General features: G+C 71.5%; 56 protein-coding genes and 1 pseudogene (1 of these 57 only partly in view). 26 read left to right on the forward strand and 31 right to left on the reverse strand.

The genetic code is table 11. The features are described from left to right. Positions 1 to 457 (forward strand): annotated as a pseudogene (locus tag ACFY0I_RS16085) (2-oxoacid:ferredoxin oxidoreductase subunit beta); the annotation flags it as partial. A gap of 81 nt (positions 458 to 538) precedes the next feature. On the opposite strand, the gene ACFY0I_RS16090 reads toward ACFY0I_RS16085, so the two are convergent. Continuing rightward, positions 539 to 943 (reverse strand): winged helix-turn-helix transcriptional regulator, encoded by a 405-nt coding sequence (locus ACFY0I_RS16090; protein WP_388895381.1) that lies wholly within the window; start codon positions 941 to 943, stop codon positions 539 to 541. A gap of 94 nt (positions 944 to 1037) precedes the next feature. Here ACFY0I_RS16090 and ACFY0I_RS16095 point away from each other — a divergent pair, with 94 nt between their 5' ends. The 3 genes from ACFY0I_RS16095 to ACFY0I_RS16105 all read left to right on the forward strand — a co-directional run bounded on the left by ACFY0I_RS16095 (position 1038) and on the right by ACFY0I_RS16105 (position 4641). Then, on the forward strand, positions 1038 to 1892 hold the full coding sequence (locus ACFY0I_RS16095; protein ID WP_388895384.1) for an SDR family oxidoreductase: 855 nt from the start codon (positions 1038 to 1040) through the stop codon (positions 1890 to 1892). A 161-nt stretch (positions 1893 to 2053) separates the two neighbouring features. Then, on the forward strand, positions 2054 to 3118 hold the full coding sequence (gene rarD, locus ACFY0I_RS16100; protein WP_388895387.1) for an EamA family transporter RarD: 1065 nt from the start codon (positions 2054 to 2056) through the stop codon (positions 3116 to 3118). 206 nt (positions 3119 to 3324) lie between these two features. Next, complete coding sequence (locus ACFY0I_RS16105; RefSeq protein WP_388895389.1) at positions 3325 to 4641, forward strand: M28 family metallopeptidase; 1317 nt, start codon at positions 3325 to 3327, stop codon at positions 4639 to 4641. 61 nt (positions 4642 to 4702) lie between these two features. On the opposite strand, the gene ACFY0I_RS16110 is transcribed toward ACFY0I_RS16105, so the two are convergent. From ACFY0I_RS16110 to ACFY0I_RS16125, 4 genes are all read right to left on the reverse strand, one after another. After that, entirely contained in the window at positions 4703 to 5119 is a 417-nt protein-coding gene (locus ACFY0I_RS16110) for a hypothetical protein (RefSeq protein ID WP_281210391.1), read from the reverse strand. Then, a complete protein-coding gene (locus tag ACFY0I_RS16115) occupies positions 5116 to 5319 on the reverse strand; it encodes a hypothetical protein (RefSeq protein WP_234333790.1) in 204 nt (67 codons plus the stop codon). The genes ACFY0I_RS16110 and ACFY0I_RS16115 overlap by 4 nt, the downstream gene beginning before the upstream one ends. Positions 5320 to 5439: 120 nt before the next feature. Next, positions 5440 to 6630: an outer membrane lipoprotein carrier protein LolA gene (locus ACFY0I_RS16120; protein ID WP_388895394.1), complete on the reverse strand. Its 1191-nt coding sequence runs from the start codon at positions 6628 to 6630 to the stop codon at positions 5440 to 5442. 248 nt (positions 6631 to 6878) lie between these two features. Next, positions 6879 to 7889 (reverse strand): polyprenyl synthetase family protein, encoded by a 1011-nt coding sequence (locus ACFY0I_RS16125; protein ID WP_388895397.1) that lies wholly within the window; start codon positions 7887 to 7889, stop codon positions 6879 to 6881. 211 nt (positions 7890 to 8100) lie between these two features. Between ACFY0I_RS16125 and ACFY0I_RS16130 the strand changes: the two genes are divergently transcribed. Continuing rightward, the gene (locus ACFY0I_RS16130; RefSeq protein ID WP_388895400.1) at positions 8101 to 9594 is read left to right on the forward strand and encodes a peptide MFS transporter; all 1494 of its coding nucleotides are present in this window, start codon (positions 8101 to 8103) and stop codon (positions 9592 to 9594) included. 17 nt (positions 9595 to 9611) lie between these two features. Next, a complete protein-coding gene (locus tag ACFY0I_RS16135; protein WP_388895403.1) occupies positions 9612 to 11618 on the forward strand; it encodes a CocE/NonD family hydrolase in 2007 nt (668 codons plus the stop codon). A 42-nt stretch (positions 11619 to 11660) separates the two neighbouring features. On the opposite strand, the gene ACFY0I_RS16140 is transcribed toward ACFY0I_RS16135, so the two are convergent. Continuing rightward, positions 11661 to 11855: a DUF397 domain-containing protein gene (locus ACFY0I_RS16140; RefSeq protein WP_388895406.1), complete on the reverse strand. Its 195-nt coding sequence runs from the start codon at positions 11853 to 11855 to the stop codon at positions 11661 to 11663. Beyond that, positions 11852 to 12688, reverse strand: a complete 837-nt coding sequence (locus tag ACFY0I_RS16145) for a helix-turn-helix domain-containing protein (RefSeq protein ID WP_388895409.1) — start codon at positions 12686 to 12688, stop codon at positions 11852 to 11854. The genes ACFY0I_RS16140 and ACFY0I_RS16145 overlap by 4 nt, the downstream gene beginning before the upstream one ends. A gap of 108 nt (positions 12689 to 12796) precedes the next feature. On the opposite strand from ACFY0I_RS16145, the gene ACFY0I_RS16150 reads away from it, so the two are divergent. Both ACFY0I_RS16150 and ACFY0I_RS16155 read left to right on the forward strand, forming a co-directional pair. Continuing rightward, a complete protein-coding gene (locus tag ACFY0I_RS16150) occupies positions 12797 to 13036 on the forward strand; it encodes a hypothetical protein (RefSeq protein ID WP_388895412.1) in 240 nt (79 codons plus the stop codon). Beyond that, positions 13033 to 13344 carry a hypothetical protein gene (locus tag ACFY0I_RS16155; protein ID WP_388895415.1) on the forward strand — a complete coding sequence of 104 codons (312 nt, stop codon included), beginning with the start codon at positions 13033 to 13035 and terminating at the stop codon, positions 13342 to 13344. Before ACFY0I_RS16150 ends, ACFY0I_RS16155 begins: the two co-directional genes overlap by 4 nt. 402 nt (positions 13345 to 13746) lie before the next feature. Here the strand turns inward: ACFY0I_RS16155 and ACFY0I_RS16160 are convergent, their stop codons facing one another. After that, the gene (locus tag ACFY0I_RS16160) at positions 13747 to 14553 is read right to left on the reverse strand and encodes a Cof-type HAD-IIB family hydrolase (RefSeq protein ID WP_388895418.1); all 807 of its coding nucleotides are present in this window, start codon (positions 14551 to 14553) and stop codon (positions 13747 to 13749) included. Between the two features lie 141 nt (positions 14554 to 14694). Here ACFY0I_RS16160 and fahA point away from each other — a divergent pair, with 141 nt between their 5' ends. The 9 genes from fahA to ACFY0I_RS16205 all read left to right on the forward strand — a co-directional run bounded on the left by fahA (position 14695) and on the right by ACFY0I_RS16205 (position 24420). Then, positions 14695 to 15918, forward strand: coding sequence for a fumarylacetoacetase (gene fahA, locus ACFY0I_RS16165; RefSeq protein ID WP_388895421.1), 1224 nt, complete (start codon positions 14695 to 14697; stop codon positions 15916 to 15918). A gap of 150 nt (positions 15919 to 16068) precedes the next feature. Continuing rightward, positions 16069 to 16839, forward strand: a complete 771-nt coding sequence (locus tag ACFY0I_RS16170; RefSeq protein WP_388895424.1) for a GntR family transcriptional regulator — start codon at positions 16069 to 16071, stop codon at positions 16837 to 16839. Positions 16840 to 16911: 72 nt separating this feature from the next. Then, the gene (locus ACFY0I_RS16175; RefSeq protein WP_030710222.1) at positions 16912 to 17139 is read left to right on the forward strand and encodes a ferredoxin family protein; all 228 of its coding nucleotides are present in this window, start codon (positions 16912 to 16914) and stop codon (positions 17137 to 17139) included. Positions 17140 to 17153: 14 nt separating this feature from the next. After that, positions 17154 to 18503 (forward strand): ABC transporter substrate-binding protein, encoded by a 1350-nt coding sequence (locus tag ACFY0I_RS16180; protein ID WP_388895427.1) that lies wholly within the window; start codon positions 17154 to 17156, stop codon positions 18501 to 18503. Continuing rightward, positions 18500 to 19396: an ABC transporter permease gene (locus tag ACFY0I_RS16185; protein ID WP_388895430.1), complete on the forward strand. Its 897-nt coding sequence runs from the start codon at positions 18500 to 18502 to the stop codon at positions 19394 to 19396. The genes ACFY0I_RS16180 and ACFY0I_RS16185 overlap by 4 nt, the downstream gene beginning before the upstream one ends. Then, positions 19393 to 20244 carry an ABC transporter ATP-binding protein gene (locus ACFY0I_RS16190; protein WP_388895433.1) on the forward strand — a complete coding sequence of 284 codons (852 nt, stop codon included), beginning with the start codon at positions 19393 to 19395 and terminating at the stop codon, positions 20242 to 20244. The genes ACFY0I_RS16185 and ACFY0I_RS16190 overlap by 4 nt, the downstream gene beginning before the upstream one ends. 42 nt (positions 20245 to 20286) lie before the next feature. Continuing rightward, entirely contained in the window at positions 20287 to 23013 is a 2727-nt protein-coding gene (locus ACFY0I_RS16195; protein ID WP_388895436.1) for a fumarate reductase/succinate dehydrogenase flavoprotein subunit, read from the forward strand. A 48-nt stretch (positions 23014 to 23061) separates the two neighbouring features. Continuing rightward, positions 23062 to 23712, forward strand: a complete 651-nt coding sequence (locus ACFY0I_RS16200; RefSeq protein ID WP_388895438.1) for a hypothetical protein — start codon at positions 23062 to 23064, stop codon at positions 23710 to 23712. Positions 23713 to 23820: 108 nt separating this feature from the next. Further along, entirely contained in the window at positions 23821 to 24420 is a 600-nt protein-coding gene (locus tag ACFY0I_RS16205) for a Uma2 family endonuclease (protein ID WP_388895441.1), read from the forward strand. A 67-nt stretch (positions 24421 to 24487) separates the two neighbouring features. On the opposite strand, the gene nuoN is transcribed toward ACFY0I_RS16205, so the two are convergent. Genes nuoN through ACFY0I_RS16275 form a run of 14 tightly spaced genes read right to left on the reverse strand, consistent with a single transcriptional unit; the run spans position 24488 to position 40295 of the window. Then, complete coding sequence (gene nuoN, locus ACFY0I_RS16210; RefSeq protein ID WP_388895443.1) at positions 24488 to 26134, reverse strand: NADH-quinone oxidoreductase subunit NuoN; 1647 nt, start codon at positions 26132 to 26134, stop codon at positions 24488 to 24490. Further along, positions 26131 to 27702, reverse strand: a complete 1572-nt coding sequence (locus ACFY0I_RS16215) for an NADH-quinone oxidoreductase subunit M (RefSeq protein WP_388895446.1) — start codon at positions 27700 to 27702, stop codon at positions 26131 to 26133. Before ACFY0I_RS16215 ends, nuoN begins: the two co-directional genes overlap by 4 nt. A gap of 1 nt (position 27703) precedes the next feature. Continuing rightward, positions 27704 to 29599 (reverse strand): NADH-quinone oxidoreductase subunit L, encoded by a 1896-nt coding sequence (gene nuoL, locus ACFY0I_RS16220; RefSeq protein WP_388895449.1) that lies wholly within the window; start codon positions 29597 to 29599, stop codon positions 27704 to 27706. A gap of 14 nt (positions 29600 to 29613) precedes the next feature. Next, a complete protein-coding gene (gene nuoK, locus ACFY0I_RS16225; RefSeq protein ID WP_030653455.1) occupies positions 29614 to 29913 on the reverse strand; it encodes an NADH-quinone oxidoreductase subunit NuoK in 300 nt (99 codons plus the stop codon). Continuing rightward, entirely contained in the window at positions 29910 to 30737 is an 828-nt protein-coding gene (locus ACFY0I_RS16230; protein ID WP_388895452.1) for an NADH-quinone oxidoreductase subunit J, read from the reverse strand. The genes nuoK and ACFY0I_RS16230 overlap by 4 nt, the downstream gene beginning before the upstream one ends. Beyond that, positions 30734 to 31321: an NADH-quinone oxidoreductase subunit NuoI gene (gene nuoI, locus ACFY0I_RS16235; protein WP_281205118.1), complete on the reverse strand. Its 588-nt coding sequence runs from the start codon at positions 31319 to 31321 to the stop codon at positions 30734 to 30736. Before nuoI ends, ACFY0I_RS16230 begins: the two co-directional genes overlap by 4 nt. Then, complete coding sequence (gene nuoH / locus ACFY0I_RS16240) at positions 31314 to 32699, reverse strand: NADH-quinone oxidoreductase subunit NuoH (RefSeq protein ID WP_388895455.1); 1386 nt, start codon at positions 32697 to 32699, stop codon at positions 31314 to 31316. Before nuoH ends, nuoI begins: the two co-directional genes overlap by 8 nt. Beyond that, the gene (locus ACFY0I_RS16245) at positions 32696 to 35206 is read right to left on the reverse strand and encodes an NADH-quinone oxidoreductase subunit G (RefSeq protein WP_388895458.1); all 2511 of its coding nucleotides are present in this window, start codon (positions 35204 to 35206) and stop codon (positions 32696 to 32698) included. Before ACFY0I_RS16245 ends, nuoH begins: the two co-directional genes overlap by 4 nt. After that, positions 35203 to 36552, reverse strand: a complete 1350-nt coding sequence (gene nuoF, locus ACFY0I_RS16250; protein WP_388895461.1) for an NADH-quinone oxidoreductase subunit NuoF — start codon at positions 36550 to 36552, stop codon at positions 35203 to 35205. Before nuoF ends, ACFY0I_RS16245 begins: the two co-directional genes overlap by 4 nt. Then, the gene (nuoE, locus tag ACFY0I_RS16255) at positions 36552 to 37319 is read right to left on the reverse strand and encodes an NADH-quinone oxidoreductase subunit NuoE (RefSeq protein WP_388895464.1); all 768 of its coding nucleotides are present in this window, start codon (positions 37317 to 37319) and stop codon (positions 36552 to 36554) included. The genes nuoF and nuoE overlap by 1 nt, the downstream gene beginning before the upstream one ends. Continuing rightward, positions 37316 to 38638 (reverse strand): NADH-quinone oxidoreductase subunit D, encoded by a 1323-nt coding sequence (locus ACFY0I_RS16260; protein ID WP_388895466.1) that lies wholly within the window; start codon positions 38636 to 38638, stop codon positions 37316 to 37318. The genes nuoE and ACFY0I_RS16260 overlap by 4 nt, the downstream gene beginning before the upstream one ends. Continuing rightward, the gene (locus ACFY0I_RS16265) at positions 38638 to 39369 is read right to left on the reverse strand and encodes an NADH-quinone oxidoreductase subunit C (protein ID WP_388895469.1); all 732 of its coding nucleotides are present in this window, start codon (positions 39367 to 39369) and stop codon (positions 38638 to 38640) included. The genes ACFY0I_RS16260 and ACFY0I_RS16265 overlap by 1 nt, the downstream gene beginning before the upstream one ends. After that, positions 39366 to 39920, reverse strand: a complete 555-nt coding sequence (locus tag ACFY0I_RS16270) for an NADH-quinone oxidoreductase subunit B family protein (protein WP_266381642.1) — start codon at positions 39918 to 39920, stop codon at positions 39366 to 39368. The genes ACFY0I_RS16265 and ACFY0I_RS16270 overlap by 4 nt, the downstream gene beginning before the upstream one ends. Positions 39921 to 39935: 15 nt before the next feature. Beyond that, positions 39936 to 40295, reverse strand: a complete 360-nt coding sequence (locus tag ACFY0I_RS16275) for an NADH-quinone oxidoreductase subunit A (protein ID WP_030773548.1) — start codon at positions 40293 to 40295, stop codon at positions 39936 to 39938. Between the two features lie 850 nt (positions 40296 to 41145). Here ACFY0I_RS16275 and ACFY0I_RS16280 point away from each other — a divergent pair. The 3 genes from ACFY0I_RS16280 (at position 41146) to ACFY0I_RS16290 (ending at position 43331) form a co-directional block, all read left to right on the forward strand. Beyond that, complete coding sequence (locus ACFY0I_RS16280) at positions 41146 to 42057, forward strand: C40 family peptidase (protein ID WP_388895473.1); 912 nt, start codon at positions 41146 to 41148, stop codon at positions 42055 to 42057. Positions 42058 to 42486: 429 nt separating this feature from the next. Further along, positions 42487 to 42954, forward strand: coding sequence for a hypothetical protein (locus ACFY0I_RS16285; protein WP_388895476.1), 468 nt, complete (start codon positions 42487 to 42489; stop codon positions 42952 to 42954). A gap of 113 nt (positions 42955 to 43067) precedes the next feature. Then, on the forward strand, positions 43068 to 43331 hold the full coding sequence (locus ACFY0I_RS16290; RefSeq protein ID WP_388895479.1) for a hypothetical protein: 264 nt from the start codon (positions 43068 to 43070) through the stop codon (positions 43329 to 43331). Between the two features lie 43 nt (positions 43332 to 43374). Here the strand turns inward: ACFY0I_RS16290 and ACFY0I_RS16295 are convergent, their stop codons facing one another. Both ACFY0I_RS16295 and ACFY0I_RS16300 read right to left on the reverse strand, forming a co-directional pair. Continuing rightward, positions 43375 to 43662, reverse strand: a complete 288-nt coding sequence (locus ACFY0I_RS16295; RefSeq protein WP_388895482.1) for a hypothetical protein — start codon at positions 43660 to 43662, stop codon at positions 43375 to 43377. Then, complete coding sequence (locus ACFY0I_RS16300) at positions 43659 to 44255, reverse strand: ATP-binding protein (RefSeq protein ID WP_388895484.1); 597 nt, start codon at positions 44253 to 44255, stop codon at positions 43659 to 43661. Before ACFY0I_RS16300 ends, ACFY0I_RS16295 begins: the two co-directional genes overlap by 4 nt. A 256-nt stretch (positions 44256 to 44511) precedes the next feature. Between ACFY0I_RS16300 and ACFY0I_RS16305 the strand changes: the two genes are divergently transcribed. The 3 genes from ACFY0I_RS16305 to ACFY0I_RS16315 all read left to right on the forward strand — a co-directional run bounded on the left by ACFY0I_RS16305 (position 44512) and on the right by ACFY0I_RS16315 (position 46337). After that, positions 44512 to 45363 carry a helix-turn-helix domain-containing protein gene (locus ACFY0I_RS16305; protein WP_388895487.1) on the forward strand — a complete coding sequence of 284 codons (852 nt, stop codon included), beginning with the start codon at positions 44512 to 44514 and terminating at the stop codon, positions 45361 to 45363. Positions 45364 to 45375: 12 nt separating this feature from the next. After that, the gene (locus ACFY0I_RS16310; RefSeq protein WP_362881944.1) at positions 45376 to 45585 is read left to right on the forward strand and encodes a DUF397 domain-containing protein; all 210 of its coding nucleotides are present in this window, start codon (positions 45376 to 45378) and stop codon (positions 45583 to 45585) included. A 302-nt stretch (positions 45586 to 45887) separates the two neighbouring features. After that, the gene (locus tag ACFY0I_RS16315; RefSeq protein ID WP_388895490.1) at positions 45888 to 46337 is read left to right on the forward strand and encodes a hypothetical protein; all 450 of its coding nucleotides are present in this window, start codon (positions 45888 to 45890) and stop codon (positions 46335 to 46337) included. A gap of 103 nt (positions 46338 to 46440) precedes the next feature. Here ACFY0I_RS16315 and ACFY0I_RS16320 read toward each other — a convergent pair whose 3' ends face one another. Next, positions 46441 to 47724 (reverse strand): geranylgeranyl reductase family protein, encoded by a 1284-nt coding sequence (locus tag ACFY0I_RS16320; protein WP_362881947.1) that lies wholly within the window; start codon positions 47722 to 47724, stop codon positions 46441 to 46443. Between the two features lie 98 nt (positions 47725 to 47822). On the opposite strand from ACFY0I_RS16320, the gene ACFY0I_RS16325 reads away from it, so the two are divergent. Beyond that, positions 47823 to 48353, forward strand: coding sequence for a GNAT family N-acetyltransferase (locus tag ACFY0I_RS16325; RefSeq protein ID WP_388895493.1), 531 nt, complete (start codon positions 47823 to 47825; stop codon positions 48351 to 48353). Positions 48354 to 48648: 295 nt separating this feature from the next. On the opposite strand, the gene ACFY0I_RS16330 is transcribed toward ACFY0I_RS16325, so the two are convergent. Both ACFY0I_RS16330 and ACFY0I_RS16335 read right to left on the reverse strand, forming a co-directional pair. Then, complete coding sequence (locus tag ACFY0I_RS16330) at positions 48649 to 49545, reverse strand: glutaminase (RefSeq protein WP_388896214.1); 897 nt, start codon at positions 49543 to 49545, stop codon at positions 48649 to 48651. Between the two features lie 39 nt (positions 49546 to 49584). Next, positions 49585 to 50277 carry a demethylmenaquinone methyltransferase gene (locus ACFY0I_RS16335; RefSeq protein WP_388895496.1) on the reverse strand — a complete coding sequence of 231 codons (693 nt, stop codon included), beginning with the start codon at positions 50275 to 50277 and terminating at the stop codon, positions 49585 to 49587. Between the two features lie 220 nt (positions 50278 to 50497). Between ACFY0I_RS16335 and ACFY0I_RS16340 the strand changes: the two genes are divergently transcribed. Continuing rightward, positions 50498 to 51418 carry a DUF3152 domain-containing protein gene (locus ACFY0I_RS16340; RefSeq protein ID WP_388895499.1) on the forward strand — a complete coding sequence of 307 codons (921 nt, stop codon included), beginning with the start codon at positions 50498 to 50500 and terminating at the stop codon, positions 51416 to 51418. A gap of 32 nt (positions 51419 to 51450) precedes the next feature. Continuing rightward, the gene (locus ACFY0I_RS16345; RefSeq protein ID WP_388895502.1) at positions 51451 to 51828 is read left to right on the forward strand and encodes a response regulator transcription factor; all 378 of its coding nucleotides are present in this window, start codon (positions 51451 to 51453) and stop codon (positions 51826 to 51828) included. On the opposite strand, the gene ACFY0I_RS16350 is transcribed toward ACFY0I_RS16345, so the two are convergent. From ACFY0I_RS16350 to ACFY0I_RS16365, 4 genes are all read right to left on the reverse strand, one after another. Then, the gene (locus tag ACFY0I_RS16350; protein ID WP_388895505.1) at positions 51794 to 52438 is read right to left on the reverse strand and encodes a hypothetical protein; all 645 of its coding nucleotides are present in this window, start codon (positions 52436 to 52438) and stop codon (positions 51794 to 51796) included. The two genes, ACFY0I_RS16345 and ACFY0I_RS16350, sit on opposite strands and share 35 nt — an antisense overlap. Before the next feature lie 19 nt (positions 52439 to 52457). Further along, positions 52458 to 53657, reverse strand: a complete 1200-nt coding sequence (gene mqnC / locus ACFY0I_RS16355) for a cyclic dehypoxanthinyl futalosine synthase (RefSeq protein ID WP_388895509.1) — start codon at positions 53655 to 53657, stop codon at positions 52458 to 52460. Positions 53658 to 53763: 106 nt separating this feature from the next. Beyond that, positions 53764 to 55539: a serine/threonine-protein kinase gene (locus ACFY0I_RS16360; RefSeq protein ID WP_388896217.1), complete on the reverse strand. Its 1776-nt coding sequence runs from the start codon at positions 55537 to 55539 to the stop codon at positions 53764 to 53766. Positions 55540 to 55767: 228 nt separating this feature from the next. Further along, positions 55768 to 55791 carry the 3' end of a menaquinone biosynthetic enzyme MqnA/MqnD family protein gene (locus tag ACFY0I_RS16365; RefSeq protein WP_388895512.1) on the reverse strand. 840 nt of this gene lie beyond the right edge of the window, so only the last 24 of its 864 coding nucleotides appear in the window; its start codon lies beyond the right edge, outside the window — the gene reads right to left on this strand; it ends in the stop codon at positions 55768 to 55770.

The raw sequence follows: 55791 nt of genomic DNA on the forward strand, positions 1-55791 counted from the left end.
CGACCACCAGGGCACCGCGCTCGTCGAGATCTACCAGAACTGCAACATCTTCAACGACGGCGCCTTCGACATCCTCAAGGACAACGAACAGGCCCGGGAAGCCGTCATCCGTCTCGAACACGGCCGCCCCATCCGCTTCGGCGCCGACGGCAACAAGGGCGTCGTACGCGATCCGGCCACCGGCGACCTGCACGTCATCGAGGTCACCCCCGAAACCGAACACCGCGTCCTGGTCCACGACGCCCACGCCACCTCCCCCACCACCGCCTTCGCCCTCTCCCGCCTCGCCGACCCCGACACCCTCCACCACACCCCCATCGGCGTCCTGCGCAGCACCCCACGCCCCGTCTACGACACCCTCATGGCCGAGCAACTCGACACCGCCGTCGACCAGCGGGGCAAGGGCGATCTGGCGACGCTGCTGGCGGGCGCCGACACCTGGACCGTCACCGACTAGGCAGCGGACTCGGCGGACGCGGCGGACGGCAGCACCCGGCCGGACACGAACCGGCGGCAGGCACGACGAGGCCCGGACCCGTTACGGGGTCCGGGCCTCGTCGTGGGCCGCCCGGGCCTCGTCGTAGGCCGCCCGGGCGCCCTGGACCTCGGCCGTACGGTGTTCCGTCCAGCGCGCCAGCGCCCACACCTGTTCGGCCGCCTCCCGGCCGAGTTCCGTCAGGGTGTAGTCGACGTGCGGCGGGATCACCGGGTGCGCGTGGCGCAGGACGAAGCCGTCGCGCTCCAGCGTCCGCAGGGTCTGGGCGAGCATCTTCTCGCTGACGCCGCCCACCACCCGGCGCAGTTCGCTGAAGCGGTGGGAGCGCTCGATCAGGGCGGCGAGGACGAGCACGCCCCAGCGGCTGGTGAGGTGCTCCAGGATCCCGCGCGAGGGGCACATCGGGGTCCGGATGTCGGCTGCTTTGGCAGGGGCACTTACTTCCATGCCAGTACCTTACTTCCAAGTGGGTACTTTCCAATAGTTAGCGCTCTCCTTAGGATGGTGTCATCCACCTCGTCAACACGCACTGGAGCGCATCATGAGCATCGTCGTCACCGGAGCCACCGGATCCCTGGGCCGCCTCGTCATCGAGGAACTGCTGAACCGCGTCCCCGCCGAGCGCGTGACCGCCGTCGTGCGCGACGAGGCCAAGGCCGCCGACCTCGCCGCGCGCGGCGTCGAGGTACGGGTCGCCGACTACGACGACCCCGCGAGCCTGGCCCGCGCCTTCCGGGCCGGCGACCGGGTGCTGCTGATCTCCGGCAGCGAGGTCGGCCGGCGCGTCCCGCAGCACACCGCCGTGATCAAGGCCGCCGAGGCGGCCGGGGTCGCCCAGCTGGCGTACACCGGGATCCTCGGCGGCCCCGAGGCCGACTTCGACCTGGCGGCCGAGCACAAGGCGACCGAGCAGGCGATCCTCGACTCGGGGCTCCCCCACACCTTCCTGCGCAACGGCTGGTACCACGAGAACTACACCGCCCAGCTGCCCGGCGTCCTGGCGCACGGCGCCGTCGTCGGCAGCGCCGGCGAGGGCCGGATCGCCTCCGCGGCGCGGGCCGACTACGCGGCGGCCGCCGCGGCCGTACTGACCGGCGACGGGCACCTGAACCGGGTCTACGAGCTCTCCGGCGACACCGCCTGGGGCCTGGCCGAGTACGCCGCCGAGGTCGCCCGGCAGTCCGGCCAGGAGGTCGCGTACGCCGCGGTGAGCGCCGACGAGCACCTGGCGATCCTGATCGGCGCCGGGGTGCCCGAGGGGTTCGCCGCGATCCTCGTCGACGTCGACGCGGCCATCGCGCGCGGCCGGCTGGCCGGCACGAGCGGGGACCTGGCGCGGCTGATCGGCCGGCCGACGACCCCGGTGGCCACGGCCGTCACCGCCGCGCTGGCCTGATCCGGATCACCCACCGCGACCGGCCGGGGCGACCCGGCCGACCGGCCGTCTCACCCACCGAGATGTCATGAGTATCTCGCTTATACGGGCATGACATCGGACGCGTGCGGCGCTACCGTCGTTGAGTTGTGAGATTGGCCTGAAGTAGCACTGGAGGACCCGTGAAGGCGGAGAACGAGCAGCGCACGGGATTGCTCTCCGGATTCGGCGCGTACGGCCTGTGGGGTCTCGTACCCCTCTTCTGGCCACTGCTCAAGCCCTCGGGCGCGATCGAGATCCTGGCCCACCGGATGGTGTGGTCGCTGGCCGTCGTCGGGATCGCCCTGCTGGCGCTGCGCCGCTGGAGCTGGATCCGTGAGCTGGCCCGACAGCCCCGCAAGCTCGGGCTGACGGCGCTGGCCGCGTCCGTGATCAGCGTGAACTGGGGCCTGTACATCTGGGCGGTCAACAACGGTCAGGTCGTCGAGGCCAGCCTCGGCTACTTCATCAACCCGCTGGTCACCATCGCGATCGGCGTCCTGGTGCTCGGGGAACGGCTGCGCCGGGCCCAGTGGGCGGCCGTCGGGATCGGGTTCGCGGCCGTGGTGGTGCTCGCCGTCGGATACGGCCGGCCGCCGTGGATCTCGCTGATCCTCGCCTTCTCCTTCGCCGCGTACGGGCTGATCAAGAAGAAGCTCGACATGGGCGGCCTGGAGTCGCTGACCGCGGAGACGGCCCTGCTCTTCCCGCCGGCCCTCGCCTACCTGGTGTGGCTGGGCGTCCAGGGGGACTCGACGTTCGCCACGGAGGGCCTCGGGCACTCCTTGCTGCTGGCCGCGACGGGCCTGGTCACCGCGATCCCGCTGGTGCTCTTCGGGGCGGCCGCGATCCGGGTGCCGCTGTCGACCCTCGGGCTGCTGCAGTACATGGCCCCGGTGTTCCAGTTCGGGCTCGGCGTCCTGTACTTCCACGAGGCGATGCCGCCCGAGCGCTGGGCGGGCTTCTCCCTGGTGTGGGCCGCCCTCGCGATCCTGACCTGGGACGCGCTGCGCACTTCCCGCAGGTCGCGGGCCCGACTCGCCGCCGCCGCGGCTACCGCGCTCGGGGCGGGCCCGCAGGAGATCCCGTCGGAGACCTCGCGGACCGCGCCCCGGGAAGGCCTGCGCGAGGCCCCCGCCCAGGCGCCCGCCGCGACCCTCGCCGACGGGCCCGCCGGCTCTCCCCCGCAGACCCGCGAACCGGCGTAACACCGTCCCCTTCGCCCACCCGATCCCCGGTACGGACCCCCCGTACCGGGGATCGTCCGTTTTCCGAACCGCCCTGACCGGATTGTGGTCTTGACGGATTGTCATGCTCTCGCTGAACATCAGGCTCGCACTGACGCACTACAAGCTCACCTGCTCTATCCCCGCACGTTCCGTCTCATCCCCATACGGAATCCCGGAGCCCCCACATGAGCCTGTCCGTCTCCCGGCGCCTCGCCGCCGTGGCCGCGATCGCGGTCACCGGTCTGCTGGGCGCCACCGCCCCCGCCGCGCTCGCCGCACCCACGGCGGTCGCCGCGGCCCCCACCCCGCCCGACATCCCGCTGGCCAACGTCAAGGCCCACCTGACGCAGTTGCAGACGATCGCCACCAACAACGGCGGCAACCGCGCGCACGGCCGGGCCGGCTACAAGGCCTCGATCGACTACGTGAAGGCCAAGCTGGACGCGGCCGGGTTCACCACCACGCTCCAGACCTTCACCTCCAGCGGTGCCACCGGCTACAACCTGATCGCCGACTGGCCGGGCGGTGACCCCAACTCGGTGCTGATGTCCGGCGCGCACCTGGACTCGGTGACCTCGGGCGCGGGCATCAACGACAACGGCTCGGGCAGCGCGGCGGTCCTGGAGACCGCTCTCGCCGTGTCGCGGGCGGGCCTCCAGCCGACGAAGCACCTGCGCTTCGGCTGGTGGGGCGCGGAGGAGCTGGGCCTGGTCGGCTCGAAGTACTACGTCAACAACCTGCCGACCGCCGAGCGCGCCAAGTTCGCCGGGTACCTGAACTTCGACATGATCGGCTCGCCGAACCCGGGCTACTTCGTCTACGACGACGACCCGACCATCGAGCAGACGTTCAAGAACTACTACGCCGGTCTCGGCGTGGCGACGGAGATCGAGACCGAGGGCGACGGCCGCTCGGACCACGCGTCCTTCAAGAACGTGGGCATCCCCGTCGGCGGTCTGTTCACCGGCGCCAGCAACAGCAAGACGTCGGCGCAGGCGCAGAAGTGGGGCGGCACCGCCGGTCAGTCCTTCGACCGCTGCTACCACTCCTCCTGCGACAACACCTCGAACATCAACGACACCGCCCTGGACCGCAACGCGGACGCCATCGCCTACGCGGTCTGGAACCTCGGGGCGTCCACCCCGGTCCCGCCGGGCCCGTCCTTCGAGAACACGACGGACGTCAACATCCCGGACTCCCCCGCCGCCGGGGTCAACTCCCCGATCACGGTGTCCGGCGTCGCGGGCAACGCGCCCGCCACCACCAAGGTCGACGTGAACATCGTCCACACCTACCGCGGTGACCTCCAGATCGACCTGATCGCCCCCGACGGCACGGCGTACCGGCTGAAGAACTCCAGCTCGGACTCCGCCGACAACATCATCGCCTCGTACACGGTGAACGCGTCGAGCGAGGTGGCGAACGGCGTCTGGAAGCTCCAGGTCAAGGACGTGGCGGCGCAGGACGTCGGCTACATCAACAGCTGGAAGATCACCTTCTAGTGAAGGGTCCGGCGCCGCTCCCCACGGGGCGGCGCCGGCACGACACCTCCGGACCCCGGGGTTACGCGTCCTCCGCGCTGGAGCGCAGCGAGGCGGGCAGCGGTTCCTGGATCCGGGCGCGCAGTTCCTCGGCGACGGCCCCGATGTCGGCGCGGCCGAGCTTCGCGGCCTCCACGAGGTCGCCGAGCTCCTCCGGCGTGGGAAGTTGCCTGGCCCCGGCCACCCGCAGGTACGAGCGGGTGGCCGCGGCCGCGTAGAACTCGTTCATCGGGGATTCCAGCGCGGGGCAGACGGCCAGCGTGTGCAGGAACGCGGCGGCCCGCCAGGCGGTGTCGGGGGCGGGCTGCTCGGGCACCAGCACCAGGTCGTTCTGGTGCCGGGCGACAGCGGCGGCCACCCCGGAGGGGTCCCACACGGCGGGATCCGACGGCAGATGGTGGGCGAGGGCAGTCCAGGCCCACTCCATGGTGATTTTCAATTGCCGAACCGCTCCTGGAAGTAGCCCCAGTGGTCGGCGAACTCCTCGATGCCGGAGAGGAACGTCTTCCGGTCCTCGTCGAGTTCGCGCTCCGTCACCTCGGTGATCAGTGCGGTGACCGTCGTGCCAAGCGCCGCCGCGCGTGCCTTGAGGCGCTCGTGGAACTCTTCGTCCAGGCGAATGGTGACGTGTCTCGACATGGCCAACACGGTACAGCGGGTGTGCTGTACGCAGGAGGGGAACGGCAGAAGGGTGGCCCGGGACACAGGTCCCGGGCCACCCTTCGCGTGGTCGCCGTGCGTACGCGGCGCCGCCCGCGGCTACTTGGCGGAGTCGGCCGCCTTGACCAGCGCGTCCTTGGTGACGGCGCCGACGTAGACCTTGCCGTCGTCCGTGATCAGGGCGTTGACCAGGCGGGTCGACAGGACCCGACCCTCGCCGAACTTCCCGGTGACCTTGTCACCGAGGGAGTTCAGGAACTGCTGGGCCTCCTTGGGGGCGTTCTTGTCCTTCTCCAGCTCCTTGAGGCCCTGGCCGGCGCCGGTGTCGATGCGGGCGACGGTGGCCCAGCCCTCGCCGAGGACCTTCACCTCGCCGTTGCCGCCGCCGGTCAGCGCGTCGAGGCCGGGGAAGGACTCCAGCGCCTTGAACTCCTTGCCGTGCTCCTTGCCCTTGTCCTCCAGGCCCTCGGTCACCTTGGCGCCCTTGGGCGGGGTGAACGTGAAGGTGTCGGCGGACGGCTTGGCGAAGTCGACCTTGGTGAAGCCCGCGTCGACGATCGGCTTGCCGCCCTGGCTGGAGAGCAGCTGGACGCGCAGCGGGACGCCGTTCTTGGCGTCGACCGCGATCTGCACCGAGCCGACCGTGGAGCCGCTCTGCTTGGGCTTGAGGACCAGCTGGTAGGCGTCCCGCCCGGCGACCTGCGCCGTGTCACCGACGCTGATGTCGGTGGTCGGGCCGGCGGCCTTGAGGATCTCCTGGGCCATCTGCTGCGGGGAGCCCGCGAGCCGGTCCGCCGTCTTGTGCTCGGTGCCCTTGCCGGCGGCCTCGGGGTTCTTCTCGTGGAAGACCTCGTTGGACTTCGAGTCGTAGCCCCAGACGTCGGCGCCGTTGTGGATGAGGCTGTACTCGTCCTTCCCGTCGAGGAAGGTGAGCTTCTGGCGGTCCGGGCCGTCCGCGGCGACGCGGAAGGTGTGCGAGCCGTTCGCCAGCTGCGCGATCTTGTCCTCCGGGTTGGCCGAGCCGCCGGTGACGCCACCGCCGCCGAGGAGGCCGGAGGCGATCTTCGGCAGGCCCAGGTCGGTGGTCAGCCGCGCGGTGCCGGAGATCTGCTCGACGTCGGACGCGGCGACCTTCTCGATCAGCTGCTGCGCCGTGACCTTGGGGAGATCGGGTCCGCCGGCGTTGGCGAAGGCGGGGACCATCGCGACGGTCGCCGCCGCGATGCCCACCACCGCGACCGGTACGGCGTACCGTGCGGCCTTCCGTGAGGTCTTCGTGTTCGCTGCCATGTCAGTGCCCTGCCCTCTGTGTCGTCGGCGGCGACCCCCGTGTCGCCGCGCTCACCCGGTCCGGTGGGGTTCGATGTCTCCATCTGACCAAATCGGGGCTCCCGGGGCGTCAGCCCCCGGAGCCAACTCCGCGTACGACCGTGGGATGACTCCGGCGGGGCCCTCCTCCCCCGACCCGTAGGGGTCGTCCGGGGGGAGGGAACCGTTCCGCCGGTGTGGGGCGCGGGGCGCCCCGGGGCGGGACGGCGTCAGCCGGCGCGGTGGACCACCGCGTCGCACAGTTCCTCCAGCGCGGACTTCGCGAAGCACTCCGGCAGCGGGGCCAGGGTGGCCCGCGCGTCCTCCGCGTAGCGGATGGTGTCGCGGCGGGCCTGCTCCAGCGCGGGGTGGACCCGCAGCCGGGCCAGGACCTCGGCGTGCCGGGCGTCGTCCGTGAGGTCGCCGTCGAGCAGCGTGACGAGTTCCAGGTCATCGGGGCGGCCGTCGCGCTCGGCCATCTCGCGCAGCCGCAGCACGGGCAGGGTGGGGATGCCCTCGCGCAGGTCGGTGCCGGGGGTCTTGCCGGACTCGTGGGAGTCGGAGGCGATGTCGAGGACGTCGTCGGCGAGCTGGAAGGCGGTGCCGAGCCGCTCGCCGTACTGGGTCAGGATGTCGACGACGGCCTCGTCGGCGCCGGCCATCAGCGCGCCGAACCGGCCGGAGACCGCGATCAGCGAGCCGGTCTTGCCGGCGATGACGTCCAGGTAGTGCGCGACCGGGTCGCGCCCGTCGCGCGGGCCGGCCGTCTCCAGGATCTGGCCGGTGACGAGCCGCTCGAAGGCCTCGGCCTGGATGCGTACGGCCTCCGGCCCGAGGTCGGCCAGGATGTGGGAGGCGCGGGCGAAGAGGAAGTCACCCGTCAGGACGGCGACGGAGTTGCCCCAGCGGGCGTTGGCGCTCTCCACCCCGCGGCGTACGTCGGCCTCGTCCATGACGTCGTCGTGGTAGAGCGTGGCCAGGTGGGTGAGCTCCACGACCACCGCGGACGGCACGATTCCGGGGGCGTAGGGATCGCCGAAGCGGGACGCGAGCATCACCAGCAGCGGGCGGAACCGCTTGCCGCCCGCTCTCACCAGGTGTTGCGCGGCCTCGGTGATGAAGGGGACTTCGCTCTTGGTGGCCTCCAGCAGACCCGCCTCGACGGCGGCCAGTCCGGCCTGGACATCGGTCTCAAGAGCCTGGTCCCGCACGCTCAGTCCGAACGGCCCGACGACGGTCACGAGGGGTACTCCTGTCTGCTGACGATCACCTTGACGATCACATGGATTGTCGATGTGTCGCTGCCATCACTCAAGCCAGCGTATCCGGTCCGTTTTCGATCACCCAGAGCGCCTGTCCGGCCGCCACGCGCGCATCGCCCGATCCACCCCGGTATGTTCAGTGGAAGTCGAAACAACCGGAGAATCTGTTTTGTCCAGAACCGCGACCGATATGGACGGACCCGACCCGGAGGCGGACCAGCCGCCGCCCGGTGACGACCACGCCTTCCTGGGGCATCCCAGGGGGCTGGCCACCCTGTCCGGACTGGAAGTCTGGGAGCGGTTCTCCTTCCTCGGCATGCAGGCCATCCTCGTCCTCTACTTCGCGGACACGGTGGCGGGCGGCGGCCTGGGCATGGACCCCGGCAGCGCGGCCTCCGTGGCGGCGGCGTACGGGACCATGGTCTACCTCGTCTCGGTGGCCGGCGGGTGGCTCGCCGACCGGATCCTCGGTTCCTACCGCGCGGTCCTCTACGGCGGCATCCTGATCGCCTGCGGCCATTACGCCATGGCCGTGCCCACCGCCGCCATGACCTGGGTCGGACTCGGCCTGATCAGCGCGGGCACCGGCCTGCTCAAGCCCAACGTGGCCAGCATGGTCGGCAAGCTGTACCGCACGGACGACGAGCGGCGCGACGCCGGATTCGCCCTCTACTACATGGGCATCAACATCGGCGCCTTCGCCGGCCCGCTGATCACCGCCTGGCTCGGGGAGCGCGAGGGCTGGCACTGGGGCTTCTCCGCCGCCGCCATCGGCATGACCTTCGGGCTCATCCAGTACGTGCGCGGACGCCGCCATCTGGCCGGACGGAAACACTCGGCCGAGTTCGCCCTCGCCCCCGACGCGATGCGCGCCGCCGTGTGGAAGATCGTCGGCGGCTGTCTCGCGTTCGCCGTCATCGCCACCCTCCTGGCCGCTATCGGCTGGTTGACGATGGCCCGTTTCGTCGACGTGCTGACCCTCGTCTCGGTGATCGCGCCGGTCGTCTACTTCGCGGTCATGTTCCGCAGCCCCCGCGTCACGGCCGAGGAACGCGGACGGCTGCGCCCGTACGTGGTGCTCTTCCTGGCCTCGGTCGCCTTCAACTTCATCCTGTTCCAGGCGTACTCGACGATGATGCTGCTGGCCTCGACCAACGCCCGCACCACCATCCTCGGCTTCGACTTCCCCGCCGGCTGGTACGCCTCCGCGCTCGGCGCCTTCGAGGTGGCGCTGGCGCCCGTGGTGGCCGCCCTGTGGGTGCGGATGGGCCGCCGGCAGCCGCACGCCTCCAACAAGATCGCCATCGGGGTGATCCTGGGCGGCCTGTCCTTCCTGCTGATGGTCATCCCCACCTCGGGCCACGCCGACGAGACCTACAAGATGGCCGCCTGGTGGATCGTCGGCTCGTACCTGCTGCTGGGGCTCGGCGACGTGCTGCTGGAGACCTCCGGCATGTCCGCCACCACGAAGCTCGCCCCCAAGGCGTACGCCAGCCAGACCATGGCCCTGTGGTTCCTCTCGTTGGCCCTGGCCAACGGCATCCAGGCGCAGGTCGTCAAGCTCTACGACCAGGTCTCCCACCCCGTCTACTTCGGCGTCAACGGCGCCATCGCCGTCGCGGCGGGCCTGGTCGTGGTCGCGCTGGCGCCCTGGCTGCGCCGCACCATGCACCCCGTCCACTGAAAGGGGCCCGACCACCGATGATCATCCGTACCGAGTTCCCGTACGGGACCACCCACGAGGACGTCCGGATCCCGCTGCCGGACGGGGTGGAGCTGTACGCGCGGATCTGGCGCCCGGTGACGGACGAGCCCGTCCCCGCGCTACTGGAGTACCTCCCCTACCGGCTCACCGACTGGACCGCGCCCCGCGACCGCCAGCGCCACCCCTGGTACGCCGGGCACGGCTACGCCTCGGTCCGCGTCGACGTGCGCGGCCACGGGTGCAGCGGCGGCCTTCCGGGCGACGAGTACGACGCGCGGGAGCTCGCCGACGGGGTCGCCGTGGTGGAGTGGCTGGCGGCGCAGCCTTGGTGCACGGGCGCGGTCGGCATGTTCGGGATCTCCTGGGGCGGCTTCAACAGCCTCCAGATCGCGGCGCTGGCCCCGCCGGCCCTGAAGGCGGTGGTCACGGTCTGCTCGACCGACGACCGCTACGACAACGACGTGCACTACATGGGCGGCTCCGTCCTGGCCGTGGACATGCACGCGTGGGCGGCGACGATGCTGGCCTTCGCCGCCCGGCCGCCGGACCCGCTCTTCGTCGGCGACGGCTGGCGCGAGCAGTGGCTGGACCGGCTCACCGCCGTCGAGCCCCTCGTCCACACCTGGTTGGCCCACCAGACCCGTGACGACTACTGGCGCCACGGCAGCGTCTGCGAGGACTACGGGTCGGTGAAGGCCGCGGTGCTGGCCGTCGGCGGCTGGCACGACCCGTACCGGGACGCGGTCCTGCGGCTCGTCGAGCACCTGCCGGCCGGACGCGTACGGGGCCTCATCGGCCCCTGGTCGCACCAGTACCCGGACCGCGGACTGCCGCCGGGCCCGGCGATCGGCTTCCTCCAGGAGACCTTGCGCTGGTGGGACCACTGGCTGCGCGGCGACGACAACGGCGTCATGGACGAACCCCTGCTGCGCGCCTGGATCAGCGACTCCCACCCGCCGGCCACCGTCTACGAGCGGCTGCCGGGCCGCTGGGTGGGCGAGCGGGCCTGGCCGTCCCCGACGGTCGTCCCCGTCTCGTACGGGCTCCAGGGGCCCCCTGTCGTGGTCGCGTCGCCGCAGCACACCGGGATCGACGCGGGCCGCTTCTTCCCCTTCGGCAACGACGCCGACCTACCGCCGGACCAGCGCGAGGAGGACGCCAAGTCGGCCTGCTTCGAGTTCCCCGTCGGGGCGGGCGAGCCGGTGGAGATCCTCGGCCGGCCCTCGGTGACGCTGCGGCTGCGCATGGAGGTCCCGTACGGGCAGGTCGTGGCCCGGCTGTGCGACGTCGCCCCCGACGGTTCCTCGACGCTGGTCACCCGGGGCTCGCTGAACCTGTCGGCGCGCCACGGCCGGGACCGGGCGGCGCCGTGGACCCCGGGCGCGACCGAGGACGTCACCTTCGAGCTGAACGGCATCGGGCACGCGTTCCCGCCGGGGCACCGGATCCGGCTGGCGGTGTCGTCCGCGTACTGGCCGTGGATCTGGCCGCGGGCCGGCTCGGAGCACGGCTGGACCCTCGACCCGGCGGGCAGCACCCTGGAACTCCCCGTCCGGCCGCCCTCCCCGCGCGCGGACGAGGGAATCGTCTTCGAGGCCCCGGAACAGGCCGCCCCGCTGGGGGTGTCCTACCCGGACACCCTGGAGGAGCCGCGCCCGGAACGCCTGGTCGTACGGGACGTCGCGGCCGGCACCTGGCGCCTGGAGGTGGACCCCCGCTACGGGGGCACCCGGGTGTACCCGGACGGGCTGGAGTTCAGCGAGGACGCGCGGGAGGTGTACGAGATCCAGGAGTCGGACCCGCTGTCGGCCCGCACCCGCTCGGAGTGGAGCATCCGCCTGCACCGGCCGGAGTTGGGCTGGGACGCGAGGGTGGAGACCCGCTCGGAGATCTCGTGCGACGAGGGCGGCTTCCTGACGTCGAACGAGGTGGTCTGCCGGGAGGGCGACGAGGTCGTCTTCCACCGCACCTGGGAACGCCGGCTTCCGCGCGCGGCGGGCTGACGGCCGGTCCCCCGGGCGGCACGCCCGGGGGAAGGCCGGCGCTCAGACGGCCTTGACGCCGTCCACGAAGGCGGCGAACGCGCCGGCGGTGAAGCCGAGCACGGGGCTGTCGTCACGCTTGGAGTCCCGAACGGGGACGACACCGCGGGAGTGGGCGAGGTTGGTGGCGACCTCGACGCAGGCGCCACCGTTTTCGCTGTACGAGGACGTGAACCAGCGGGGGGATTCGGTCGTCACGACGTGCCCTTTCGTAGCTGATCGATCATGGCCACAGAAGCCGACTGCGAGAGGGCTTCGGCCTGGAGTTGATGGTAGGCCGTCAGCATGGGCACCACGGAGTTGTTATCCCTTTCCAAATGGCCCCGTTGGGCGGATTCGGCGTAGGACATGATCGCGCGATCAGGCATGGTCAGAACGTAGAACGGCAGGCTGAGCGGACGACGCTCCCCCATGGTGAACGGAGCGACCTGGAGCACCGTGTTCGGCAGCTCGGCGAATTCCAGCAGCCGCGTGAACTGGTCCCGCATGAGGTCGGGTCCGCCGATGGGTCGACGCAGGCAGCTCTCGTCAAGAACCGCGAAGACCACGGGAGGAGGCGTACGGAGCAGCGAGGCTTGTCTGTCCGCGATGACGGCGATGCGTTCGCCTGCCTGATCGGCGGTGATGGCTCCTCGTTTGACGGTGCTCTCGGTGACCACCGTCGCGTACTCCGGCGTCTGGAGCAGTCCGGGTATGACGCCCACCTCGTACAGGCGGATCTCCACCGCCCGGCTCTCGTACCCGAGGAACTCCGGGAAGCCCTCCAGCAGTACGCCGTGCCGGATCTCGCGCCACTCGCGCTCGAACGACTTCTCGCCCTGGCCTGTGCCGAAGACCTCGTCGGCACTGCGCGAGAACCGCAAGGTCGGCACTTTCCGCCCGGTTTCGACTGCTGACACGTGCGTACTGGAGTACCCGAGCCGCCCGCCCAGGAACTCCTGCGTCCAACCACGCTCCTCCCGCCAGCTGCGCACACGCGCCCCGAAAGCCGCCTGCGGTCCACGTTCGGGATTCAACTCCTTGCGGTTCAAGGTCCCCTGACCAATCTTCCGTTCCAATTCGACAGGTTGAAGCCTCCCCCGGCCAGGGCCATCCTGAACCCGATCGGTAGCGAATCGACTACGGAGAGGAACGGTGTCATGTGTGAAACACAGCCCCTTCAACCCCCGTCTCCCGGCGCGCTCGTGGTGGACACCAGTCGGGGCGACCGGGTCGGGGAGTTCCGGGGTGTCGCCGGCCCGTACTGGGCCCTGCGGCCCGTGCGCGGCGGGGCGGAGTGGGAGGCGGAGCCGCGGTACGTGCGACCCGCCGAGCCCATGGAGCGGATGCGCGCCGAGAACGCGCGGCGCAACGCGCGCAGCGCGAAGGGGTTGCTGTGAGCGCGCCGCCGCCCGAAGGGGACGACACCGGGGCCGAGTTGCGACGCATGGAGTCGGACCCCGCCTACCGAGCGCTGTTCCTCGCCCTGCTGGACTCGGCCTTGGCCCGGCGGAACGCGGAGCGCGGCGCGTTCGCGCTCGGGGCCCTGGCGGCGGCCGAGCGGCTGCGGGGCCTGGTCCGTCCCGATCCCGACCCGGCGGCCCGCCGGGCCCGCGCCGACCGACGGAGTGCGATGGCCCTGACGGTCGGGGCGATCGCGTGGACGTGCTGCGTGGCCGGCATCGTCGCCCGGGGGTGGCTCGCGTGAGCGACGGGCCGCCCTCTCCCCCGCGTCCGGGGTGCGGCGCGTCCGGCACCCTCTCGGCGGCTCACCTGGAGGTGCTGGCGCGCCTCCTCTGCGCGCGGGCCCTGCGGGAGGTCCTCGCGGCCGGTCCGGAGCTGCGTTGCTCCCTGGACCGGCACGCCGGCCCGCACCTGGACGTCGTCCTCGACCCCGGGTCCGGCGACGCCCTGTGGGCCCGCTGGTCCGACGGGAACGGGCCCGACGCCGAACCCGACACGGTCCTCGCCCTCCCCGACTGCCCGGCGACCACCGGCACCGACGCCTGCTCCCACCCCCTCGACCACCCCGGCGACCACGGCCCGAACCTCCCGGCCCCCGCGCCCACGGGCCCGTCGATGCCGACATGGCGTCATGTTCCGACGCCCGTCAGGCGTACAGCCGCTCCAGGACCACCGCGATGCCGTCCTCCTCGTTCGAGAGGGTGACCTCGTCGGCGACGGCCAGGAGTTCGAGGTGGGAGTTGGCCATGGCGACCCCGTGGGCCGCCCACGCGAACATCGGGACGTCGTTCGGCATGTCGCCGAAGGCGATCGTGGACGAGCCCGGGATGCCGAGCACCTCGGCGGCCCTGGCGAGGCCGGCGGCCTTGTCCACGTCCAGGGGCTGGAGTTCCACGGTGTGTTCCCCGGCCATGGTGACGTTCACCAGGTCGCCGACCACCGCGCGCGCGATCCGGGTCAGCTCGTCGTCGTCGAGCCGGGGGTGCTGGAGGAGGACCTTGTTGATCGGGGCCGTCCACAGGTCGGCGCGGCGCGGTACGCGGACGGTCGGCAGGTGCGGGTGCCACATCCGATAGCCGGGCCCTATCAGCATCTCGGCGTCGAGGCCCTCCTGGTTGACCGCCGCCCAGACCTCGCCGATCTCCGCCTCGATCTTGCCGAGGGCGACCTCGGCGAGCCCCCGGTCCATGGAGACGGAGTGCAGCAGGATGCCGCGCGCCGTGTCGTACACCTGCGCGCCCTGTCCGCACACCGCGAGCCCCTCGTAACCGAGGTCGTCGAGGACGTGTCGAACCTGGGGAACGGGCCGTCCGGTGACGACGATGTGTTGGGCGCCGACGGCCCGGGCCGTCGCGAGGGCCTTGTGGGAGCGGGCGGAGACGGTGTCTCCGGCGCACAGCAGAGTCCCGTCCAGGTCGGTGGCGATCAAGGCATGGGGGAGGGCGGAAGTCACGGCGTCAAGGATACGGACCCCGTTGGACAAGTCCTACAAATAGCGCCCGAATCCGGCCTCCCACAGACCCCACCTGGCACGTAACGTGTCAACAAGCCCCCGGGACACCCCCGGCCCGCGTCGAAAGCGAGGCAGCACCCCATGCCCCAGCAGAGCCCCCTCGATGTTCCCGAGGGCGACCCGTTCGGGCCGCACAACCTCCCCTACGGCGTCTTCTCCACCGCCGGGGAGGACCGTCGCCGGATCGGCGTGCGGATCGGCGGGCACGTGCTCGACGCGGGAGCGGCGGCCCTCGCGCTCGGCTCCCCGTACGCCGGACTGCTCGGGCAGTCCTCGCTGAACCCGCTGCTCGCCGCCGGCCGCACCGCCTGGCGCGACGTGCGCCGCGCGCTGACCGCCTGGGTCACCGACCCCGGCCACCGCCCCACGGTGGAGCCGCACCTGCTGCCGCTGGACGCGGTCACGCTGCACCTGCCGTACGAGGTCGCCGACTACGTCGACTTCTACGCGAGCGAGCACCACGCCACCAACGTCGGGAAGATGTTCCGCCCCGACGGGGACGCGCTGACGCCCAACTGGAAGCACCTGCCGATCGGTTACCACGGCCGCTCCGGCACCATCGTGGTCTCCGGCACGGACGTCGTGCGCCCCTCCGGGCAGCGCAAGGCGCCCACGGACGCGGCGCCCGTCTTCGGGCCGTCCGTGAAGCTCGACATCGAGGCCGAGGTCGGCTTCGTCGTCGGCGCGCCGTCCGAGCTGGGCCGGCCGGTGCCGCTGGCCGACTTCGAGGACCACGTCTTCGGACTGTTCCTCCTCAACGACTGGTCGGCCCGCGACGTCCAGGCCTGGGAGTACGTCCCCCTCGGCCCGTTCCTCGGCAAGTCGTTCGCCACGTCCGTGTCCGCCTGGGTGACCCCCCTGGAGGCCCTGGACGCGGCCCGCGTCGCCCCGCCCGCCCGGGACTTCCCGCTGCTGCCCTACCTCGACGACGCCGACAGCGACCGCCCCGGCGGCTTCGACCTGCACATCGCCGTCTCCATCAACGGGCAGGAGGTGGCCCGGCCGCCGTTCGCGACGATGTACTGGACCGCCGCCCAGCAGCTGGCCCACATGACCGTCAACGGCGCCTCCCTGCGCACCGGCGACGTGTTCGGCTCCGGCACCGTCAGCGGCCCCGAGGTCGACCAGCGCGGCTCCCTGCTGGAACTCACCTGGAACGGCCGCGACGCCATCGAGCTCGCCGACGGCAAGCGCACCTTCCTGGAGGACGGCGACACCGTCACCCTGACCGCCTGGGCGCCCGGCGCCGACGGCACCCGCGTCGGCCTCGGCGAGGTCACCGGCCGGATCGTGGGATCGCGCTAGTCCGTCCCTCGGGACGACGGGTTCCCGCAGGGTGGCGGATTCCTCCCCCACCCTGCGGGAACCGCAGGTCACAGCCCCGCACGCGGGGCGCCGGGTGGCGCAACACCGCCGCAACACCATCTCCGCCGCACCGCCGGTACGTTCCCTGCCATGCCAGCCGAACGCACCCGTGAGCACACCGTCCCGGTCGCCGCCGCGCGCCGCCGGCGGCTGCGCGCGGACCAGGCGCGACAGCTCGCCGACCTGCTCCGCCGCCAGATCCTGACCGGCGGCTACCCGGGCGGCGTCCTCCCCCTGGAGGACGTCCTCGCCGCCGAGTACGGCGCGGGCCGCAACACCGTCCGTCAGGCCCTCGACCTGCTGCGCGGCGAACAGCTCGTCGAACGCCGGCCGGGGGTCGGCACCCTCGTCGTCGGCGAGAAGTACCCGCACGGCCTGGACCGCCTCCAGGGCCTGGCCGAAACCCTGCACGAGCACGGCGAGGTCACCAACGAAGTCCGTAGTGCGGGCCCCGTCCGCGCGCCGACCCCCGTCGCCGGGCGGCTCGGCCTGCCCGAGCACGCCGAAGTGCTCTACATCGAGCGGCTGCGCCGACTGAACGGCCTGCCGCTGTCCCTCGACCTCACGTACGTCCCCCTCGACATCGGCGCCGCACTCCTCGACTGCGACCTGGAGCACACCGACGTGTTCCGGCTGCTGGAACGGCTCACCGGGCAGCCGCTCGGCCACGCCGAGATCACCCTGGAGTCCGTCAACGCCGACGCGCACTCCGCCGCCGTGCTCCAGGCCCCGCGCGGGGCCGCCGTCCTGATGCTGGAGCGACTCACGCACCTCGCCGACGGGCGTCCCGTGGACCTGGAGTTCATCCGCTTCCGCGGCGACCGCATCACCATGAGCGGCCTCCTGCACCGCTCGCTGTAGCCACTCCCCGCGCAGGACTCCGCGGCCCTGCGCGGCCAAGAGCCCCCTCCCACCCCTTTCCTGGAGACAGCCATGCCTCTGGTCCCCCAGCGCGGCGACGTGCCCGTGACCATCGACGAGTCCCTGTGCATCGACGGCTGCACCCTGTGCGTCGACATGTGTCCCCTCGACTCGCTCGCCATCCGCGAGGACAACGGCAAGGCGTACATGCACGTCGACGAGTGCTGGTACTGCGGCCCGTGCGCCGCCCGCTGCCCCACCGGCGCGGTCACCGTCAACATGCCCTACCTGCTCCGGTGAAAGGTCCCGCCCCCATGCGCACCCCGCCCGCGAAGGCCCTCGCGCCCGCGCTCGCCCTGCTCCTCGTCCCGCTCGCCGGCGGCTGCGGCGACGCCTCGGGGGCGGACGCCCCGAAGACCGTCACCGTGACCGTCGGCTACCAGTCCAAGACCATCAACACCGTCACCGCGGGCACCCTGCTGCGCTCCCTCGGCTACTTCGAGGCGGAGCTCGCGGCCCGCGGCAAGAGGGACGGGATCACCTACGAGGTGGACTGGCAGGACTACGCCACCGGTGCTCCCATCACCGCCCAGATGACCGCCGGGAAGATCGACATCGGCTCCATGGGCGACTTCCCGCTCCTCATCAACGCGGCCCGCGGCAAGGAACTGAAGCAGCCCACCCGGCTCGTCTCGGTGACCGGCTACAACCTGCGCGGCGGACTCAACACCGTCGTCACCTCCCCCGGTTCGACCCTCGAATCCCTGGCCGACCTGCGCGGCAAGAAGGTCTCCACCAGCGTCGGCTCCGCCGCCGACGGCACCCTCGTACGGGCCCTCCAGCGGGCCGGCATCGACCCGGCCAAGGGCATCCAGAAGCTCAACCAGCAGCCCAGCGTGGGTGCTTCCGCCCTCCAGGCGGGCAGTGTCGACGCCCTCTCCCAGTTCGTGGCCTGGCCGGGCCAGCTCGCCCACGAGGGCAAGGCGAAGGCCCTGTACGACGGCGCCGAACTGAACCTGCCGACCTTCCACGGGGTCACCGTCCGGCAGGAGTTCGCCGAGAAGCGTCCCGGGATCCTCGACGACTTCCTGCGCGCCCAGATCAAGGCCACCGACCACCTGCGCGCCCACCCCGTGGCCGCCGCCGAATCGGTGGCGAAGGAGACCGGGCTGCCCGCGGAGGTGGTCTACCTCTACAACGGCGCGAACGGCATCGCGACCTTCGACCCGGAGCTGCGCCCGGAGCTGATCGCGGCGCTCAAGCAGGACGTGCCCGTGCTGAAGGACGCCGCGCTCGTCCCCGACGTCGACGTGGACGCCTTCGTCGACCCGGAGCCGCTGCGCCGCGTCGCCGCCGGCCGGACCCTGCCGGTCGCGGCCCCCGCGCGCAGCGAACTGTGGCTCAAGGGGCAGACGCAGACCCGGACCTACGACTCCCCGCGCGAGCTCCTCAGGGCGGCCCGCGGGGCCGACGTCCGCGCGGCGTACGTACCGGACGCGGTGACCGGCACCCTGTGGTTCGCCGACAAGGCGGTGTGGGTCGCCGAGGGCGCCGAGCTGCGCGCTTTCGTCACGGCGGCGGGCGCGAAGAAGTACGTCGAGGCGCACCGGGACTCCGGAGCGCGGACGGTCGGCTACGCCGAGGCCATCGGACTCGCCCCGTGACCGCCGGCCGCCGGGCGCTGCGCGTGGCCTCGCTGGGGGCGGCGCTGCTCCTGTGGCAGGTGCTGACCTCGCTGGACGTGAACCTGTGGCTGCGTTTCGAGCAGTTCCCGACGGCCGTCGAGGTGGCGCGGAAGCTCGCCGAAAGGGCTACGGCCGGCCCGTACTGGGAGGACCTGGGGGCCAGCCTGAGCCGGATCGTGACGGGCTTCGCGCTGGCCGCCGTCCTGGGCGTGGCGGCGGGCACGGCCATCGCCCGGTCGCGGATCGCGGCCGACGTGTTGGGGCCGCTGGTGGAGGTGCTGCGGCCGGTGCCGGCGATCGCGCTGGTTCCCGTCGCGATCCTGCTGTTCCCGTCCAACGAGCAGGGCATCGTGTTCATCACCTGCACGGCGGCGTTCTTCCCGGTGCTGGTCTCGACCCGGCACGCGGTGGCGGCCCTGTCCCCGGTGTGGGAGGAGGCCGTCCTGACGATGGGCGCCGGCCGGCGGCGGGTGCTGTTCTCGGTGGTGCTGCCGGGGGCCCTGCCGGGCGTGTTCGGCGGGCTGTCGGTGGGCATCGGAGTGTCCTGGATCTGCGTGATCTCCGCCGAGATGATCTCCGGTGAGTACGGGGTCGGGTACCGGACCTGGCAGGACTACACGGTGGTCGACTACCCCGGGGTCTTCGTCGGCATGGTGACCATCGGCGCGCTGGGCTGGCTGACCTCCACGGCCGTGGAGCGGGCCGGCCGCCGCCTGACCCGCTGGCTCCCGGCACGCGACACCGCCCCGGGGTCCGCGCCCCTCCCCCGCCCGGCCCGCCGCAAGGGGCCGATCGGGGCGAACGGCCGACCGGCCCCGCCCCCGCCCGCCGCCGGGGTCCTGAGCTCCCCCGACCGAGAGGACGCCCCGTGAGCCCGACCGACACCGACATCCACACCGGCGCCGGGCCCGTCGCCCGCCCGGCACCCGGGGCCGCGCTCGCGCTGCGCTCCGTACGGCTCGGGCATGCCGGGAGCCCCGTCCTCGACGGGGTCGAACTCACGGTCGCGGCCGGGGAGGTGCTGGCCGTCGTGGGGCCCTCCGGGTGCGGGAAGTCGACGCTGCTGCGGGCCCTGGCCGGGTTGCTGCCGCCGCTGGGCGGGAGCGTCGAGCAGGACGGACGGGCCGTGACCGGGCCGGACGCCGACCGGGCGCTGGTGTTCCAGGACGACGCCCTGCTGCCCTGGCGGACGGTACGGGCCAACGTCGAGCTCCCGCTGGCGATCCGCGGTTCCGACGACGCCGACGACGCCGACGATCGTGGGACCGGGAGCGGGCGCCGCATCGGGCGCCCGCCCGCCGGGTCCTTCCTGGCGCGGCGGGCCGAACGCCGGGCCACGGCCACGGCCTGGCTGGACCGCGTCGGCCTCGCCGAGCACGCGCACAAGCTCCCGCACCAGCTCTCGGGCGGCCAGCGCCAACGCGTGCAGTTGGCCCGCGCCCTCGCCGCTCGCCCCCGCGCCGTCCTGATGGACGAACCGTTCGGCGCGCTCGACGCCCAGACCCGCGCCGAGATGCAGGACCTCCTGATCGGCGTCCTCTCCGGCACCGGGGCGACCGTCGTGTTCGTCACCCACGACGTGGACGAGGCCCTGCACCTCGGTGATCGCGTCGCGCTCCTCGGCTCCGGCCGGATCCTCGACGTGTTCGACGTCCCGCGCCCCCGCACCCGTACGGCCGCGGACCCGGCCCTGCGCCGCCGGATCCTCGACTCCCTCTGACCCGCACGGCCCGTCACGCCCCCCACCCCGAAAGGCAGCACCGTGGACATCCCCGCGATCGGCGACGCCGAGGAACTCTCCTGCGACGTCCTCGTCATCGGCGGCGGCACCGCCGGCACGATGGCGGCCCTGACCGCCGCCGAGCGCGGGGCACGGGTCCTGCTCCTGGAGAAGGCGCACGTGCGCCACTCCGGCGCCCTCGCCATGGGCATGGACGGCGTCAACAACGCCGTCATCCCCGGCCGCGCCGAACCGGACGATTACGTCGCCGAGATCACACGCGCCAACGACGGCATCGTCGACCAGTCCACCGTCCGGCAGACCGCGACCCGCGGCTTCGACATGGTGCGGCGCCTGGAGTCGTACGGGGTGAAGTTCGAGAAGGACGAGCACGGCGAGTACGCGGTGCGCCAGGTGCACCGCTCCGGCTCGTACGTGCTGCCGATGCCCGAGGGCAAGGACGTCAAGAAGGTCCTGTACCGGCAGCTGCGGCGCCGCGAGATGCGCGAGCGCATCCGCATCGAGAACCGGGTGATGCCGGTGCGCGTCCTGACCTCGCCCGAGGACGGCCGCGCGATCGGGGCCGCCGCGTTCAACACCCGTACGGGCGCCTTCGTGACGGTCCGCGCCGGGGCGGTGGTCCTGGCGACCGGCCCGTGCGGCCGGCTCGGACTGCCCGCCTCCGGCTACCTGTACGGGACGTACGAGAACCCGACCAACGCCGGTGACGGGTACGCGATGGCCTACCACGCGGGCGCCGCGCTCACCGGGATCGAGTGCTTCCAGATCAACCCGTTGATCAAGGACTACAACGGTCCGGCGTGCGCGTACGTCGCCAATCCGTTCGGCGGCTACCAGGTCAACCGGCACGGCGAACGGTTCGTCGACTCCGACTACTGGTCGGGCCGGATGATGTCGGAGTTCGCCGCCGAACTCGCCTCGGACCGGGGGCCGGTCTACCTCAAGCTCAGCCACCTCCCCGAGGAGACGGTGGCCTCGCTGGAGTCGATCCTGCACACGACGGAACGGCCCACCCGCGGCACCTTCCACGCGGGGCGCGGCCACGACTACCGCACGCACGACATCGAGATGCACATCTCGGAGATCGGACTGTGCGGCGGCCACTCGGCCTCGGGCGTGCGCGTCGACGACCACGCCCGCACCACCGTCCCCCGGCTGTACGCGGCGGGCGACCTGGCCTCCGTCCCGCACAACTACATGATCGGCGCGTTCGTGTTCGGTGACCTGGCGGGCGCGGACGCCGCCCGGTACACCGCCCACGAGGGGGACCTGCCGGCCGATCAGGTGGCGGCGGCGCACGAGCTGATCTACCGGCCGCTGCGCCATCCGCAGGGGCCGCCGCAGCCGCAGGTGGAGTACAAGCTGCGGCGGTTCGTCAACGACTACGTCGCCCCGCCGAAGACGGGCGCGAAGCTGTCGCTGGCGGTGGCGGCGTTCGAGCGGATGACCGGCGAGATCGCGGAGATGGGCGCGACCACCGCGCACGAGCTGATGCGGTGCGCGGAGGTGTCCTTCATCCGGGACTGCGCGGAGATGGCGGCGCGGTCCTCGCTGGCGCGCACGGAGTCCCGTTGGGGGCTGTACCACGAGCGCCTGGACCACCCCGAGCGCGACGACGACGGCTGGCTGCACCACCTGGATCTGCGCAAGTCCCCCACCGGGGCGATGGTGTTCACCGCGCGGCCGGTCGAGCCGTACGTGGTGCCCGTGCCCGGGTTCGAACCGTCGCCGGGGCCGTCGCGCGAGCTGGGCGAGGTCGCCCTCGTCCCGGTGGCCACGGCCGGCGAACGCAGCGCGGCCCCGTCGGCCGCCGGGGCCGCCGGGCCCGGCGCCGTGACTCCCGCCGCGACCGGCACCGCTGCCGCCCCCGCTCCCGGTGAGCGGTTGCTGCGGCTGGTCGGGCTGGCCGAGGAGGAGCCGGACCTGGACGCGCTCCTGCCCTACCTGACCGATCCGGACCCGGCGCTGCGGGCGGCGGCCGTGGCCACCCTCGGCGAGACCCTGCCGGCCGGGGCCGGCCCGGCCCTCGCGGCGCGACTCGCCGACCCGGCCGGGCAGGTACGCGCGGTGGCCGCGGCGGCGCTGCGGGAGCTCCTCGAAGTGCTGCCCGCCGAGCCGGAGTTGGCGGCCGGCCTGCGGGCGGCCCTCGCGGTCGCCGACCCGGCCGTCCGCGCGGCGGCCCTGGAGGCGCTGCGCGCCCTGCGGCTCGGCGACGCCGTGCTGTACGCCGCCTCGCTCGCCGACACCGACATCGAGGTCCGGATCCACGCCGTGCGGGCCCTGGTCTCCGTCGACGCGGTACCGGCCCTGGCGGCAGCCGCCGCCGATCCGGCGCGCGAGGTACGGGTGGCGGTGGCGAAGGGGCTCGCCGCGGTGCACACCCCGGCCCCGGAGCCGTTGGGCCCGCTGCTGGACGACGCCGATCCGCTGGTCCGGGGCGCCGCGCTGGCCGCCCTCGCCCGGACGGGCTGCCCGGCCGGGTACGCGGCGCGGGCGGTGGCCGCGCTGGCCGATCCGGCCTGGCAGGTCCGGGCGGGGGCGGCGGCGGCCCTCGGGTCGGCGCCGGCCGAGGAGGCCGTCCCGGCCCTGGCGAAGGCGCTCGCCGCCGACGTGAACGCCGACGTCCGCAAGGCGGCGGTGCTCGCGCTGCTGCGACACCGGGACGCGGCGCCGGCCCGTACGGCGCTCGCCGGGGCGACCGGTGACGCGGACGCGGACGTCCGCGCGTACGCCGGGCGGGCCCTTTAGCTCATCCGTCCGGCCCGTCCGCGTGGCGGGCCGGCCCGGGGCCCGCACATGCTGCTCGGACAGGCCGAAGTCCCCGCAGCGCAGGAGGCCCTGCCCATGCTCGTGTCCACCCGTACCCTGGCCCTCGCCGCCGCCGCGGCCGTGGCGCTCGCCCTCGCCCCGGCCGCCTCGGCCGTGGAAGGTCCGGCGCCCGACCCCCGCAACAGGAAGGCGATGCGCGACATGGCGACGGCCATCGCGGTGACCGCCAAGTACGTGGACGAGCGGCAGGCCCTCAAGGACGGGTACGTGCCGCACGGCGAGGCCTGCATGAACAATCCGTTCGGCGCGGGCGCCATGGGCTACCACTACGTCAAGCAGGCCAACTGGGGTTCGACGGACCCCGCGAAGCCCACCGCGCTCCTGTACAGCACCGAGAAGGACCGGCACGGCCGCCGCACGCTCCAGACCGTGGAGTGGATGGCCACCGACCGGGACCAGGACCTGAAGACCACCGACGACCGGCCCTCGATGTTCGGCCTGCCCTTCGACGGCCCGATGCCGGGCCACTGGGCGGGCATGCCGAAGCACTACGACCTGCACATGTGGGCGTACAAGGAGAACCCGGCGGGCCGCTTCCACAACTGGAACACGGCCCTGAAGTGCCCGAAGAAGACCACCACGGGCACCGCCACCACCCCGGCCCACGGCCACCACTGACGGGACCGCACCCTCCCGGATGTGCCCTGGGCATATGACTCACCCGTTGGGGCGGCTTCCTCCCGAGTTCCCGGCGATACGCTGGACGGGCTTGCGAGGATCCCGCCCATGGGAGCACTGATGAACCCGGAACACAGCTGGCCGATCCCGCCTCCGGGCGGCTGGACCGCGGACGACCTGGACACGCTTCCGAATCTGCCTCCGCACACGGAGCTGATCGACGGGAGCCTGATCTTCGTGAGTCCGCAGACCCTCTTCCACACGCGGGCGGTCACCTTCTTCGAGCGGCAACTGGACGCGCTGGCCCCCACCGCGCTGGAAGTCCTGCGCGAGTTCACCATCGACATCGACCGCCGCAACCGACCCGAACCCGACGTCATCGTGTGCCGCGAGGACGTCCTCACCGACCTGGCACAGACCCGGTTCCCCGCCGAAGCCGTCCTGTTGGCCATCGAGGTCGTCTCTCCCGAGTCCGTCGACCGCGACCGCGAGACCAAGCCGCTCAAGTACGCCCGCGCGGGAATCCCCCACTACTGGCGGGTCGAGAACAAGGACGGCCGCGCCGTCGTGTACGTCTTCGAGCGGGAACCGGCCAGTGGCGGCTACGTCGCCACCGGGATCTTCCACGATCGCCTGAAGGTCTCCGTCCCCTTCCCCGTCGACCTCGACCTCACCACCATCACGGCGAAGCGACAGCGGGCCGAATAGCCCCGCGTACGACACCAGGGCCCGGCTCCCCCGTGGGAAGCCGGGCCCTGGTGGTGTCGCGGACCGGTCAGCGGACGAAGGTGCTCGCCTGCCCCGCCAGGTCCAGGAAGTACTGCGGGGCCAGGCCCAGGACGAGGGTGACCGCGACGCCGACCGCGATGGTCGTCATCGTCAGCGGCGAGGGCACCGCCACCGTCGGGCCGTCCGCCTTCGGCTCACTGAAGAACATGAGCACGATCACCCGGACGTAGAAGAACGCGGCGATCGCCGACGAGATGACGCCGACCACGACGAGCGCCCCGGCACCACCCTCGGCCGCCGCCTTGAACACCGCGAACTTGCCGGTGAACCCGGAGGTCAGCGGGATGCCCGCGAAGGCCAGCAGGAACACCGCGAACACGGCCGCCGTCAGCGGCGAACGCCGCCCCAGCCCCGCCCACTTCGACAGGTGGGTGGCCTCGCCGCCCGCGTCGCGCACCAGCGTGACCACCGCGAAGGCGCCGATCGTCACGAAGGAGTAGGCGCCCAGGTAGAAGAGGACGGACTGGACGCCCTCCGCCGACGTCGCGATCACACCGGCGAGGATGAACCCCGCGTGCGCGATCGACGAGTACGCCAGGAGCCGCTTCACGTCGGTCTGGGTCACGGCGATGACCGCACCGGCCAGCATCGTGACGATCGCGACGCCCCACATCACCGGCCGCCAGTCCCAGCGCAGGCCCGGCAGGACCACGTACAGCAGGCGCAGCAGCGCTCCGAACGCGGCGACCTTCGTCGCGGCGGCCATGAAGCCGGTGACCGGGGTCGGGGCGCCCTGGTAGACGTCGGGGGTCCACATGTGGAAGGGGACCGCGCCGACCTTGAACAGCAGGCCCATCAGGATCAGCGCGCCGCCGATCAGCAGCAGCGCGTCGTTGCCCATGGTGGCGGCCAGCGCCGGGTCGGTCCTGGCGACCGTGCCGTCCACCACGTCCGCGATGACCGCGTACGAGACGGAGCCGGAGTACCCGTACAGCAGGGCGATGCCGAACAGCAGGAACGCCGAGGAGAAGGCGCCGAGCAGGAAGTACTTGACGGCCGCCTCCTGCGACATCAGCCGCTGGCGGCGGGCGACGGCGCAGAGCAGGTACAGCGGGAGGGAGAAGACCTCCAGCGCGATGAACAGGGTCAGCAGGTCGTTGGCCGCCGGGAAGATGAGCATGCCGGCGACCGCGAACAGGGCCAGCGGGAACACCTCGGTGGTGGTGAACCCGGCCTTGACGGCGGCCTTCTCGCTGTCGCTGCCCGGTACGGACGCGGCCTGCGCGGCGAAGGAGTCCACCCGGTTGCCGTGGGCCTCCGGATCCAGGCGCCGCTCGGCGAAGGTGAACATCGCCACGATCGAGGCGAGCAGGATCGTGCCCTGGAGGAACAGGGCCGGGCCGTCCACCGCGATGGCGCCCATGGCGGCGATCTGCGCCTTGCTGCTCCCGTACCCGCCGGCCGCGAGGCCGACGACCGCCGCGAAGGCCGAGGCCAGCGCGGCGACGGCGAGGAACACCTGGACGTAGTAGCGGGACCTGCGGGGGACGAACGCCTCGACGAGGACGCCGAGGATGGCCGCGCCCACCACGATGAGCGTGGGCGCGAGCTGCGCGTACTCGATGTGCGGGGCCGGGATCCGGTCGATCGGTTCCGCGGCCAGGGCCCAAAGGCCCGTAGCTGTCGTGCTCACTTGGCCGCCTCCACCTCGGGCTGGGGGTCGGTCTGCCGCACATCCGACATGGTGTGCTCGACCGCCGGGTTGACGATCTCGGTCAGGGGCTTGGGGTAGACGCCCAGGCCGATCAGCAGCGCGATCAGCGGGGCCACCACCAGCACCTCCCGCAGGCGCAGGTCCGGCATGGTGCGGACCTCCTCCTTCACGGGGCCGGTCATCGTGCGCTGGTACAGCACCAGCGTGTACAGCGCGGCGAGCACGATGCCGACGGTCGCGATGATGCCGACGACCGGGTAGCGGGCGAACGTGCCGACCAGGACCAGGAACTCGCTGACGAACGGTGCGAGGCCCGGCAGTGACAGGGTGGCGAGTCCGCCGATCAGGAAGGTGCCGGCGAGGACCGGGGCCACCTTCTGGACGCCGCCGTAGTCGGCGATGAGCCGCGAGCCGCGCCGCGAGATCAGGAAGCCGGCGACCAGCATCAGCGCCGCCGTCGAGATGCCGTGGTTGACCATGTACAGCGTCGCGCCGGACTGCCCCTGGGAGGTCATCGCGAAGATGCCCATGATGATGAACCCGAAGTGGGAGATCGACGCGTAGGCGACCAGCCGCTTGATGTCGCGCTGGCCGACCGCGACCAACGCCCCGTAGACGATGCTGATCAGGGCGAGGACGAGGATCACCGGCGTGGCCCACTTGCTGGCGTCGGGGAACAGCCCGAGGCAGAAGCGGAGCATCGCGAAGGTGCCGACCTTGTCGACGACCGCGGTGATCAGGACGGCGACCGGGGCGGTCGCCTCGCCCATCGCATTGGGCAACCAGGTGTGCAGCGGCCACAGCGGGGCCTTCACCGCGAAGGCGAAGAAGAAGCCGAGGAACAGCAGCCGTTCGGTGTTGGTCGCCATGTCCAGGGTGCCCGCGGCGCGGGCGGCGGTGATCTCCTGGAGGGAGAAGTTCCCGGCGACCACGTACAGCCCGATGACGGCGGCCAGCATGATGAGCCCGCCGGCCAGGTTGTAGAGGAGGAACTTGACCGCCGCGTACGAGCGCTGCGCGGCCGCGTTCTCGTCGGACCCGGAGTGGGCCCGGTCGCCGAAGCCGCCGATGAGGAAGTACATCGGGATGAGCATGGCTTCGAAGAAGATGTAGAAGAGGAAGACGTCGGTCGCGGCGAAGGAGATGATCACCATCGCCTCGACCATGAGGATCAGGGCGAAGAAGCCCTGGGTCGGCCGCCAGCGCGAAGAGTTGGTCTCCAGCGGGTCGGCGTCGTTCCAGCCGGCCGCGATCACGAAGGGGATGAGCAGCGCGGTGAGCGCGATCAGCGCCACCCCGATGCCGTCGACGCCGAGTTCGTAGCGGACGCCGAAGTCGGCGATCCAGGAACGGGATTCGGTGAGCTGGTAGCGGTCACCGCTCGGGTCGAAGCGGACCGCGACGAGCACGGCCAGCGCCAGTGTCGCCAGCGAGAAGAGCAGCGCGAGCCACTTGGCGGCGGTCCGGCGGGCGGCCGGTACGGCCGCCGTCAGGATCGCGCCGACCGCGGGGACCGCGGCCGTCACCGTCAGAAGCGGGAAATTCATCTCACACCGCCCTCATCAGCAGGGTCGCGGCGATCAGGATCGCCGTGCCCCCGAACATCGAGACCGCGTAGCTGCGGGCGTAGCCGTTCTGCAGCTTGCGCAGCCGGCCCGAGAGCCCGCCGACCGAGGCGGCCGTGCCGTTGACCACTCCGTCGACCACGCTGTGGTCGAGGTAGACGAGCGAGCGGGTCAGGTGCTCGCCGCCGCGGACGAGGACGACGTGGTTGAAGTCGTCCTGGAACAGGTCCCGGCGGGCCGCCCGGGTGAGGAGCGAGCCGCGCGGGGCGACGACCGGGACGGGCTTCTTGCCGTACATGACCCAGGCGATGCCGACGCCGATGACGAGGACGACCATGGTGGCGGCCGTCACCGTCAGGGCGCTGACCGGCGGGTTGCCGTGCTCGTAGCCGGTGACGGGCTCCAGCCAGTTGAGGAAGCGGTCACCGATCTCGAAGAACCCACCGGCGAAGACCGAGCCGAAGGCGAGCACGATCATCGGGATGGTCATGGACTTCGGGGACTCGTGCGGGTGCGGCGCGTGGCCGTCCGCGTCCGGCTGCCAACGCTTCTCGCCGAAGAAGGTGAGGAGCATGACGCGGGTCATGTAGAAGGCGGTGATGCCCGCGCCCAGCAGGGTCACGCCACCGAGGATCCAGCCCTCGGTGCCGCCCTTCGCGAAGGCCGCCTCGATGATCATGTCCTTGGAGAAGAAGCCCGACAGCCCCGGGAAGCCGATGATGGCGAGGTAGCCGAGTCCGAAGGTCACGAAGGTGATCGGCATGTACTTCCGCAGGCCGCCGTACTTGCGCATGTCGACCTCGTCGTTCATCCCGTGCATCACGGAACCGGCTCCGAGGAAGAGGCCCGCCTTGAAGAAGCCGTGCGTCACCAGGTGCATGATCGCGAAGACGTAGCCGATGGGGCCGAGGCCCGCGGCGAGGATCATGTAGCCGATCTGCGACATCGTCGAGCCCGCGAGGGCCTTCTTGATGTCGTCCTTCGCGCAACCGACGATCGCACCGAAGAGCAGCGTGACCGCGCCGACGACGGTGACGACGAGCTGTGCGTCCGGCGCCCCGTTGAAGATGGCCCCGGAGCGGACGATCAGGTAGACGCCCGCGGTGACCATGGTGGCCGCGTGGATGAGGGCCGAGACCGGGGTCGGGCCCTCCATCGCGTCACCGAGCCAGGACTGGAGCGGCACCTGGGCCGACTTGCCGCAGGCGGCGAGCAACAGCATCAGGCCGATCGCGGTGAGCGTGCCCTCGGAAGTCTCGCCGACGGATCCGAGGACCGGTCCGAAGGCGAACGTCCCGAAGGTGGTGAACATCAGCATGATCGCGATCGACAGGCCGATGTCGCCGACGCGGTTGACGAGGAAGGCCTTCTTCGCGGCGGTGGCCGCGCTGGGCTTGTGCTGCCAGAAGCCGATCAGGAGGTAGGAGGCGAGGCCCACGCCCTCCCAGCCGAAGTACAGCAGCAGGTAGTTGTCGGCGATGACCAGCAGCAGCATGGCCGCGACGAACAGGTTGAGGTAGCCGAAGAAGCGGCGGCGGCGCTCGTCGTGCTCCATGTACCCGATCGAGTACACGTGGATGAGCGTGCCCACCCCGGAGATCAGCAGGACGAAGGTCATCGACAGCTGGTCCAGCTGGAAGGCGATGTCCGCCTGGAAGCCCTCCACCGGGATCCAGCTGAACAGCCTCTGGTGCAGGGTGCGGTCGTCGGCGCTCCGCCCCAGCATGTCGGCGAAGAGGGCGACGCCGATGCCGAAGGAGACGGCGGCGAGCAGGGTACCGAGCCAGTGACCGACCTTGTCGAGCCGGCGACCGCCGCAGAGCAGCACCGCCGCCCCGAGCAGGGGCGCCGCCACCAGCAGCGCAATCAGATTCTCCACTGTGTGAACGCCCCTTACAGCTTCATCAGGCTGGCGTCGTCGACCGAGGCCGAGTGGCGGGTACGGAACAACGACACGATGATCGCGAGGCCCACCACGACCTCCGCGGCGGCGACGACCATCGTGAAGAAGGCGATGATCTGGCCGTCGAGGTTGCCGTGCATCCGGGAGAAGGCCACGAACGCGAGGTTGCAGGCGTTGAGCATCAGCTCGACGCACATGAACAGCACGATCGCGTTCTTCCGGATGAGGACCCCGGTCGCCCCGATGGTGAACAGCAGGGCGGCCAGGTACAGGTAGTTGACCGGATTCACTTCGATGCCTCCTCACGGCCGAGGCGGTCCGCCGACGCCTGCTCCAGCGCCTTCAGGTCGTTCAGCGCCTCGCTGGACACGTCGCGGATCTGGCCGCGGGCCCGGAGCGTCTTGTTGACGGTCAGCTCGGACGGGGTGCCGTCCGGCAGCAGACCGGCCACGTCCACGGCGTTGTGCCGGGCGTAGACACCGGGCGCCGGCAGCGGCGGGAGCTGCACTCCGTCGCGCACGCGCTTCTCGGCGAGCTCGCGCTGCGTGGCGGCCCGCTCGGTGCGCTCGCGGTGGGTGAGCACCATCGCGCCGACGGTCGCGGTGATCAGCAGGGCGCCGGTGAGCTCGAAGGCGAAGACGTACTTGGTGAAGATCAGCGTGGCCAGGCCCTCGACGTGGCCGCCGGAGTTGATCCGGCCGAGCCCGTTGAAGTGGCTGAGTCCGGCCTGGCCGATGCCGGCGATCAGCAGGATGCCGAAGCCGAGTCCGCACAGGGCGGCGAGCCAGCGCTGACCCTTGATGGTCTCCTTCAGGGAGTCGGCGGCGGTGACGCCGACGAGCATGACCACGAAGAGGAACAGCATCATGATGGCGCCGGTGTAGACGATGACCTGGACGACGCCCAGGAAGTACGCCCCGTTGGCGAGGTAGAAGACCGCGAGGATGATCATCGTCCCGGCGAGGCTGAGCGCGCTGTGCACGGCCTTCTTCATGAGGATCGTGGCGAGCGCGCCGATGACGGCGACGGTGCCGAGGATCCAGAACTGGACCGCCTCACCCGTGGAGGTCAGCGAGCCGGCGGCGAGGTTCGCCGCGTCCAGGGCGGCGCTCATGCCTCCACCCCCTCGGCGGGTTCGGCGACCTCGCCCTTGGAGACGGCCGTCTGCCGGACCGTGCCCGGGGCGGCCCCCGTCACCAGCCCCCGGTAGTAGTCCTGCTCGTCGGTCCCGGGGAACACCGAGTGCGGGGCCTCGACCATGTTCTCGGTCAGGCCGGCGAGGAGCTGTTCCTTGGTGTAGATCAGCGACTCACGGCTGGAGTCCGCCAGTTCGAACTCGTTCGTCATGGTCAGCGCCCGGGTCGGGCACGCCTCGACGCACAGCCCGCACAGGATGCAGCGGGCGTAGTTGATCTGGTAGACGCGGCCGTACCGCTCGCCCGGGGAGTAGCGCTCCTCCTCGGAGTTGTCCGCGCCCTCCACGTAGATGGCGTCGGCGGGACAGGCCCAGGCGCACAGCTCGCACCCGATGCACTTCTCCAGACCGTCGGGGTGGCGGTTGAGCTGGTGCCGTCCGTGGAAGCGTGGAGCGGTGGTCTTCTGCTGCTCCGGGTACTGCTCGGTGAGGCGCTTCTTGAACATGGCCTTGAAGGTCACGCCGAAGCCGGCCACCGGGTTCTGCCACTTCTCGTCAGACATTTCCCGCACCCTCCTCTCGGTCGCTGTCGGTGGTCGTCGCGCCGCTGACGATCAGCTCCCGCTCGCTGCGGGACCGTCGGCGCGGTACGGGTGCCAGGTGCTGGCCAGGCTTGGGCGGTACGGGGAACCCGCCCGCCAGCGGGTCGAACGGCTCGGCCGCGGCGTCCTCGTCGGCCTGCGCGACGGCGGCCTTCTCGCGTTTGTCCCGGAACATGTCGGCGACGAAGGACAGCAGCAGGATCGCGACGACGGCCCCGCCGACGTACAGGACGATCTCGCTGAAGTCGTAGGCCTCGTTGCGCAGCGCCCGGACGGTCGCGACCAGCATCAGCCAGACCACGGAGACCGGGATGAGGACCTTCCAGCCGAGCTTCATCAGCTGGTCGTAACGGACGCGGGGCAGCGTGCCGCGCAGCCAGATGAAGAAGAACAGCAGCAGCTGCACCTTGAGGACGAACCAGAGCATCGGCCACCAGCCGTGGTTCGCGGCCTCCCAGTACGTGGAGATCGGCGCCGGGGCCCGCCAGCCGCCCAGGAACAGGGTGACGGAGACCGCGGAGACGGTGACCATGTTGACGTACTCGGCCAGCATGAACAGCGCGAACTTGATCGACGAGTACTCGGTGTTGAAGCCGCCGACCAGGTCGCCCTCGGACTCCGGCATGTCGAAGGGGGCGCGGTTCGTCTCGCCGACCATCGTGATGACGTAGATGATGAACGACACCGGCAGCAGGATGATGAACCAGCGGTCGGCCTGCGCCTCCACGATCGCCGAGGTCGACATCGACCCGGAGTAGAGGAACACCGACGCGAAGGCCGCGCCCATCGCGATCTCGTAGGAGATCATCTGCGCGCAGGACCGCAGTCCGCCGAGCAGCGGGTAGGTGGAGCCCGAGGACCAGCCGGCGAGGACGATGCCGTAGATGCCGACCGAGGCCACCGCGAGGATGTACAGCATCGCGATGGGCAGGTCAGTCAGCTGCATCGTGGTGCGCTGGCCGAAGATCGAGACCTCGTTGCCCGCCGGGCCGAAGGGGATCACCGCGATGGCCATGAAGGCCGGGATCGCCGCGATGATCGGGGCCAGGACGTACACCACCTTGTCGGCCCGCTTGACGATGACGTCTTCCTTCAGCATCAGCTTGATGCCGTCGGCGAGCGACTGGAGCATGCCCCAGGGTCCGTGCCGGTTGGGGCCGATGCGCAACTGCATCCAGGCGACGACCTTGCGTTCCCACACGATGGAGAACAGCACGGTCACCATCAGGAAGGCGAAGCAGAACACCGCCTTGATGACGACGAGCCACCAGACGTCCCTGCCGAACAGCGACAGGTCCTCCGCGGCCAGCTGTACGAGGTCACCGGGTACCGCGTTCACGCGCCCACCTCCGCAGTGGTGTCACCGGCGGCGGCGGTCGGGACCGCCGGTCCGATGCGTACGAGGGTGCCGGGGCGGGCTCCGGTGTCGGAGTACACGCCGGAACCGGTGGAGTTCAGCGGCAGCCACACCACCCGGTCGGGCATTTCGGTGATCCGCAGCGGGAGTTCCACCGAGCCGGCCGGGCCGGTCACCGCGAGGACGTCGCCGTCCTTGACGCCGGTCTCGGCGGCGGTGGCGGCCGACAGTCGCGCCGGCGCCTCGTGCCGGGTTCCGGCGAGGGCCTCGTCGCCCTCCTGGAGCCGGCCGAGGTCCAGCAGCAGCCGGTGGCCGGCGAGGACCGCCTCCCCGGCGGCGGGCCGCGGCAGCTGCACCCGGTCCGTGGACTGCTCGGCGGCGAGCTCGCCCTCCCAGGGGCCGAGCCGCTCCAGCTCCCGGCGTACGGCGTGCACGTCGGGCAGGGCGATCGGCCGGTCCGCCGCGTCGGCCAGCATGTGCAGCACGCGGGCGTCGGCGGGGGCGAGCCGGCGGGTCATCTGGTCGGGCTTGAGGGCGGCCTCGAAGGGCCGCACCCGGCCTTCCCAGTTGATGAACGCACCGGCCTTCTCGGCGACCGCGGCGACGGGCAGCACCACGTCGGCGTGGTCGGTGACCTCGCCGGGCCGCAGTTCCAGGGAGACGACGAAGGCCTCCTGGAGGGCGATCCGCGCGCGGGCCGGGTCCGGCAGGTCGGCGACCTCGACGCCCCCGACGAGCAGCGCGGACAGTTCGCCGGTCGCGGCGCCCTCCACGATCTGACCGGTGTCGCGGCCGTGGCGGTGCGGGAGTTCGTCCAGCCCCCAGGCGGTCGCGACCTCGTCGCGGGCCCTCGGGTCGGTGGCGGGGCGGCCCCCGGGCAGCAGCGACGGCAGGGCGCCCGCCTCGACGGCGGCCCGTTCCCCGGCCCGGCGCGGGATCCACACCAGGCGGGCGCCGGTCGCGTCGGCCGCCCGTACGGCGGCGGTCAGCGCGCCGGGCACGCCCGCGAGGCGCTCCCCGACGACGATGACCGCGCCGGGCCGGCGCAGCGCCTCGGCGGCGACGGCCCCGCCGGCCTCCAGGCCGGTGCCGGTGGCGAGGGCGTCCAGCCACTCGGGTTCGGTGCCGGGGGCGGCGGCCAGCAGGATGCCGCCCGCCTTGGCCAGGCCGCGGCTGGCGAACGGGGCCAGCGCGAAGGTCTGCTGCTTGTGCTTGCGGTGGGCCTTGCGCAGCCGCAGGAAGACGCCGGGGGCCTCCTCCTCGGCCTCGATGCCGGCGAGCAGCACCGTCGGCGCGGCCTCCAGCGAGGTGTGGGTGACGCCGGTGCCGTCGAGGTCCTTGCCGGTGCCGGCGACGGAGGCGGCCAGGAAGTCGGCCTCCTCGGCGCTGTGCACGCGGGCCCGGAAGTCGATGTCGTTGGTGTCGAGGACGACCCGGGCGAACTTGGCGTAGGCGTAGGCGTCCTCGACGGTGAGCCGGCCGCCGGTCAGCACGCCGGTCCGACCGCGGGCGGCGGCCAGGCCGTTCGCCGCGGCCTCCAGTGCCTCGGGCCAGCTCGCCGGGGCGAGGACGCCGTCGGCGCCGCGCACCAGCGGGGTGGTGAGCCGGTCCGGGCGCTGCGCGTAGCGGAACCCGAAGCGGCCCTTGTCGCAGACCCACTCCTCGTTGACCTCGGGGTCCTCGGCGGCGAGGCGCCGCAGGACCTTGCCGCGCCGGTGGTCGGTGCGGGTCGCGCAGCCGCCCGCGCAGTGCTCGCACACGCTCGGGGAGGAGACGAGGTCGAAGGGGCGGGAACGGAACCGGTAGGCGGCCGAGGTCAGCGCGCCGACGGGGCAGATCTGGATGGTGTTGCCGGAGAAGTACGACTGGAAGGGGTCGTCCTCGCCGGTGCCGACCTGCTGGAGCGCGCCGCGTTCGAGCAGCTCGATCATCGGGTCGCCGGCGATCTCGTTGGAGAAGCGGGTGCAGCGCGCGCACAGCACGCACCGCTCGCGGTCCAGGAGCACCTGCGTGGAGATCGGGACGGGCTTCTCGTAGGTCCGCTTGTGGCCCTCGAAGCGGGATTCGGAGTTGCCGTGCGACATCGCCTGGTTCTGCAGGGGGCATTCGCCGCCCTTGTCGCAGACGGGGCAGTCCAGCGGGTGGTTGATGAGCAGCAGCTCCATCACCCCGCGCTGGGCCTTGTCGGCGACCGGCGAGGTCAGCTGCGTCTTGACGACCATGCCGTCGGTGCAGGTGATGGTGCAGGAGGCCATCGGCTTGCGCTGGCCCTCCACCTCGACGATGCACTGGCGGCAGGCGCCGGCCGGGGAGAGGAGCGGGTGGTCGCAGAACCGGGGGATCTCGATGCCGAGCTGTTCGGCGGCCCGGATGACGAGGGTCCCCTTGGGCACCGACAGCTCGAGGCCGTCGATGGTCAGGGAGACCGTGTCCTCGGGGGCCTTGTGCACCTCGCCGCCACCGGCGGGGGCGTTTGTGGTGACGGTCACGCGTTCACCTCCGTGTCAGCCCAGAGGGTCGACTTCCTGGGGTCGAAGGGGCAGCCCTTGCCCGTGATGTGCTGCTCGTACTCCTCACGGAAGTACTTGAGCGAGGAGAAGATCGGGCTGGCGGCGCCGTCGCCGAGCGCGCAGAACGACTTGCCGTTGATGTTGTCGGCGATGTCGTTCAGCTTGTCGAGGTCGGACATGACGCCCTTGCCGGCCTCGATGTCGCGCAGCAACTGGACGAGCCAGTACGTGCCCTCCCGGCAGGGGGTGCACTTGCCGCAGGACTCGTGGGCGTAGAACTCGGTCCAGCGGGTGACGGCGCGCACGACGCAGGTCGTCTCGTCGAAGCACTGGAGGGCCTTGGTGCCGAGCATCGAACCGGCCGCGCCGACGCCCTCGTAGTCCAGGGGGACGTCGAGGTGTTCGTCGGTGAACATCGGGGTGGAGGAGCCGCCCGGGGTCCAGAACTTCAGCCGGTGCCCGGGGCGCATCCCGCCGCTCATGTCGAGGAGCTGGCGCAGGGTGATGCCGAGCGGGGCCTCGTACTGGCCGGGGCCGCTGACGTGCCCGGACAGCGAGTACAGGGTGAAGCCGGGGGACTTCTCGGTCCCCATCGACTTGAACCAGTCCTTGCCCTTGTTCAGGATCGCGGGAACCGAGGCGATGGACTCGACGTTGTTCACGACGGTGGGGCAGGCGTAGAGCCCCTCGACGGCAGGGAACGGGGGGCGCAGCCGGGGCTGGCCGCGCCGGCCTTCGAGGGAGTCGAGCAGCGCCGTCTCCTCGCCGCAGATGTAGGCGCCCGCGCCCGCGTGCACCGTGATGTCGAGGTCGAGCCCGCTCCCGAGGACGTCCTTGCCGAGGTATCCGGCCTCGTACGCCTCGCGCACGGCCTCGTGCAGGCGTCGCAGGACCGGCACGGTCTCACCGCGCAGGTAGATGAAGGCGTGCTGCGAGCGGATCGCGTAGCAGGCGATGATCATTCCCTCGATGAGGGAGTGCGGGTTGGCGAAGAGGAGCGGGATGTCCTTGCAGGTGCCCGGCTCCGACTCGTCCGCGTTCACCACGAGGTAGTGCGGCTTGCCGTCGCCCTGCGGGATGAACTGCCACTTCATGCCGGTGGGGAAGCCCGCGCCGCCGCGTCCGCGCAGGCCCGAGTCCTTCACGTAGGCGATGAGGTCGTCGGGGGTCATGGCGAGGGCCTTGCGCAGTCCCTCGTAGCCCTCGTGGCGCCGGTAGGTCTCCAGCGTCCACGACTGCGGATCGTCCCAGAACGCCGACAGGACGGGGGCGAGGAGCTTCTCCGGGCTCGTCCCGTTCTTGCTCAGTTCGGTGGACACGGACATCACTCCCCTCCCTCGGTGCCGGTGTCGCCGCGGGTCTCGCCCCGCGGGTGCACGATCGAGGCGTGCGGGGTCTCGCCGCGTGCGATCCGCAGGCCGATCAGTGAAGCGGGGCCCGCTCCGCCGCTCGCCTCGACCGCGCCCTCGCGCTCGTCGGGGAACCCGGCCAGGATCCGGGCCGTCTCCTTGTACGTGCACAGCGGCGCGCCCCGGGTCGGTTCGACCGGCCGCCCGGCGCGCAGGTCGTCGACCATGGCCTTGGCGGAGTCGGGGGTCTGGTTGTCGAAGAACTCCCAGTTGACCATCACCACGGGGGCGTAGTCGCAGGCCGCGTTGCACTCGATGTGCTCCAGCGTGACCTTCCCGTCGGGGGTGGTCCCGTTGTTGCCGACGCCGAGGTGCTCCTTGAGCTCGTCGAAGATGGCGTCGCCGCCCATGACGGCGCACAGGGTGTTCGTACAGACGCCGACCTGGTAGTCCCCGGAGGGGCCGCGCCGGTACATCGTGTAGAAGGTGGAGACCGCGGTGACCTCGGCGGTGGTCAGGCCCAGCACCTCGGCGCAGAAGCGGATGCCGGTGCGGGAGACGTACCCCTCCTCGGACTGCGTGAGGTGCAGCAGGGGCAGCAGCGCGGAGCGGCTGTCGGGGTAGCGGGCGATGACCTCCTTCGCGTCCGCTTCGAGCCGGGCGCGCACGTCGGCCGGGAAGTCGGGGGCGGGGAGCTGGGGCATCCCCAGCTGGATGCCTTGCGTTTCACGACGGGCTGTCATCGGTCGACGCCTCCCATCACGGGGTCGATGGAGGCGACGGCGACGATGACGTCGGCGACCTGGCCGCCCTCGCACATCGCTGCCATGGCCTGCAGGTTGGTGAAGGACGGGTCGCGGAAGTGGACCCGGTAGGGGCGCGTGCCGCCGTCGGAGACGACGTGGACGCCGAGCTCGCCCTTGGGGGATTCGACGGCCGCGTAGGCCTGTCCGGCGGGGACGCGGAAGCCCTCGGTCACCAGCTTGAAGTGGTGGATGAGGGCCTCCATGGAGGTGCCCATGATGTTCTTGATGTGGTCGAGCGAGTTGCCGAGGCCGTCGGGGCCCATCGCGAGCTGGGCGGGCCAGGCGATCTTCTTGTCGGCGACCATGACCGGGCCGGGCTCCAGGCGGTCCAGGCACTGCTCGACGATCCGCAGCGACTGGCGCATCTCCTCCAGGCGGATCAGGAACCGCCCGTAGGAGTCGCAGCTCTCGGTGGTCGGCACGTCGAACTCGTAGTTCTCGTAGCCGCAGTACGGATCGGACCGGCGCAGGTCGTGCGGCAGTCCGGCCGAGCGCAGCACGGGGCCGGTGGCGCCGAGCGCCATGCAGCCGGTGAGGTCGAGGTAGCCGACGTCCTGCATGCGGGCCTTGAAGATGGGGTTGCCGGTGGCGAGCTTGTCGTATTCCGGCAGGTTCTTCTTCATGGTCTTCACGAAGTCGCGCAGCTGGTCGACGGCGCCCGGGGGCAGGTCCTGGGCGAGGCCGCCGGGGCGGACGAACGCGTGGTTCATGCGCAGGCCGGTGATCAGCTCGAAGACGTCGAGGATCAGCTCGCGGTCCCGGAACCCGTAGATCATGATCGTGGTCGCGCCCAGCTCCATGCCGCCGGTGGCGATGCACACCAGGTGGGAGGAGAGCCGGTTGAGCTCCATGAGCAGGACCCGGATGACGGTCGCGCGGTCGGGGATCTGCTCGGTGATCCCGAGCAGCTTCTCGACGCCGAGGCAGTAGGCCGTCTCGTTGAAGAACGGCGTCAGGTAGTCCATGCGCGTCACGAAGGTGGTGCCCTGCGTCCAGTTCCGGAATTCGAGGTTCTTCTCGATGCCGGTGTGGAGGTAGCCGATGCCGCAGCGGGCCTCGGTGACGGTCTCGCCGTCGATCTCCAGGATCAGGCGGAGCACGCCGTGGGTGGACGGGTGCTGGGGACCCATGTTGACGACGATCCGCTCGTCGTCCGCGCGGGCCGCCGACTGGACGACCTCGTCCCAGTCGCCGCCCGTGACGGTGTAGACGGTGCCTTCCGTGGTCTCCCGGGAGGAGGCGTGGTTCGTGGACATCAGCTGTACGACCTCCGCTGGTCGGGAGCCGGGATCTGGGCGCCCTTGTACTCGATGGCGATGCCGCCGAGCGGGTAGTCCTTGCGCTGGGGGAAGCCCTGCCAGTCGTCCGGCATCATGATCCGGGTGAGGGCCGGGTGGCCGTCGAAGACCAGCCCGAAGAAGTCGTACGCCTCGCGCTCGTGCCAGTCGTTCGTCGGGTAGACCGAGACGATCGAGGGGACGTGCGGGTCGGCGTCCGGGGCGGACACCTCCAGTCGCAGGATCCGGCCGTGGGTGAGCGAGCGCAGGTGGTAGACGGCGTGCAGTTCACGGCCCTTGTCGCCGGGGAAGTGCACTCCGCTGACACCGGTGCAGAGCTCGAAGCGCAGGGCCGGGTCGTCACGCAGGGTGGAGGCCACCCGCAGCAGGTGCTCGCGCGCGATGTGGAGCGTCAGCTCCGCCCGGTCGACGACGACCTTCTCGATCACGTTGGCGGGCACCAGGTCCTGCTCCTCCAGGGCGCCTTCGAGCTCGTCGACGACCTCGTCGAAGTACGAGCCGTAGGGGCGGGCGCTCTCGCCGGGCAGGGCGACGGTGCGGACCAGGCCGCCGTAGCCGCTGGTGTCGCCGCCGTTCGCGGCGCCGAACATGCCCTTGCGGACGCCGATCACCTCGGGGCCCGCAGAGGTCTCCCGGCCGCGCGGAGCAGGGACGTTATTGCCGTTCTCGACGGCGGGGTCGTCGCTCACCGAAGGAGCCCCTTCATCTCGATGGTGGGGAGGGCCTTGAGGGCCGCCTCCTCCGCCTCGCGCGCCGCCTCTTCCCGGTTCACGCCGAGCTTGCCGCCCTGGATCTTCTGGTGGAGCTTGAGGATCGCGTCCAGCAGCATCTCGGGGCGGGGCGGGCAGCCGGGGAGGTAGATGTCCACCGGAACGATGTGGTCGACGCCCTGGACGATCGCGTAGTTGTTGAACATTCCGCCCGAAGAGGCGCAAACGCCCATGGAGATGACCCACTTGGGAGCGGGCATCTGGTCGTACACCTGCCGCAGCACCGGCGCCATCTTCTGGCTGACCCGCCCGGCCACGATCATCAGGTCCGCCTGCCGCGGGGAGCCGCGGAAGACCTCCATGCCGAAGCGGGCCAGGTCGTAGCGGCCCGCTCCGGTGGTCATCATCTCGATCGCGCAGCACGCGAGGCCGAAGGTGGCCGGGAAGACGGATGACTTGCGCACCCAGCCCGCGGCCTGTTCGACGGTGGTCAGCAGGAAGCCGCTCGGCAGCTTCTCTTCCAGTCCCATGGAGTATTCAGCCCCTCAGTCCCATTCCAGGCCGCCGCGGCGCCAGACGTAGGCGTAGGCGACGAAGACGGTGAGCACGAAGAGCAACATCTCGACGAGCCCGAAGATCCCCAGGGCGTCGAAGGTGACGGCCCAGGGGTAGAGGAAGACAACTTCGATGTCGAAGACGATGAAGAGCATCGCCGTCAGGTAGTACTTGATGGGGAAGCGACCGCCGCCGGCGGGCATCGGGGTGGGTTCGATGCCGCACTCATAAGCTTCGAGCTTTGCCCGGTTGTACCGTTTTGGGCCGATCAGCGTGGCCATGACCACGGAGAAGATCGCAAACCCTGCGCCGAGGGCGCCGAGCACGAGGATGGGCGCGTACGCATTCACGCTCCTCGCTCCTTCCAGTCGTCCTTGACCGTTGGACCGCTGCCGGCGCCGCGTGTCCCGCCTCGCGAAGATCGCCCCGGAGATGGGGCGGGAGCATGTGAGGCAGTTCACAAGCCGGACTGCTGCGCATCTTATGCCTGCCGGTCTGTGATCTGCGACACGGGTAACAACACCGAGTTTGTGATCTCCACCACCTGACGAACGATCATGAAGCCCGCTGAGTGGTGATCTTCGTACGCAAGGCATCCACATGATCACCAAAGGTGACATTGGAGCCCGTCACCGCAGGTGGGGCGGGGGTTGCTCTATCAAATGGTGGCCCCTGCAAGCAAATTGGCGGGGGCGCGGGGAGGGTGGTAAAGGAACCGGCGTCGCTCGACCGGGGGAAGCCGGGGGGACGGGAGTGGACGACGGGGGAGCGCGAACCCGAACGAGGGGGATGAGGGGGACGCGCGTGGGTAGCGGAGAGGGTCGGTGGCCGGAAGTCGACGGCGGGATGAAAGGGGAGCGGATGCTGTGCATCCGTTCACTAACCGCACAGCACGCTCACAGTCGGATCACGGTCCGGCCACAGCGCCCGTGAAGCCTGAGGTTACTGTGACCTGTGTCACACGGAATCCGGGCCGCCGAAAGAGGGCTTGGCCATCTGTGCACGTCGATGGTAGGCCCGGGATAAATTCGGACCAATCACTGAAACCCCATGATCACAGGCTTGTGAAGGGGTGTCCGATACGCCCGTTACGGCGTCAATAAGGCCCGCGACGCGCCCGGTTAACGGCCTCCGCGCGCAACTGTGGCGCAGACCACGTTTCTTGAAGCGAGTGCCCACCCCCTGATAGCGGTTGTTCTCATGTCCCACACCGCTCACATACCCAGCCACCGGAAGCCGCGCCGCAGCGCCTCGAAGCTCGCGGTCCGCGCCGGAGTTGCCGGTGGCGTTCTCAGCACTCTGGCCATGGCCGGGACCGCGAGCGCGACCCCGTCCGCGGACCCCGTGGCCGAGACGACGATGGAAATGCCCGTCCTCGACCTGAACCTCGGCGCCGAGGTGTCCTCCGCGGTCACCACGGCCGCCGAGACCACCCGCGTCGCGGCCGTCGAAGCCGCCGTGGAAGGCGAGCTGAACGCCCAGGAGGAGACCGCCCGTACGGGCGCCGCCGCCGAGGCGAAGCAGGCCAAGGAGACCGCCCAGCAGGCCGCCGAGAAGAAGGCGAAGGAGGAGGCGGACCGCAAGGCCGACGCCGAGCGCGCCACCCGCGACTCCGAGCGCAACTCCCTCCAGACGGCCTCGGGCTCCAACACCTCCGCCGACGAGGGCACCACCACCCCCTCCAAGAGCACCGGCTCGACCAAGGGTTCGGGCAGCGGCTCGGGCCAGGGCACGGGCACCGTCACGGCGCCCGTCAAGGGCTCCGCGTCCGCCATCCTCAACTTCGCCCGCGCGCAGCTCGGCAAGGCGTACGTCATGGGCGGCACCGGCCCGTCCTCGTTCGACTGCTCCGGCCTCGTCCAGGCCGCCTACAAGCAGGCCGGCATCTCCCTGCCGCGCACCTCCCAGGCGCAGTCCACCGCCGGCCGCTCGGTGTCCCTGAGCGCCCTGCAGCCGGGCGACATCGTCTACTGGGGCTCCAAGGGCAGCGCGTACCACGTCGCCGTGTACTCCGGTGGCGGCAAGTTCATCGGTGCGCAGAACCCCAACACCGGGATCGTCGAGCGCCCCATGAACTACGACATGCCCACGGGCGCCGTCCGCATCCTCTGACCGGACCGCTCGTCACGAAGGGCCGGTACTCCCCCGCTCGGGGGTGGAGTACCGGCCCTTCGTCATGCCCGGGAGAAATGTGGGGCCCATTCCGGGGGGCGGCGGCGGAGATGCCCGCGGCCGTGGAATTCCCGTTCCCGGCGCCGGGCGAATACCGCCGCTTTCACGCCACTGTCGCCGAATTCCCACGGACGCTTTCACCGGCCGTTCCGCCGAACGGCTTTACCGACGCCTTCACCGCGGACTTCACTCACGTTTTCACTGACGCACCCTCAACATTGTTGTACGAGAAGCTACTTGTTGGGCCGATGAGCCGCTGCCTAGGGTCGAATCCGGTGGTCGCACGCATGTTCATCATGGGGTTGCGCGACCGCCTCCACCCACCCGTACGCCCGCCGTACATTCCTCCCGAGGGAAGCGTCTCCAGCCATGCGCAAACACCTGCCCGTCGTGGTCCTCGCCCTTTCTCTCGCACTCAGCGCCTGTTCCGGGGAAAAGGACCCCTCGGCGAGCGCCAGTCCGCCGCCGAGTGCGGCCGAGGTCGCCTACTACGACTGCCTGAAGGACAACGGCGTTCCGGTCGTACTGCTCGACAACGGAACGCCCCGCGTCGACAAGGACAAGCCGCACGAAACACTCCCCGCCGCCGAGGCGGCCTGCCGGTCGAAGCTTCCTGCACCGGTCTCCGCCCCGCCCGCCGCCCCGGAAGTCCTGGCCGCGGCCCGCGAGGAGTCCCAGTGCGTCCGCGCGGAGGGCATCTCCTGGTACCCGGACCCGGACCCGGTGACCGGCGCCACCGACGAGCGGTCCGCGCCCGCGGAGCAGACCGACGAAGCCCGCAAGAAGTACCTCGAAGCAACCCGTAAGTGCCGCGAGGCGAACAAAACGACCCGGTGACCTCCGGGGGTTCCTCGAACCGGCGGCCGGCGACCGCCGGGACCCTGCGAAGATGGAAGGCGGTACGCCCCGGCCCGCGCGGGCCGGTCCGACCCCCAGGAGGTGGTGGTGCCGTGCACACCGAGCCGTACGAGACCCACGGCGCCGACGACCCCGGCGCCGCACCGGCCGCCACCGGACTCGCCCTCCTGGCGGCGGGCGGTTGGCTGCTGACCACCGCCCGTCCCTGGAACAAGCCGGGCCACCCGTTCGCCCTGGGCCTCGAATGGACCGCCTCGGCGGCCCTCCTCCTGACCGGGCTCCTGCTCCTGGCCCACGGCATACGCGCGGTGCACGGCACCCCGCCCCCACCGACGAACCCCGGCACGGAAGCCTGAGGCCCCGAGCCCGACGGTGCGCCGGCTCCGGTCGGCCCCCTCCTCAGTCGGGTTCCGGCAGGTGGCACCCCTCCCCCGTCGTCATCCCGGTGCCCCGGGGCGGCTGTTCGAGCCACGCCTGCCAACGGCGGTACTCGGCCGGTTCCGGCTCGGCCCGGAAGGCCACGCGTACGGCCACGCCGGAGCAGTGGCAGGTGTAGGCCGACGGGGACGTCCTGGCGCGCGGCCGGGAGGGCATCGACATCCGGATCGCGATCAGCGCGAGCACGGCGAGCCCCAGCGACAGGGCGTTCATGCCCCAGAAGGCACGATCGGCGGCGTCGAGGTTCATCCCACCCCCTCCGGCCCTTCGGCCGGTCCTCCGACGAACGCTTCGGCCGACCTTTCGACGGACGCTTCGGCCAACTCTTCGGCCGACCCTCCGGCCGACCCTTCGCCGGACGCCTCGACGGCCCCCTCAGCCGACCCTTCGACCGACCCCTCGGCGAGGCTGAACCAGACGACCTTGTCGCGCCCGTGCCCCGGCATCACGTCCCACCGCTCGGCGAACGCCGCGATCAAGTGGAGCCCCCGCCCGCTCTCCCGGCCGGCCGGGGCCGGGCGCAGCTCGCCGGGCAGCGGGAGCCTCGTGTCGACGGCGTCGTCCCGCACGAACACGAAAACCCGCCCGTCGGTCACCACGACCTCGACCGCGAGCACGGCGGAACGCGTGTGAAGGTGCGCGTTCGTCACGGCCTCCGAGGTACAGAGCCGCGCCGCCTCGGCCAGCCGGCGCCGCCCGAGCGTCTCCAGCAGGCAGGCCACCCACTCCCGGGCGAGCCCCACCGTCCGCGCCTCGTTGGGCCCACTGAACCGGTACCGCCGGGACGGCAAGGCCGCCCGGTCCGGAGATAAGGCGCTCGAACGCGCCTGGACGTCACTCATGATCACTCCCTGTCTCCCAACGCGATTGAACACAGCGTCGACCGGAGCGCGTGGCGATGGCCGCTCGCCGATTGACTGCACGTCAAAGCAGGAGCCAGCGGCTGCACTTCGCACTCAGCTGCCGCAGACGCGACGCTGTGGAGAACCGTAGCGTGCCGGCATCACACTTGATGCGGTTTCTACTCACAATTGCTACGACGTGGACCAGTCGAAACCGACGGGCGACACTGGAACCCAACACGGGAGAAGGATGCTGATGCCCAACCGCAAAGCCCCAACCGCGCGGCAGCAGCGGCTCGGTGCAGAGCTGCGCAAGATGCGGGAACACGCCGGACTGACGCCCGCGCACGCGGTACAGCTCGTGGGTTCCGACCGAACGGCGATCTCCAACATCGAGTCCGGCCGATCCGGCGTCAGCGGCGAGCGGGTACGGACGTGGGCCGGCCACTACGGCTGTTCCGACACCGCGTACATCGACGCCCTCGCGGACATGGCCGAGGAGCGCGGTCAGGGTTGGTGGGACGACTACGCGGGCGTCCTGTCGCCCGGCGCCCTGGATCTGGCCGAACTGGAGGCCCGTTCGAGCGCACTGCGCGCCGTACAGATCATGCACATGCCCGGCTTGCTCCAGACCGAGGAGTACGCCCGCGCCGTGTTCGAGCAGGCAGTGCCCACACTCAGCCCCACCAACCTCCGCCGGCAGCTCTCGTACCGCTTGAAGCGTCGAGACGTTCTCGACAGCCCCAACGCGCCGATGTGCACGTTCCTGATTCACGAGGCCGCACTGCGGCTGGAGTTCGGCGGCGCGAAAGTGGCCAGGGCGCAGCTCGATCGGTTGCTGGAGGAGTCACAGCGGGACAACGTGAGGGTGCGAGTCATTCCGTTCGAGGCAGGCGGTTTCCCCAATGCGGGGTCGTCGACCCTGTACGCGTCGGGGCCCGTCCCCCAGCTCGACACGGTGCAGACCGATACCGCACACGGACCTGCGTTCCTCGACGCCGAGACGCGCCTCGACAACTACCGAGCGATCCTTGACCGGACCGAGCAGCGCTCTCTCGATCCCGACCGGTCAAGGGACTTTATTCATAAAAGAGCACAACAAGTATGAAGGCGTAGGACTGTGGACATTCAGTGGGAGAAGTCTCTTTACAGCACGGACGCGGAAGGCAGCAACTGCCTGGAGGTCGCCGAAGGAGAGGGCGACGACGAGATTCTGCTGCGGGAGAGTGACGACCCCGCGGCGATCATCCGAACGACTCGCGCGAAACTGCAAGCGTTCCTCGACGGTGCTCGCGCCGGGCAGTTCGACAAGTACGGCACCGGCGCCTGATCAGACCGATCCGCAGCGGCCCTCGCATCAGCGGGGGTCGCTTCACTTTCCCTCAGCACCTCACGTATTGGCATATGCCGAATCACTCGTTAGGCGTCAAACAGTTGATGCGCTGTCGACGCACACGTTAGCTTCAACGAGCGAGGCGGGGATGCCGGGCGACTTGAGACGCTCTGGCCCACGCTGCGCGAACTCCCCTCAGTCCTACGCCTTTTGTGGGGAGTCGGCCGCTCTCGCGCCCTGCCGCTCGTCACGGCATCGCGAGGGAGCGGCCGCCCACGGAGCGGCAGGAAGGGGCACCCGTGCTCGTCCAACTCCCGGCACCTACGCACGAGCCCAGCAGTGCGCACCAGCACGTCGGCCACAACCCCACCGTCCAGCCCGGCATCGCGATCGAGCGCGTCCGCTACGACCCCGACGGCGGGCCGGTCGAGGTTCGCGCCCCCGTACAGGTCGTCGCGAACCCCCTGGCCGCAGTCCGGGCGATCCGTGTCGACATCCGCGACTCGGACGTCCTCACCATGACGCGCGACGAAAGAATCCGCGCACTCAAACACGTCGACGCCGGCGGCCGGCTGCAAGCCGTCGCCGCCCTGTACCGCGGCGAGGCAACCGGCTTCACGATCACCCTGCGGGACGGAACCTGCGCCGAGTGGCGGCTGAGACCCGTCCGACACATCCCAATCACCCCCGCGCGTTCCGCGGACCGCGATCCCCCCTGTGTCCGGCGCACGGGCAAGGCCTGCCCGTAGGAACGCTTCACCGACCGGGCACACCACCCTCGGGTGACCGTCCCGGTGGTCCTGCGGCCCGAGGTCTCGGGCCGCAGGACCACCGCGGGGCGGTACGCGGGGGTCAGGCCTTCGGGGCGACCTTGCTCAGACCGTTGATGATGCGGTCCATCGCGTCGCCGCCCGTCGGGTCGGTCAGGTTGGCCAGCATCTTCAGCGTGAACTTCATCAGTACGGGGTGGGTCAGGCCGCGCTGCGTGGCCAGTTTCATCACCTTCGGGTTGCCGATCAGCTTCACGAAGGCGCGGCCCAGCGTGTAGTAGCCGCCGTACGTCTCCTTCAGCACCTTCGGGTAGCTGTGCAGCGTCAGTTCGCGCAGCGACGGCGTGGCACGGGAGTGGGCCTGGACGATGACGTCGGCCGCGATCTGCCCGGACTCCATCGCGTAGGCGATGCCCTCGCCGTTGAACGGGTTGACGAGGCCGCCCGCGTCACCGACCAGCAGCAGGCCCTTGGTGTAGTGCGGCTGCCGGTTGAACGCCATGGGCAGGGCCGCGCCGCGGATCGGCTGCGTCATGTTCTCCGGGGTGTAGCCCCAGTCCTCCGGCATGGACGCGCACCACGCCTTGAGGACCTCGCGCCAGTCCAGCTCCTTGAACGCGGAGGAGGAGTTCAGGATGCCGAGGCCGACGTTGGACGTACCGTCGCCCATGCCGAAGATCCAGCCGTAGCCGGGCAGCAGCCGGTCCTGCGGACCGCGCCGGTCCCACAGCTCCAGCCAGGACTCCAGGTAGTCGTCGTCGTGCCGGGGAGAGGTGAAGTACGTACGGACCGCCACGCCCATCGGGCGGTCCTCGCGCCGGTGCAGACCCATCGCGAGGGAGAGCCGCGAGGAGTTGCCGTCGGCGGCGACGACCAGCGGCGCGTGGAAGGTGACCGGGGTCTTCTCCTCGCCCAGCTTCGCCTGCACGCCCGTGATGTGCCCGGTGCGCGGGTCGCGGACGGGCTCGCCGACGTTGCAGCGCTCGTACAGGCGGGCGCCGGCCTTCTGCGCCTGGCGGGCCAGGGTCTCGTCGAAGTCGTCGCGCTTGCGGACGAGTCCGTAGTCCGGGTAGGAGGCGAGTTCCGGCCAGTCCAGCTGGAGGCGCTGCCCGCCGCCGATGATCCGCAGGCCCTTGTTGCGGAGCCAGCCCGCCTCTTCCGAGATGTCGATGCCCATCGACACCAGCTGCTTGGTGGCCCGCGGGGTCAGACCGTCGCCGCAGACCTTCTCGCGCGGGAACGCCGTCTTCTCCAGCAGCAGGACGTCCAGTCCCGCCTTGGCGAGGTAGTAGGCGGTGGTGGAGCCGGCCGGACCGGCGCCGACGACGATCACATCCGCGGAGTGTTCGGAGAGGGGCTCGGTCACTGCGGGGTCTCCCGAAGGCTCGATATAGGGTGCCAGGCGGCACCGGACAAGTGCAGTCTAAGCAGCGAGAGAGATCACGATCCGAAGGGCTGCCCCCTATGACCACCTCGCCGACCCGGCCCCTGCCCGACGTACGCCTGCGCGTACCCACCCACGAGGACGCCCACGCCTGGCACGGGGTCTTCGACGACCCGGACGTGATGGAGTTCCTCGGCGGGCCCGCCGAGCTGTCCTCGTACGTCGAAATCACCGCGCGGCAGCGAATGCACGACGCGCAACTCGGTCACTGCCTGTGGACGTTGCTGGACGCGGACGGCGAGGTCATCGGCTTCACCGGGGCGCAGCCGTGGCCGGCGGACAAGGCGTGGGGTCCGGTCGGCGAGATCGAGATCGGTTGGCGGCTCGGGCGCTCCGCGTGGGGGCGGGGGTACGCGTACGCGGCCGCGCTGGCCGCGTTGGAGCGGGTGCGGGAGGCGGGGGTGCCGCGGGTGGTGGCCATGATCGACGACGCGAACGCGCGGTCGATCGCGGTCGCGGAGCGGCTGGGGATGACGCTTGCGGAGCGGTTCCTGTTGCCGAGCGGTACGCGGTACGGGCGGCGCTACGAGTTGGTCTTCGACGCCGGGTGAGGGCGTTGACGTTTCCGTCCCGACGGTGAGGGGTTCCGGGGCGGGTGGTGTCCGGGTGTGCCGCTGCGCGGGGCCGTTCCCCGACCCGCCCTTTCTCCGTTTCCCGGGCTCCGCCCGGACCCGAGGGCCCGGGGGCTCCGCCCCCGAACCCCTTCCGGGGCTCCGCCCCGTACCCCGCGCCTCAAACGCCGGCGGGGCTGGGTGAGGTCGAAGCCCGTACCCCGCGCCTCGAACGCCGGCGGGGCTGGGTGGGGGCGAAGCCCGAACCTCGCGTCTCAAACGCCGGAGGGGCGCGTCAGAAAACGGACAGGCCCGTCAGGGTCGTGAAGCGGTCCAGGGCGGCCACGCCCGCCACCGAGTTGCCCTGGGCGTCCAGGCCCGGGCTCCAGGCCGCGAGGGTGCACAGGCCCGGGACGACCGCGACGATGCCGCCGCCGACGCCGCTCTTGCCCGGCAGGCCGACCCGGTAGGCGAACTCGCCCGCCGCGTCGTACGTCCCGCAGGTCAGCATCACCGCGTTGATCTGCTTCGCCTCGCTGCGCGTCAGCAGCCGCGAGCCGTCCGCGCGCAGCCCGTGCCGGGCCAGGAAGCGGCCGGCCAGGGCGAGGTCGGCGCAGCTCATCTCGATGGAGCACTGCCAGAAGTAGTGGTCCAGCAGCGCCGGCACCGGGTTGTCGATGTTCCCGTACGAGGCCATGAAGTGGGCGACGGCCGCGTTGCGGTCGCCGTGTTCCTGCTCGGACGCCGCCACCTCCGCGTCGAAGCCGAGGCCCGGGTTGCCGCTCTCCTGGCGCAGGAACTCCAGCAGTTCGCTGCTCGCGTCGCCGGTCAGGCTCTGCAGCCGGTCGGTGACGACGAGCGCGCCCGCGTTGATGAACGGGTTGCGCGGGATGCCGCTCTCGTACTCCAGCTGGACGAGGGAGTTGAACGGGTTGCCGGACGGCTCCCGCCCGACCCGCTCCCACAGGCTGTCGCCGCCCTCGGCCAGCGCCAGCGCCAGCGAGAACACCTTGGTGATCGACTGGGCGGAGAACGGGGTCCGCCAGTCGCCGACCCCGAAGACGTTGCCGTCGAGGTCGGCGAGCGCCATGCCGAAGCTGCGGGGTTCCACCGTCGCGAGCGCCGGAATGTACTCGGCGGGCGTGCCGCTGCCGACGAGCGGGGCGACGTCCGCGGCGACCTGCTCCAGCAGCGCCGCCCAGTCGTAGGAACCGGTCTCCACCACGGTCTGCTACGCCTTGGTGCCGCGGTGCAGCGCGACGATGCCGCCCGTCAGGTTGCGCCAGGCGACCTGGCCCCAGCCGGCCTTCTGCAGCAGCGCGGCCAGCGCCGGCTGGTCCGGCCACTCCCGGACGGACTCGGCGAGGTACACGTAGGCGTCCGGGTTCGACGACACGACGCGGGCCACCGGCGGCAGCGCGCGCATCAGGTACTCCATGTAGACGGTCCGGAAGGGCGCCCACGTCGGCTGCGAGAACTCGCAGATCACGACCTGGCCGCCGGGCTTCGTCACCCGGTACAGCTCGCGCAGCGCGGCGTCCGTGTCCTGGACGTTGCGCAGCCCGAAGGAGATCGTCACGGAGTCGAAGACGTCGTCCTTGAACGGCAGCTTCGTCGCGTCGCCCGCGGTCAGCGGCAGCCAGGCGTGCTTCTTCTTGCCCTCACGGAGCATGCCGAGGGAGAAGTCGCAGGGGACGACGTAGGCACCGGTCGCGGCGAAGGGCAGCGAGGACGTGGCGGTGCCGGCGGCCAGGTCGAGGACCTTCTGTCCGGGACGGGCGGCGACCGCCTTCGCGACCTCCTTGCGCCAGAGCCGGGCCTGGCCGAGGGAGATGACGTCGTTGGTGAGGTCGTAGTTCGCCGCCACACCGTCGAACATGGAGGCGACTTCGTGCGGCTGCTTGTCCAGGGAAGCCCTTGTCACTGGCGTTGGCCCCTCGCTGTGCGGATCGACAGATACGCAGCCATCCTCTCAGGCCGCCCGCCGCGCCCCCGCCCGCGCCCCCGACCCGGCCCGGGACTGGCCCCGAGGACAGTTGTGGTGCGGCGTGCGGGTGGGTTGACTGGGCGCGGGCTCCCACGGCACCGACGGTCCGGCAGGGCACGGGCACACTGGGTGTCCTCTCCTAGCAAAGGGCTCACGCATGCCGGCAGGCCGCTCGACCGGTCGTCCCCGAGGTGGTCCGCGCGCGCTGCGCCGGGCCGAACGCCGCAGACGGCTGCGCCGTACGATCCTCGGCACGACGGCGCTGATCGCGCTCACGGTGACCGCGTACACCTTCTCCCCCGGCAACCCCGAGGTCGCCACCGTCGCCGACGGACGGGGGGCCGGGCCCGCCCGGAGCGCCCCGGCGGACGCCGGCGCCGTCGCCCCCACGGCCGCCTCCCCCGCGCCCCGACAGAGCCGTCGCGCGACGGCGGAGCCGTCCAAGGGCCACTCCGCTTCCCCCTCGAACTCGACGCCCGCCTCCCCGAAGGCGTCCGTGAGCCCGTCCGCGCCCGCGTCGGGTCCGGGGGTGTTCACCGCCTCCACCGTCACGGGTCAGCCCCAGGGCAAGGGGGCCGTACGGAGCTGGCGGGTGGAGGTCGAACAGGGCAGCGGCGTCGACGCGAACGCCGCCGCCCGCGCCGTCGAGACGGTCCTCGGAGATCCGCGCGGCTGGATCCGCGACCCGGCGTACGGTTTCCGGCTGGCCGGACCCGGTCAGCCGGTGGACTTCACCGTGAAGATCGCCACCCCGTCGACCACCGACCGGCTGTGCGAGGTGGTCACGCCCGAGCTGGTCGGCGAGACGAACTGCCGGGCCGGGCACACCGTCGTGGTCAACCTCAAGCGCTGGCAGGAGGGGTCGCCGCAGTTCAGCGGCACGGTGGAGGAGTACCGGGCCCTGATCGTCAACCACGAGGTGGGCCACGAACTCGGCCGGGAGCACGAGACCTGCCCGGGGGCCGGCCGGCCGGCGCCCGCGATGATGCAGCAGATCAAGGGGCTGCTCGGCTGTACGGCCAACGCGTGGCCGTTCGACGCCGCGGGAACCTACCTGGCCGGTCCGCGCGTCCCCTGACACAGGAGTGTCCGGGGTGAGGAGCGGGAACCGTGCGCGTCGTCAGCTTCAGCGTCCCCGCCTGGTTCCCGTCGTACGAGGCCGGGCCGCCCCGGGTGCGGCTGACGGACCAGGAGTCGGCGGTGTTCCTGTTACTGGCGACGGGCGCCTCGAACGCGGAACTCGCCGCCGAACTCCGGCTGTCGGTCAGCACCGTGAAGTTCCACGTGGGCAACATACGGGCCAAGCTCGGTGGCGTCAGCCGCCTCCAGGCCTGCCTGCTGGCCGCCCTCGCGCGCGAGGGTCGACGGCTCCAGGAGCCCCGGCGGCCGGGCGACGTCCCGACCGGCGACGTTCCGACCGGCGGCGACGTTCCGACCGGCGACGGCGTCCCGGTCAGCGACGCCGGTGCAGCAGACGGCCACCGATGACGGTGGCCACGCAGGAGCCCGCGCCACGTGCCCGCAACTCCGCCGGGGACGCCACCGCGAACACCGCGAACCGGGCCGGGGCGCCGACCGCGAGCACCCCGTGGAAGGCCTCCTCGGCGCTCTCCCGCCCGGCGAACGGGTCCAGCGCCGGCCGCCCCTCGTAGGGAACCGGCGGCACCACGGCGAGGCCCGAGCGGACCACCGCGGTGCGCACCGAGCCGACGGTGAACCGCCCGGCGACCGCCACCACCCCGCGCGCGAGCAGCTTCTGCGTGCCGCGCCGGGCGCTGTTGCCCCAGCGGGCCTCGGTCATCCTCAGGGCGTCGAGGGCGTCCCGCCCGCTGATCGGGTCCGCGCCGAGCTCGGTGATCTCGTACGGGTCGTCCGGGTAGTACGTCCGCTCCAGCAGCTCGTCCGCGCCGCGCGCCAGCAGTCCCGGCGTCAGCACGCCGGGCCAGCGGCGCACCCGGGCGTGCGGGGCGTCCGCGACGAGCTCCTCGTAGGGGCCCGCTCGGACGATCCGCTCGCCGTCGACGAGGACGGCGCCGCCCTCCAGCGGCGTCGATCCCGGTCCGGCGACGAGGAGTTCGGCGGTGTGCAGCGTCAGCATCGGGCGTCGGTCCCCGCCGTCAGTTCGAGGAGATGAGCTTCAGCTCGGGGTGCGCGGTGCCGCCCTCGATGGCGATGGAGGAGATGTGCGAGGCGACGCGGTCGTCGACGGGGTCGTTCGCCGGGTCGTCGTGCACGAGGAGGTGCTCGTACGTCGTCGCGCGCTGCGCCGGCGTGCGGCCCGCCTTGCGGATCAGGTCGATGATCTCCTGCCGGTTCGAGCGGTGCTTGGCACCGGCCGAGGAGACGACGTTCTCCTCCAGCATGATCGAACCGAGGTCGTCGGCGCCGTAGTGCAGGGAGAGCTGCCCCGCCTCCTTGCCGACGGTGAGCCAGGAGCCCTGGATGTGGGCGACGTTGTCGAGGAACAGCCGCGCGATGGCGATCATGCGCAGGTACTCGAAGACGGTCGCCTGGGTACGGCCCTTGAGGTGGTTGTTCTCGGGCTGGTACGTGTACGGGATGAACGCGCGGAAGCCGCCGGTGCGGTCCTGCGTGTCCCGGATCATCGCGATGTGCTCGATGCGTTCGGCGTTGGTCTCGCCGGTGCCCATCAGCATCGTGGAGGTGGACTCCACGCCCAGCCGGTGGGCGATCTCCATGATCTCCAACCAGCGCTCGCCGGACTCCTTGAGCGGGGCGATCGCCTTGCGGGGGCGGGCGGGCAGCAGTTCCGCGCCGGCTCCCGCGAAGGAGTCCAGGCCGGCGGCGTGGATCCGCTGGATGGCCTCCTGCGCCGAGACGCCCGAGATCCGGGCCATGTGCTCGACCTCGGACGCGCCGAGGGAGTGGATGACCAGCTGCGGGAATTCCTTCTTGATGGCCCCGAAGTGGTGCTCGTAGTACTCGACGCCGTAGTCCGGGTGGTGCCCGCCCTGGAACATGATCTGGGTGCCGCCGAGCTCCACGGTCTCCGCGCAACGGCGCAGGATGTCGTCGAGGTCCCGGGACCAGCCCTTCTTCTTGTCCTTCGGCGCCGCGTAGAAGGCGCAGAACTTGCACGCCGTGACGCACACGTTGGTGTAGTTGATGTTGCGCTCGATGATGTACGTCGCGATGTGCTCCGTACCGGCGTAGCGCAGCCGGCGTGCGGCGTCGGCGGCCTGGCCGAGCGCGTGCAGCGGGGCGTGCCGGTAGAGGTCGAGGGCCTCTTCCCGGGTGATCCGGCCCCCTGCGGCGGCACGGTCGAGGACAGACTGGAGAGCGGCCTGGTCGGTCACCGGTGCGTCACCTTTCGGCGGTGTGTCAAGGGTCCGGACCGATCCAGCGTACGCCAGGGCCGGTGCGCGGCATTCAGGGGCCGGGGCCGGCGACGGCACGGGCCGGTCAGGGGCTGCGCGTGAGGTCGCCCTCCGGGTTGCCGGCGGGCCGGTCGCCCGACGCGTAGTGCAGCGTCCCGTTCGCGTTGAGGGTGAAGCGTTCGTCGGCCGAGCCGTTGGAGCAGATGCCGGGGGCCGGGTTCGGGCCGCCCGAGGTGTCCAGGACGAGCGAGCGGTCGGTCGCCGACTTCAGCGTCCAGTCGCCGCTGCAGTCGGTGCCGAGGAGCTCGATGACCGACTTGTCCCGGGCGACGACCTCGCCCACCTTGCCGCCCTTGATGGTGATCTCGAACTCGCTCGGAACGCCCATGCGGGCGGTCGTGACCGTCCCCTTCCAGGTCCCGGTCAGCTCCTTCGGGACGTCGCCCCGCGTCCCCTTCGGCGCGGCCGAACCGCCCCCGGACGGACCGGCCGAGGGCGTCGTCGCCGGCGGGGACGCCCCCGGATCGGTGTCCGCCGGCGCGGACTCCGAGGGGCGGGGACCGCTGCTCGCGGCGTCCCGGCCCTCGCCGCCGCCGGGGAACAACCCCATCCCGTACAGCCCGCCGGACACCGCCGCCAAGGCGGCCGCCGCCGCGAGGACGACGGTGCAGCTGAAGCGCCGCCCGGCCGCGGTCACCGTGACCCGGCGCCCGTCGGGAGCCGGCCGCGGCGGCGGCGCCGCGCCGCCGGCCGTCCCCGTCGGGGCGGCGTGCGGTGCGCCGCCCGCGCCGAAGGACCCGTACGGGCCCGCCTGGGCGGAGTACGGAGAACCGCCAGTGCCTCCGGGGCCGGGGAGCCCGCCCCCGTACGAGGGGTCCGGCGCTCCGAAGCCGACGGCCGGCCCGGAGGCCGCCGACGTCCACGGCACCGGCCCCGACGCGGCCTCCTGCCCGCCCCCGCCGGCGCCCGCCGGGTCGGCGTCCAGGTCCAGCAGGGCGACGGCCGCCCGGCTCGCCTCCTCCACCAACGGCGCCGGCAACCACCCCGGGGCGCCCGACGCGCCACCCAGGGCGACCACGAGTTCCTCGGGCGCGGGCCGCTCGGACGCCGCCTTGGCCAGGCAGGACTCGATCAGCGTGCGCAGCTCGCCGGCCGGGATCCCGTCGAGCTCCGGCGGCTCGTGCACCACCTTGTAGAGGAGCGTCGCCGAGTTGTCACCGCTGAAGGGCGGCCGGCCGGTCGCCGCGAACGCCAGCACCGCGCCCAGCGAGAACACGTCCGCCGCCGCCGTGATGCCCTTGCCGAGGATCTGCTCCGGCGACATGTAGCCCGGGGAGCCGACGGACACCCCGGTGGAGGTCAGCGAGGCCGTGCCGTCCGTGGCCCGGGCGATCCCGAAGTCGATCAACCGGGGACCGTCGAGGGTCAGCATCACGTTCGACGGCTTCACGTCCCGGTGGACAAGGCCCAACGCGTGCACCGCGACCAGGGCCCGCGCCAACCCCGCGCCGACGGCCCGCACCGCCGACCCGGGCAACGGCCCGTGCCCCGCGACCGCCCGGTCCAGGGAGGGGCCCGCCACGTAACCCGTCGCCACCCACGGCACGACCGCGTCGGGGTCGGCGTCCAGCACCGGCGCCGTCCACTCCCCGCCGACCCGGCGCGCGGCCTCCACCTCACGGCGGAACCGGGCCCGGAACTCCTCGTCCGAGGCGAAGTGCGGGTGCACGATCTTCACGGCCACGGTCCGGCCGCCCGCGCTGCGCCCCAGATAGACGCGGCCCATGCCGCCCGCACCGAGCCGGCCGAGCAGCCGGTACGCCCCGATCGTCCGCGGTTCACCGGCTTCGAGCGGCTGCATCGCTTCCCCGTCCCCCGCGCTGTGTGCGGTCACCCGACCACCACAGCACCATAGGGCTTCGGCCCCGCCCGCGGTGGGCCGCCGGCGGGGCCGCTCCCGAACCCCCGGCAAATGCACGCATTCCGCTGCGCGGGCCCGTTTGCGGTACACGAGGGCGAATGGGGAACGAATTCCCGGGAAACCGCGCATTCACTTTCCGGAAGCGGAACGACCGCGGGGATAACCCGCTCAGTGTTCCGGAGCGGCCACTTT

Source organism: Streptomyces sp. NPDC001568 (genome assembly GCF_042893755.1).
GTDB lineage: Bacteria > Actinomycetota > Actinomycetes > Streptomycetales > Streptomycetaceae > Streptomyces.

What these genes read in the sequence shown, in the direction of transcription:
- ACFY0I_RS16090 (WP_388895381.1), bottom strand. Translation starts at nt 943, where the DNA reads ATGGAAGTAAGTGCCCCTGCCAAAGCAGCCGACATCCGGACCCCGATG.
- ACFY0I_RS16095 (WP_388895384.1), top strand. Translation starts at nt 1,038, where the DNA reads ATGAGCATCGTCGTCACCGGAGCCACCGGATCCCTGGGCCGCCTCGTC.
- ACFY0I_RS16105 (WP_388895389.1), top strand. Translation starts at nt 3,325, where the DNA reads ATGAGCCTGTCCGTCTCCCGGCGCCTCGCCGCCGTGGCCGCGATCGCG.
- ACFY0I_RS16115 (WP_234333790.1), bottom strand. Translation starts at nt 5,319, where the DNA reads ATGTCGAGACACGTCACCATTCGCCTGGACGAAGAGTTCCACGAGCGC.
- ACFY0I_RS16120 (WP_388895394.1), bottom strand. Translation starts at nt 6,630, where the DNA reads ATGGCAGCGAACACGAAGACCTCACGGAAGGCCGCACGGTACGCCGTA.
- ACFY0I_RS16130 (WP_388895400.1), top strand. Translation starts at nt 8,101, where the DNA reads ATGGACGGACCCGACCCGGAGGCGGACCAGCCGCCGCCCGGTGACGAC.
- ACFY0I_RS16135 (WP_388895403.1), top strand. Translation starts at nt 9,612, where the DNA reads ATGATCATCCGTACCGAGTTCCCGTACGGGACCACCCACGAGGACGTC.
- ACFY0I_RS16150 (WP_388895412.1), top strand. Translation starts at nt 12,797, where the DNA reads ATGTGTGAAACACAGCCCCTTCAACCCCCGTCTCCCGGCGCGCTCGTG.
- fahA (WP_388895421.1), top strand. Translation starts at nt 14,695, where the DNA reads ATGCCCCAGCAGAGCCCCCTCGATGTTCCCGAGGGCGACCCGTTCGGG.
- ACFY0I_RS16170 (WP_388895424.1), top strand. Translation starts at nt 16,069, where the DNA reads ATGCCAGCCGAACGCACCCGTGAGCACACCGTCCCGGTCGCCGCCGCG.
- ACFY0I_RS16175 (WP_030710222.1), top strand. Translation starts at nt 16,912, where the DNA reads ATGCCTCTGGTCCCCCAGCGCGGCGACGTGCCCGTGACCATCGACGAG.
- ACFY0I_RS16180 (WP_388895427.1), top strand. Translation starts at nt 17,154, where the DNA reads ATGCGCACCCCGCCCGCGAAGGCCCTCGCGCCCGCGCTCGCCCTGCTC.
- ACFY0I_RS16200 (WP_388895438.1), top strand. Translation starts at nt 23,062, where the DNA reads ATGCTGCTCGGACAGGCCGAAGTCCCCGCAGCGCAGGAGGCCCTGCCC.
- ACFY0I_RS16205 (WP_388895441.1), top strand. Translation starts at nt 23,821, where the DNA reads ATGGGAGCACTGATGAACCCGGAACACAGCTGGCCGATCCCGCCTCCG.
- ACFY0I_RS16215 (WP_388895446.1), bottom strand. Translation starts at nt 27,702, where the DNA reads ATGAATTTCCCGCTTCTGACGGTGACGGCCGCGGTCCCCGCGGTCGGC.
- ACFY0I_RS16230 (WP_388895452.1), bottom strand. Translation starts at nt 30,737, where the DNA reads ATGAGCGCCGCCCTGGACGCGGCGAACCTCGCCGCCGGCTCGCTGACC.
- nuoI (WP_281205118.1), bottom strand. Translation starts at nt 31,321, where the DNA reads ATGTCTGACGAGAAGTGGCAGAACCCGGTGGCCGGCTTCGGCGTGACC.
- nuoF (WP_388895461.1), bottom strand. Translation starts at nt 36,552, where the DNA reads ATGTCCGTGTCCACCGAACTGAGCAAGAACGGGACGAGCCCGGAGAAG.
- nuoE (WP_388895464.1), bottom strand. Translation starts at nt 37,319, where the DNA reads ATGACAGCCCGTCGTGAAACGCAAGGCATCCAGCTGGGGATGCCCCAG.
- ACFY0I_RS16260 (WP_388895466.1), bottom strand. Translation starts at nt 38,638, where the DNA reads ATGTCCACGAACCACGCCTCCTCCCGGGAGACCACGGAAGGCACCGTC.
- ACFY0I_RS16270 (WP_266381642.1), bottom strand. Translation starts at nt 39,920, where the DNA reads ATGGGACTGGAAGAGAAGCTGCCGAGCGGCTTCCTGCTGACCACCGTC.
- ACFY0I_RS16280 (WP_388895473.1), top strand. Translation starts at nt 41,146, where the DNA reads ATGTCCCACACCGCTCACATACCCAGCCACCGGAAGCCGCGCCGCAGC.
- ACFY0I_RS16285 (WP_388895476.1), top strand. Translation starts at nt 42,487, where the DNA reads ATGCGCAAACACCTGCCCGTCGTGGTCCTCGCCCTTTCTCTCGCACTC.
- ACFY0I_RS16295 (WP_388895482.1), bottom strand. Translation starts at nt 43,662, where the DNA reads ATGAACCTCGACGCCGCCGATCGTGCCTTCTGGGGCATGAACGCCCTG.
- ACFY0I_RS16300 (WP_388895484.1), bottom strand. Translation starts at nt 44,255, where the DNA reads ATGAGTGACGTCCAGGCGCGTTCGAGCGCCTTATCTCCGGACCGGGCG.
- ACFY0I_RS16305 (WP_388895487.1), top strand. Translation starts at nt 44,512, where the DNA reads ATGCCCAACCGCAAAGCCCCAACCGCGCGGCAGCAGCGGCTCGGTGCA.
- ACFY0I_RS16325 (WP_388895493.1), top strand. Translation starts at nt 47,823, where the DNA reads ATGACCACCTCGCCGACCCGGCCCCTGCCCGACGTACGCCTGCGCGTA.
- ACFY0I_RS16340 (WP_388895499.1), top strand. Translation starts at nt 50,498, where the DNA reads ATGCCGGCAGGCCGCTCGACCGGTCGTCCCCGAGGTGGTCCGCGCGCG.
- ACFY0I_RS16350 (WP_388895505.1), bottom strand. Translation starts at nt 52,438, where the DNA reads ATGCTGACGCTGCACACCGCCGAACTCCTCGTCGCCGGACCGGGATCG.
- ACFY0I_RS16360 (WP_388896217.1), bottom strand. Translation starts at nt 55,539, where the DNA reads ATGCAGCCGCTCGAAGCCGGTGAACCGCGGACGATCGGGGCGTACCGG.